The 55,652-nt window shown below is 69.8% G+C and carries 44 protein-coding genes and 3 pseudogenes; 27 read left to right on the top strand and 20 right to left on the bottom strand.

Features of this window, described 5'->3' with window-relative positions; translation table 11 throughout:
* Window positions 1-200: 200 nt before the first annotated feature.
* Both ACZ4SF_RS37235 and ACZ4SF_RS37230 read right to left on the bottom strand, forming a co-directional pair.
* A complete protein-coding gene (locus tag ACZ4SF_RS37235; protein WP_468393337.1) occupies window positions 201-2,465 on the bottom strand; it encodes an MMPL family transporter in 2,265 nt (754 codons plus the stop codon).
* A 615-nt stretch (window positions 2,466-3,080) separates the two neighbouring features.
* Window positions 3,081-3,836 (bottom strand): thioesterase II family protein, encoded by a 756-nt coding sequence (locus ACZ4SF_RS37230; RefSeq protein ID WP_468393336.1) that lies wholly within the window; start codon window positions 3,834-3,836, stop codon window positions 3,081-3,083.
* A gap of 124 nt (window positions 3,837-3,960) precedes the next feature.
* Here ACZ4SF_RS37230 and ACZ4SF_RS37225 point away from each other — a divergent pair, with 124 nt between their 5' ends.
* Entirely contained in the window at window positions 3,961-4,659 is a 699-nt protein-coding gene (locus ACZ4SF_RS37225) for a class I SAM-dependent methyltransferase (protein WP_468393334.1), read from the top strand.
* Between the two features lie 309 nt (window positions 4,660-4,968).
* Here the strand turns inward: ACZ4SF_RS37225 and ACZ4SF_RS37220 are convergent, their stop codons facing one another.
* On the bottom strand, window positions 4,969-5,631 hold the full coding sequence (locus ACZ4SF_RS37220; RefSeq protein WP_468393332.1) for a DUF4097 family beta strand repeat-containing protein: 663 nt from the start codon (window positions 5,629-5,631) through the stop codon (window positions 4,969-4,971).
* Between the two features lie 260 nt (window positions 5,632-5,891).
* Between ACZ4SF_RS37220 and ACZ4SF_RS37215 the strand changes: the two genes are divergently transcribed.
* From ACZ4SF_RS37215 to ACZ4SF_RS37205, 3 genes are all read left to right on the top strand, one after another.
* Window positions 5,892-6,674, top strand: coding sequence for a GbsR/MarR family transcriptional regulator (locus tag ACZ4SF_RS37215; protein WP_468393330.1), 783 nt, complete (start codon window positions 5,892-5,894; stop codon window positions 6,672-6,674).
* Window positions 6,675-6,847: 173 nt separating this feature from the next.
* Window positions 6,848-7,366, top strand: a complete 519-nt coding sequence (locus ACZ4SF_RS37210) for a toxin-antitoxin system HicB family antitoxin (RefSeq protein WP_468393328.1) — start codon at window positions 6,848-6,850, stop codon at window positions 7,364-7,366.
* 84 nt (window positions 7,367-7,450) lie between these two features.
* Window positions 7,451-8,293, top strand: coding sequence for a DUF4097 family beta strand repeat-containing protein (locus ACZ4SF_RS37205; protein WP_468393326.1), 843 nt, complete (start codon window positions 7,451-7,453; stop codon window positions 8,291-8,293).
* A 218-nt stretch (window positions 8,294-8,511) separates the two neighbouring features.
* Here ACZ4SF_RS37205 and ACZ4SF_RS37200 read toward each other — a convergent pair whose 3' ends face one another.
* Both ACZ4SF_RS37200 and ACZ4SF_RS37195 read right to left on the bottom strand, forming a co-directional pair.
* A complete protein-coding gene (locus ACZ4SF_RS37200) occupies window positions 8,512-9,267 on the bottom strand; it encodes a thioesterase II family protein (RefSeq protein ID WP_468393324.1) in 756 nt (251 codons plus the stop codon).
* 196 nt (window positions 9,268-9,463) lie between these two features.
* Window positions 9,464-9,991 (bottom strand): GtrA domain-containing protein, encoded by a 528-nt coding sequence (locus ACZ4SF_RS37195; RefSeq protein WP_468393322.1) that lies wholly within the window; start codon window positions 9,989-9,991, stop codon window positions 9,464-9,466.
* A gap of 437 nt (window positions 9,992-10,428) precedes the next feature.
* On the opposite strand from ACZ4SF_RS37195, the gene ACZ4SF_RS37190 reads away from it, so the two are divergent.
* Window positions 10,429-11,655 (top strand): cytochrome P450, encoded by a 1,227-nt coding sequence (locus tag ACZ4SF_RS37190; RefSeq protein WP_468393320.1) that lies wholly within the window; start codon window positions 10,429-10,431, stop codon window positions 11,653-11,655.
* A gap of 7 nt (window positions 11,656-11,662) precedes the next feature.
* On the opposite strand, the gene ACZ4SF_RS37185 is transcribed toward ACZ4SF_RS37190, so the two are convergent.
* Window positions 11,663-11,974, bottom strand: coding sequence for a type II toxin-antitoxin system PemK/MazF family toxin (locus tag ACZ4SF_RS37185; protein ID WP_468393318.1), 312 nt, complete (start codon window positions 11,972-11,974; stop codon window positions 11,663-11,665).
* Window positions 11,971-12,156, bottom strand: a complete 186-nt coding sequence (locus ACZ4SF_RS37180) for a hypothetical protein (protein WP_468393316.1) — start codon at window positions 12,154-12,156, stop codon at window positions 11,971-11,973. Before ACZ4SF_RS37180 ends, ACZ4SF_RS37185 begins: the two co-directional genes overlap by 4 nt.
* Before the next feature lie 492 nt (window positions 12,157-12,648).
* Here ACZ4SF_RS37180 and ACZ4SF_RS37175 point away from each other — a divergent pair, with 492 nt between their 5' ends.
* On the top strand, window positions 12,649-14,427 hold the full coding sequence (locus ACZ4SF_RS37175; protein ID WP_468393314.1) for an acyl-CoA dehydrogenase family protein: 1,779 nt from the start codon (window positions 12,649-12,651) through the stop codon (window positions 14,425-14,427).
* A 276-nt stretch (window positions 14,428-14,703) separates the two neighbouring features.
* On the opposite strand, the gene ACZ4SF_RS37170 is transcribed toward ACZ4SF_RS37175, so the two are convergent.
* Window positions 14,704-14,985: a hypothetical protein gene (locus ACZ4SF_RS37170; protein WP_468393312.1), complete on the bottom strand. Its 282-nt coding sequence runs from the start codon at window positions 14,983-14,985 to the stop codon at window positions 14,704-14,706.
* A gap of 811 nt (window positions 14,986-15,796) precedes the next feature.
* Between ACZ4SF_RS37170 and ACZ4SF_RS37165 the strand changes: the two genes are divergently transcribed.
* The 6 genes from ACZ4SF_RS37165 to ACZ4SF_RS37140 all read left to right on the top strand — a co-directional run bounded on the left by ACZ4SF_RS37165 (window position 15,797) and on the right by ACZ4SF_RS37140 (window position 20,698).
* The gene (locus ACZ4SF_RS37165) at window positions 15,797-16,633 is read left to right on the top strand and encodes an NmrA/HSCARG family protein (protein ID WP_468393310.1); all 837 of its coding nucleotides are present in this window, start codon (window positions 15,797-15,799) and stop codon (window positions 16,631-16,633) included.
* Window positions 16,634-16,840: 207 nt separating this feature from the next.
* Window positions 16,841-17,125 (top strand): hypothetical protein, encoded by a 285-nt coding sequence (locus ACZ4SF_RS37160; protein ID WP_468393308.1) that lies wholly within the window; start codon window positions 16,841-16,843, stop codon window positions 17,123-17,125.
* 129 nt (window positions 17,126-17,254) lie between these two features.
* Window positions 17,255-17,833 carry a Type-2Aa cytolytic delta-endotoxin gene (locus ACZ4SF_RS37155; protein ID WP_468393306.1) on the top strand — a complete coding sequence of 193 codons (579 nt, stop codon included), beginning with the start codon at window positions 17,255-17,257 and terminating at the stop codon, window positions 17,831-17,833.
* A gap of 592 nt (window positions 17,834-18,425) precedes the next feature.
* Window positions 18,426-19,547, top strand: coding sequence for a S8 family peptidase (locus tag ACZ4SF_RS37150; protein WP_468393304.1), 1,122 nt, complete (start codon window positions 18,426-18,428; stop codon window positions 19,545-19,547).
* Between the two features lie 92 nt (window positions 19,548-19,639).
* Window positions 19,640-19,834, top strand: a complete 195-nt coding sequence (locus ACZ4SF_RS37145; RefSeq protein ID WP_468393302.1) for a hypothetical protein — start codon at window positions 19,640-19,642, stop codon at window positions 19,832-19,834.
* A 126-nt stretch (window positions 19,835-19,960) separates the two neighbouring features.
* Window positions 19,961-20,698 carry a dienelactone hydrolase family protein gene (locus ACZ4SF_RS37140; RefSeq protein ID WP_468393300.1) on the top strand — a complete coding sequence of 246 codons (738 nt, stop codon included), beginning with the start codon at window positions 19,961-19,963 and terminating at the stop codon, window positions 20,696-20,698.
* A 126-nt stretch (window positions 20,699-20,824) separates the two neighbouring features.
* On the opposite strand, the gene ACZ4SF_RS37135 is transcribed toward ACZ4SF_RS37140, so the two are convergent.
* The 3 genes from ACZ4SF_RS37135 to ACZ4SF_RS37125 form a co-directional block, all read right to left on the bottom strand.
* Window positions 20,825-21,436 carry an ATP-dependent Clp protease proteolytic subunit gene (locus ACZ4SF_RS37135; RefSeq protein WP_468393345.1) on the bottom strand — a complete coding sequence of 204 codons (612 nt, stop codon included), beginning with the start codon at window positions 21,434-21,436 and terminating at the stop codon, window positions 20,825-20,827.
* A gap of 93 nt (window positions 21,437-21,529) precedes the next feature.
* A complete protein-coding gene (locus ACZ4SF_RS37130) occupies window positions 21,530-22,144 on the bottom strand; it encodes an ATP-dependent Clp protease proteolytic subunit (RefSeq protein ID WP_468393343.1) in 615 nt (204 codons plus the stop codon).
* 745 nt (window positions 22,145-22,889) lie between these two features.
* Window positions 22,890-23,018 (bottom strand): hypothetical protein, encoded by a 129-nt coding sequence (locus ACZ4SF_RS37125; protein WP_468393298.1) that lies wholly within the window; start codon window positions 23,016-23,018, stop codon window positions 22,890-22,892.
* Window positions 23,019-23,201: 183 nt separating this feature from the next.
* On the opposite strand from ACZ4SF_RS37125, the gene ACZ4SF_RS37120 reads away from it, so the two are divergent.
* The 12 genes and pseudogenes from ACZ4SF_RS37120 to ACZ4SF_RS37065 form a co-directional block, all read left to right on the top strand.
* Window positions 23,202-24,257: a methyltransferase gene (locus ACZ4SF_RS37120; protein ID WP_468393296.1), complete on the top strand. Its 1,056-nt coding sequence runs from the start codon at window positions 23,202-23,204 to the stop codon at window positions 24,255-24,257.
* Between the two features lie 469 nt (window positions 24,258-24,726).
* A complete protein-coding gene (locus ACZ4SF_RS37115) occupies window positions 24,727-25,473 on the top strand; it encodes an SDR family NAD(P)-dependent oxidoreductase (protein WP_468393294.1) in 747 nt (248 codons plus the stop codon).
* 76 nt (window positions 25,474-25,549) lie between these two features.
* A complete protein-coding gene (locus tag ACZ4SF_RS37110) occupies window positions 25,550-26,650 on the top strand; it encodes an SIS domain-containing protein (protein WP_468393292.1) in 1,101 nt (366 codons plus the stop codon).
* A gap of 54 nt (window positions 26,651-26,704) precedes the next feature.
* Complete coding sequence (locus tag ACZ4SF_RS37105) at window positions 26,705-33,928, top strand: amino acid adenylation domain-containing protein (RefSeq protein ID WP_468393290.1); 7,224 nt, start codon at window positions 26,705-26,707, stop codon at window positions 33,926-33,928.
* Window positions 33,925-35,100, top strand: coding sequence for an FAD-dependent monooxygenase (locus ACZ4SF_RS37100; RefSeq protein ID WP_468393288.1), 1,176 nt, complete (start codon window positions 33,925-33,927; stop codon window positions 35,098-35,100). The genes ACZ4SF_RS37105 and ACZ4SF_RS37100 overlap by 4 nt, the downstream gene beginning before the upstream one ends.
* Before the next feature lie 96 nt (window positions 35,101-35,196).
* Window positions 35,197-36,429, top strand: a complete 1,233-nt coding sequence (locus tag ACZ4SF_RS37095; protein ID WP_468393286.1) for a cytochrome P450 family protein — start codon at window positions 35,197-35,199, stop codon at window positions 36,427-36,429.
* Window positions 36,422-37,492 carry a pyruvate dehydrogenase (acetyl-transferring) E1 component subunit alpha gene (pdhA, locus tag ACZ4SF_RS37090; RefSeq protein ID WP_468393284.1) on the top strand — a complete coding sequence of 357 codons (1,071 nt, stop codon included), beginning with the start codon at window positions 36,422-36,424 and terminating at the stop codon, window positions 37,490-37,492. The genes ACZ4SF_RS37095 and pdhA overlap by 8 nt, the downstream gene beginning before the upstream one ends.
* A 15-nt stretch (window positions 37,493-37,507) precedes the next feature.
* Entirely contained in the window at window positions 37,508-38,479 is a 972-nt protein-coding gene (locus tag ACZ4SF_RS37085) for an alpha-ketoacid dehydrogenase subunit beta (RefSeq protein WP_468393341.1), read from the top strand.
* Window positions 38,472-39,824, top strand: coding sequence for a dihydrolipoamide acetyltransferase family protein (locus tag ACZ4SF_RS37080; protein WP_468393282.1), 1,353 nt, complete (start codon window positions 38,472-38,474; stop codon window positions 39,822-39,824). Before ACZ4SF_RS37085 ends, ACZ4SF_RS37080 begins: the two co-directional genes overlap by 8 nt.
* A gap of 92 nt (window positions 39,825-39,916) precedes the next feature.
* The gene (locus ACZ4SF_RS37075; RefSeq protein ID WP_468393280.1) at window positions 39,917-40,969 is read left to right on the top strand and encodes an aminotransferase class I/II-fold pyridoxal phosphate-dependent enzyme; all 1,053 of its coding nucleotides are present in this window, start codon (window positions 39,917-39,919) and stop codon (window positions 40,967-40,969) included.
* 70 nt (window positions 40,970-41,039) lie between these two features.
* Window positions 41,040-42,200 carry an acyl-CoA dehydrogenase family protein gene (locus tag ACZ4SF_RS37070; protein WP_468393278.1) on the top strand — a complete coding sequence of 387 codons (1,161 nt, stop codon included), beginning with the start codon at window positions 41,040-41,042 and terminating at the stop codon, window positions 42,198-42,200.
* 90 nt (window positions 42,201-42,290) lie between these two features.
* Window positions 42,291-42,707, top strand: a pseudogene (locus tag ACZ4SF_RS37065) (IS701 family transposase); the annotation flags it as partial.
* On the opposite strand, the pseudogene ACZ4SF_RS37060 reads toward ACZ4SF_RS37065, so the two are convergent.
* The 3 genes and pseudogenes from ACZ4SF_RS37060 to ACZ4SF_RS37050 all read right to left on the bottom strand — a co-directional run.
* A pseudogene (locus ACZ4SF_RS37060) lies at window positions 42,664-43,159 on the bottom strand (WD40/YVTN/BNR-like repeat-containing protein); the annotation flags it as partial. The pseudogenes ACZ4SF_RS37065 and ACZ4SF_RS37060 sit on opposite strands and share 44 nt — an antisense overlap.
* Before the next feature lie 73 nt (window positions 43,160-43,232).
* Window positions 43,233-44,423, bottom strand: a complete 1,191-nt coding sequence (locus ACZ4SF_RS37055; protein WP_468393339.1) for a cytochrome P450 family protein — start codon at window positions 44,421-44,423, stop codon at window positions 43,233-43,235.
* A gap of 276 nt (window positions 44,424-44,699) precedes the next feature.
* On the bottom strand, window positions 44,700-44,882 hold the full coding sequence (locus ACZ4SF_RS37050) for a transposase (protein WP_468393276.1): 183 nt from the start codon (window positions 44,880-44,882) through the stop codon (window positions 44,700-44,702).
* 175 nt (window positions 44,883-45,057) lie between these two features.
* On the opposite strand from ACZ4SF_RS37050, the gene ACZ4SF_RS37045 reads away from it, so the two are divergent.
* Window positions 45,058-45,813, top strand: coding sequence for a dienelactone hydrolase family protein (locus ACZ4SF_RS37045; protein ID WP_468393274.1), 756 nt, complete (start codon window positions 45,058-45,060; stop codon window positions 45,811-45,813).
* Between the two features lie 93 nt (window positions 45,814-45,906).
* On the opposite strand, the gene ACZ4SF_RS37040 is transcribed toward ACZ4SF_RS37045, so the two are convergent.
* The 3 genes from ACZ4SF_RS37040 to ACZ4SF_RS37030 all read right to left on the bottom strand — a co-directional run bounded on the left by ACZ4SF_RS37040 (window position 45,907) and on the right by ACZ4SF_RS37030 (window position 52,081).
* The gene (locus tag ACZ4SF_RS37040) at window positions 45,907-48,225 is read right to left on the bottom strand and encodes an Rv1355c family protein (protein ID WP_468393272.1); all 2,319 of its coding nucleotides are present in this window, start codon (window positions 48,223-48,225) and stop codon (window positions 45,907-45,909) included.
* Window positions 48,226-48,232: 7 nt separating this feature from the next.
* Window positions 48,233-48,964, bottom strand: coding sequence for a GNAT family N-acetyltransferase (locus ACZ4SF_RS37035; RefSeq protein ID WP_468393270.1), 732 nt, complete (start codon window positions 48,962-48,964; stop codon window positions 48,233-48,235).
* A gap of 555 nt (window positions 48,965-49,519) precedes the next feature.
* Window positions 49,520-52,081: a helicase associated domain-containing protein gene (locus ACZ4SF_RS37030; RefSeq protein WP_468393268.1), complete on the bottom strand. Its 2,562-nt coding sequence runs from the start codon at window positions 52,079-52,081 to the stop codon at window positions 49,520-49,522.
* Window positions 52,082-52,405: 324 nt separating this feature from the next.
* On the opposite strand from ACZ4SF_RS37030, the gene ACZ4SF_RS37025 reads away from it, so the two are divergent.
* Window positions 52,406-52,843: a hypothetical protein gene (locus tag ACZ4SF_RS37025; protein WP_468393266.1), complete on the top strand. Its 438-nt coding sequence runs from the start codon at window positions 52,406-52,408 to the stop codon at window positions 52,841-52,843.
* A gap of 166 nt (window positions 52,844-53,009) precedes the next feature.
* Here ACZ4SF_RS37025 and ACZ4SF_RS37020 read toward each other — a convergent pair whose 3' ends face one another.
* Entirely contained in the window at window positions 53,010-53,609 is a 600-nt protein-coding gene (locus ACZ4SF_RS37020) for a cadmium resistance transporter (RefSeq protein ID WP_468393264.1), read from the bottom strand.
* A gap of 497 nt (window positions 53,610-54,106) precedes the next feature.
* Here ACZ4SF_RS37020 and ACZ4SF_RS37015 point away from each other — a divergent pair, with 497 nt between their 5' ends.
* Window positions 54,107-54,277 (top strand): hypothetical protein, encoded by a 171-nt coding sequence (locus tag ACZ4SF_RS37015; protein WP_468393262.1) that lies wholly within the window; start codon window positions 54,107-54,109, stop codon window positions 54,275-54,277.
* A gap of 8 nt (window positions 54,278-54,285) precedes the next feature.
* Here ACZ4SF_RS37015 and ACZ4SF_RS37010 read toward each other — a convergent pair.
* Window positions 54,286-54,540 (bottom strand): annotated as a pseudogene (locus ACZ4SF_RS37010) (mycothiol transferase); the annotation flags it as partial.
* A gap of 85 nt (window positions 54,541-54,625) precedes the next feature.
* Window positions 54,626-54,997, bottom strand: coding sequence for a VOC family protein (locus ACZ4SF_RS37005; RefSeq protein ID WP_468393260.1), 372 nt, complete (start codon window positions 54,995-54,997; stop codon window positions 54,626-54,628).
* Window positions 54,998-55,652 lie beyond the last annotated feature (655 nt).

Below are 55,652 nucleotides of genomic sequence, written 5' to 3'. Positions count from 1 at the left end.
TGGAACACCTCCTCCCTGCGCTAGTCAGCGCTGTTGACTACCGGTACACCGTAACACTGACTACCGGTACATAGCAAGACGGAGTAGCGGAGGCGGAAGCCAGAGCCTCGACGCTGGTCGATGACGGGGGTGTGACTGAGGCCCGGCACGACCTGAACCAGGTCACGCCGGGCCTCGGTTGTTCATCCTGGGACACCGGGTCAGTGGACGAGATCCCGCTCGTGCCCCGGCCTGCTGTCCGCCACCCGTGGCGGGCCGGTGTGCAGTCGCTGCTGCAGCTTCTCGCCTTCGACGTCGATGTTCGGCAGGAGCCGGTCGAGCCACTTCGGAAGCCACCAGGCGGTATCGCCGAGCAGCGAGTGCACGGCGGGCACGATGGCCATCCGGACGACGAAGGCGTCGAACAGCACGGCGGAGGCAAGACCGAAGCCCATCATCGCGACCAGGTCCTCGTCCTCCACCATGAAGCCGGAGAAAACGCTGATCATGATGATCGCGGCGGCTGCGACCACCCGGCCGCTGTGCCGGAAGCCGGTGACAACAGCCTGATCCGCCCGAGTGCCGTGGACGTACGCCTCACGCATCCGTGTGACGAGGAAGACCTCGTAATCCATGGCGAGGCCGAAGACGACACCGATCATGAAGAGCGGCATGGTGGTCATGATGGGGCCGGTCTGGTCGATGCCGAAGAAGTCGGCACCCCAGCCCAGCTGGAACACGGCGACGAGTGCACCCAGTGCCGCGCTGACCGACAGCAGGAAGCCGAGCGCCGCCTTCAGCGGGACCAGGATCGAGCGGAACACCAGGAGAAGCAGCAGGAACGCCAGGCCGACCACCAGGCCCAGGTAGGGCAGCAGGGCATCGGACAGAGTCTGCGAGAAGTCGATGAACAGCGCGGTCTGCCCGGTCACCAGGACCTCGGTGGCACCCGCGGACGCCGCGAGCGAAGGAGCCTTCGCGCGGATGTCCTTGACCAACTGCTCGGTCCTGGCGTCGGACGGACCGGTCTTCGGGACGATGCTGAAGATCGCGGTGTCACCGGCCTTGTTGGCGGTGGCCTTGGAGACCGAGTCGACGCCCGCGGTCTTCTCCAGGACCGAGCCGATCTTGTCGCCGGCGGTGGCCGCGTCCTTGCCCTCGACAGTCACTGTCAGCGGGCCGTTGAAACCGGGCCCGAAGGAGTCGGACAGCAGGTCGTACGCCTTGCGCTGAGTGGTGTCGGTCGCCATCGTGCCCTCGCCGGGCAGTCCCAGCTCCAGCTTGGTGGCGGGCAGGGCGAGCGCGCCGAGGCCGACCACCGCGAGACAGAGCACACCGAGCGGACGGCGCACCACGAACGAGGCCCAGCGGGTGGACAGGTTCGGCTGGGTCCGCGCGGCCAGCTTCGCGGCCTTCTTCTCGGACTTGGCCTGCTTGCGCGCCGACAGCGGCTTCTTGGTACGCACGAGACGGCGGTCCGCGACCCGCAGCACCCGGCGCGGCGCGAAGCCGAGCAGAGCGGGCACGAAGGTGATCGCGACCAGAACGGCGACGGCGACCGTACCGGCCGCCGCGAGGGCCATCTTGGTGAGGATCGGGATGTTGACGACCGAGAGGCCGGCCAGCGCGATGATGACCGTCAGCCCGGCGAAGACGACGGCCGAACCTGCCGTGCCGGTGGTGACACCCGCTGCCTCCTCGGGGGTGCGGCCCTCGGAGATCTCGGCACGGTAGCGGGAGACTATGAACAGGGCGTAATCGATGCCGACCGCCAGGCCGATCATCATCGCCAGGGTCGAGGTGGTGGCGGACAGCCCGAGGGTGGAGCCCAGCGCAGCGATGGCGGAGACGCCGACACCCACCCCGATCAGAGCGGTGAGCAGCGGCATACCGGCGGCGATTACCGAGCCGAAGGTGAGGAACAGCACGACGGCCGAGATCAGCACACCGATCTGCTCACCGGTGCCGGACATGCTTTGCTCGACCGCGACCGCGTCACCGCCCGCCTCGACGGTCAGTCCGCCGTCGCGGGCCCGGTCGGTCGCCTTGGTGAGCGCGTCGTGGGCCTCGTCGGTGAGATCGGGTGCGGCGACCTTGTAGGTCACCACGGCATAGGCGGTACGGCCGTCCTCGCTGATCGAGTGCGCCTGGAACGGGTCGGCGACACCCGCCACTTGGGGCGCCTTGCCGAGCTCGCCGATGAGTTCGCCGATCGCCGCCTTCTCATTGGCGATCTTCTTGCCCTCGGGCGTCCGGATCACCACACGGGCGGTGGCACCCTCGGCGCCGGCATCCGGGAACTTCTCCTCGAGCAGGTCGAACGCCTTCTGCGACTCGGTGCCGGGCATCGAGAACTGTTCGGTCGGCGGTGTGGGAGCAGTCGAGGCCGCGGCACCGACGCCACAGACGATCAACACCCACAGCAGGGTTACGAGGCCGCGCCGCCGGAAGGCGAAGCGTCCGAGTTTGTACAGCAAGGTAGCCACGGCTGACCGCACTTCCATCGAGTGGGGGGAAGGAGGAACGCATGCGTCCGACCGCCCGGGCATGAGCACCGGACGGTCGGCTCTGACATGCACCCACGATGGCCCAAAGCGCAGTCGGAGGGTCGGCTTGTCCGAGGAATCGAGACGGATCCCCAAGCGATCGTCGAGCGGACGGACCAGTTCCGGCCAGCCGCAGCACGGCACCGCGCCGATACGCGCCTACGCTGCGGCACATCGGTCATCGCTACGTGGAACGTACGCCCACACCGTTCAGACGCCGACGACGCCGGGGAGGGGCTGCGACTACAGCCGTCGGCCCCGTCCACCCTCGGTCGGCGCTACGGCAACGCGCCCCTGAGGCGGTCGACTGCGGACACGGCGCGGATCTCGGCGTACAGCGCGGTGTCATCGGCATGCCCGGAGACGTGACGGGCAGCCCGCAGCAACGACTCCGCCGGCAGTGGCCCCGCGACCGCCACAGCCGGTCCCGTCACGCCGTCACGGCCGGAGGGTGTGATGCCCGTCCGGGCAGCCCGTCGCGCACGACCACCAGGCCGAGCATCCGGAACTCGGCTGGCTCGCCGCGTACCGGGCCCGTACGGAGGTCGAGGACAGCTATCGCGCTGCCTCGGACGGCGCTCCGACCAGGAGCAGGGCGCGGCGCACGTCGCCCTGGATCCGCCCGGCGACCTCTGGCAGGTGGTCCTGGAAATAGAAGTGGCCGCCGTCGAACAGGTGCTGGCCCAGGAAGTGCTCGGAGACGTCTGCCCAGCCGTCCAGGCGGTGCGGCGGGGACACGTCGTCCAAGATGCCGCCGAACACCGAAAGGGGCACCGGCAGCGGCACGGTGAGGGGCGGCGTGCGCCACGTCTCGCTGATGCGCAGGTCCGCGCGGATGGTCGGCGCGAACATGTCCCACAGGTCCTGGTGGTCCAGAGCCGAGGGCGACGTACCCCCCATCGCCACCAGCTCCCGGCGCAGTTCGGCGTCGGACAGCAGATGCCGGCGACGGGAAGCGCCGTCGGGGTGCAGTGTGCCATGCGCGGACACACCGAGCCAGACCGGCGGTGTGTGCCCCATGTCGATGAGCCGACGGGTCAGTTCGTACGCGACGAGCCCGCCCATGCTGTGCCCGAAGAACGCGAAGCGGCCCGTCATCCGGGTGCCCAGCTCCTGCAGAAAGTACTCAAGCAGAGCACCCATATCGCTCATCGCGGGGCGTCCGTCGTGGGGCCCGCGGCCCGGTGCGTCGGGGATCTGCACGTCCCAGTCGGCAGGGAAGCAGGACGGCCAGTCGCGGTACATCAGGTGCGAACCACCGGAGTGGTGGAACACGAACAGACGCAGCTGAGGCTCTTCGGCCTTTCGCATGGCGGCTCCATCGACGAGACACTCCGGCGTCCGGCCGGATGACCCGGGTCCGGACCAAGGGTAGGAAGTTCGAACGATAGCCCCGCGGCGGCAGCGGCGACCGCACGCGCGAGCGGGCGTCGAAGTGCTCTACAGACCTTCTCAAGTCCCTGGCGCCCCCGTCTCGCTGCGTCACAGCCGGCTGGCGAGCACGGCAGAGCCGCCCGGGACGATGGAGCCGTCACGTAAGCGGAGACCAAGCGCTCTTCGTCACGACCACCACGCGCCTGCTCCGAGCGCCTCGGCCATCGGCTCGTCCGAGTGTACGAAGCGCAGCTTGCCAAGGCCGGTCCACCACCAGCCGGCCCGGGTCATCGGCATCGACGCCTCGCCCGCCCAAGCCGCCATGGCAACCGACCTATACGCCCACCTCGCACCACGCCTGCATGTTGTCGCCTCCGATGCGGTGTCCCACCTGCAGGCGATGACCGGCGCGTACGACGTCCTGTACAGCGTCTTCGGCGCCGTGGACTTCACCGACCCGCACGAATTGCTGCCGGCGGCGGCCACCGCGCTCACGCCGGGCGGGCGACTGGTGTTCGCGACCCTCGCCCACTACCTGAGCGGGGCGCCTGCCCAGCCCGACGTGGTGGCTGCCGATATCCCGGCAAAGACGCCGGACGGCGAAGCCACAACGATGCGGCGCTGGGTCCTGCAGGAGTATGTGTGGACCAAGCTGCTCGACGAGGCCGGATTCACCGACATCACCGTCGACGTGCTGCCCGCCACCGGCGCCCCGCGCACCGCCGACACACTGCTGGTGAGCGCCTACCACCCTTCCTAAAGCTGGGGCCCCGCTCCGCCCCGGGAACCCCGCGCGCACGCGCCATCTGTGAGGCCGCAGCGGGTCGACGGCCCGTACAAGCCGGACCACTACCGCTACTGAGCCTGCCGTGATGGCACTCATGCCACTCGCTGTGCTGGCATGAGTGCCATCGCCTTGCGCATCCCCGACGCCACGACCACGGACGAGCGTCCGGACGACGCCACGGCCGGCGCACCTTGTCGCCGTCCCCGCCGCGGCGGAACCCGTGCAACCCGTTCGCCGCGACGGCCGGGCCGGGCGCGGCTCCAACCCCCAAGCAGCGGTGGGTCAGAGGCTGCGGGCGGTGATGTCGCCGTCGGAGGTGGTGGCGCGGATGTCGAGTTCGGCGGTGCCGTCGTTCTTGAGGGCGTTGCTGACGCGGCCGTGGCTGGTGCCCGCGTCCAGGGTGGCCGAGACGCCGGCGGCAGCGGCGACCGTGATGTCGCCGGACTGGGTGCGGAGCACGACCCTGCCCCCCGTGGCCTCGTCGATCCGGATGTCGCCCCGTGCGGTGCTGATCTCGGCGGTGCCGCCCAGCCGGCCGACCTCGACGTCGCCGTCGACCGCGGTGAGGCGGACGCTCGCGGCCTCGTCCAGCTTGATCTCACGGTACGCGCCCTCGAAAGCGACGTCGCCGAGGCGGCCGACGGTCCGGAGTTCGGCGCTGGCCGCCTTGGCCTCGACCCGGGAACCGGCGGGCAGCTTGACCGTCACCTCGACGGATCCACTGGAGCCGAGGTACTGGTTCTTCGTCGGATTCTCGATCCGCAGGACCCCGTCGGTGTATTCGACCGTGGTCTGCTCCGCTGCCTTCACGTCCCGGCTCTTCGATGCGTTCGCGGGCAGGACCTCGACCGCGGTGTCGGCCCGGTCGGAGGCGATGAACTGGACGCGTCCCGCGGCGATGTCCAGGACGGCGGAGATCGGGGCGGGGGTGTCGAACTTCTGCATCGTGCTCTCCCTTTACGCTTGCGGCTGGTCGTTCGGAACACTGGAAACGCTACGTTGCTTTCCAACTTGACGCAACAATAGCTTTGCTTAAAAACGGCATCTCTGCAGGTGAAGACGCAGTAATCGTTGCAACACCTTCCGGTTTAATGCAACGCACCGGAAGTGAACGTTGCAATGCATTGAGGGTGAACGCTATGGTGGAGGCGTCGAGGGACACCGGGCGGCACCATGCGGCACCCGTGGGCATGAAGGAGGTAGTGATGCCGGGAGGCAGGCTCACCCAGCAGGAGCGCCAGCAGATCGCGGTGGGGCTGGCCGACGGCCTGGCCTACGCCGAGATCGCCCGCCGGCTCGACCGCCCGACCTCCACGATCACGCGTGAGGTGATGCGGAACGGCGGCCCCGCCGGCTACCGCGCCGACCTCGCCCACCGCGCCACGCAGCAGCGCACCCACCGGCGCAGGCAGGCCGCGCCCCAGGGGCCGCAGGCGCACCCGCAGGCCTACGGCCGCGACGCCGAGGCCGTGCGCGACTACCAGGAGACCCTCACCACCGTCTTCATGACCTCGGGCCTGCCCAAGATGATGGCCCGGGTGCTGGGCTGCCTCTACACCACCGACGCCGGCAGCCTCTCCGCCTCCGAGCTCGCCGAGCGGCTCCAGGTCAGCCCGGCGTCCATCTCCAAAGCGATCACGTTCCTGGAGAGCCTGGACCTCGTCCGCAGGGAACGCGACGAGCGCCGCCGCGAGCGCTACGTCGTCGACGACGACCTCTGGTACCAGTCGATGATCCGCAGTGCCCGGTCCAACGACCAGTTCATCGAGACCGCACGGCAGGGCGTCGGCATCCTCGGCCGCGGCACCCCGGCCGCCACCCGCCTGGAGAACGCCGCCCGTTTCCTCGACTTCGTCAGCGAAGGGCTCATCCGCGCCGCGGAGCAGGGCCGCGAGGTTCTCTACACCAGAACCGAGGCGGCCTCGGACGGCACCGCCGAGGCGGGTCCGGACGACGCAGAGCCGGGCGTGTCGACAGCCACGGCCTGAGAAGGCAGCCGCTGACACGGGGCTGCGGCCACTCCCTGGAGGAACCACCGCGGCACGGGTGCGGCTTCTTCCGCGGTCGGCTGCCGCCAGGTCGTCCTCTGCATGATCACCGGTCTCCGGCGCGGTGCCACCGGGGCTTGCCTGTGGTGCCACTCTGCTGCAACCATGGCGCCATGGACCTCACGCCGTATGTCGACACTCTCCGCCGTGAACTCACGGTGGCCGCCGAGGCCGGCGGGGAAGACGCCCGCGAGCTGGCCGAGCGGCTCACCGCCCCTCTGGAGTCGGCGACCCGGCTGACCCTGCTCAACGTCCTCTCCGCGGCGATGGACGAGATCACCCGCGAGCTCGCGCCCGGTTCGGTCGACGTACGGCTGCGCGGGCTGGACCCCGACTTCGTGGTGACACCCCCGCCCGCCCACGGGAGCGCCGTCGCGGAACCGGCCGCGTCCGTCGAGCCGCCCAGGCCCCCGGCCCCGGCCGACGGCGACGAGGGCGGCACCGCCCGCGTCAACCTGCGTCTGCCGGCTCACCTCAAGGCACGCGCCGAGGAGGCCGCGAGCCGTGAGGGCCTGTCGGTCAATGCCTGGCTGGTGCGGGCCGTGTCGGCCGCGGTCGACGGCGGCACCCGGCCGCGTACGCCGGAGCGGACCCAGGCCGTCGGACAGAGCTTCACGGGCTGGGTGCGCTAGCCGCGCCCGCGCCCGCATCACTTCGCCCACGCCACGTCCCACCCAGCGGGGACGCCCTGAAGACCCAAGAGGACGGGGACAGCCATGCCTTCTTTCGAGACTCCCCGAGCGATCTCGGTCACGGCGCGTGTGGACGCCGGTTCCGTCCAGTTCACCGCGGGCGACCGTGCCGACACCGTCGTCGAGGTACGGCCCCGGGACCCCAAGAAGAACATGGACGTCCGGACGGCGGAGCAGACCGAGGTCACGTACGGGAGCGGGGTGCTGACCGTCAGGACGCCCAAGTCCGGTCTGCTCGGCCGCACCGGCACCGTCGACGTGACGGTCGAACTGCCCACGGGCTCGCACATCGACATGACCGGTGCCTGGACCCGGGTGCTCGGCGAGGGCCGGCTCGGCGAGGTCCGGGTGAAGACCTCGTCCGGCGATGTGCGCCTCGACACGACCGGCCCGCTGCAGCTGACCGCGTCGCACGGCTCGATCACCGTGGACCGGGTCGAGGGGAGGGCCGAGATCACCACCAGCTCCGGCAGCTTGCGCGTCGGCCTCGTGGACGGCCCCGCCGTGCTGAAGAACTCGCACGGCCACACGACCGTCGGCGCCGCGACCGGCGAACTGCGGGTGAACGGCGCCAACGGTGACATCGAGATCCGGCGCGCCGAGGCCTCGGTCACCGCCACCACCGCCCACGGCACCCTGCGCGTGGACGAAGTGGCCCGCGGCACGGTCCAGTTGGAGACCGCCCACGGTGCCATCGAGGTCGGTGTCCGCGAGGGCACGGCCGCCTGGCTCGACGTCAGCTCGGTCTCCGGCCAGGTGCGCAACACGCTCACCGCGTCCGAGAGCCCGGAGAAGAGCGAGGACACCGTCAAGGTCCGCGCCCGCACCCGCCACGGCAACATCGACGTCCGCCGCGCCCGCGCCTGAGCACCGGCCCCGGACACGCGCCCGGGCCGTCGTCACCCGCTCCCGAAGGCGGCGCACCCCGACACCACGTCGGAGTACGCCGCCTTGTCCGGGTGCGGCACACCGGCGACGCCTGCGCCGCGTACCGGACCCGGCACGGCGCAGGCCGCGGACGGTTTTCGCGCCGCCGCGGATGGTCTTCGCGCCGCCTCCGACGGTCTTCGCGCCGCCTCCGACGGTCATTGCGCTGCCTCGGACGGTTCCCTGGCCAGGAGCAGGGCGCGGCGCACGTCCTCCTGGATCCGACCGGCGACCTCCGGGAGCCGGTCCTGGAAGTAGAAGTGGCCTCCGTCGAACAGATGCAGGCCCAGGAAGTGCGCGGAGACGGCCTCCCAGCCGTCGAGACGGTGCGGCGGCGCCACGTGGTCCCCGGTGCCGCCGAACACCGAGAGAGGCACCGGCAGCGGCTCGGCGAGAGGCTTCGTACGCCAGGTCTCGCTGATGCGCAGGTCCGCGCGGATGGTCGGCGCGAACAGCTCCCACAGCTCCTGGTGGTCCAGCACCGAGGACGACGTACCGCCCATCGCCATCAGCTCCCGGCGCAGTTCCGCGTCGGACAGCAGATGCCGGCGGGTGGGATCCCCGTCGGGGTGCAGCGTGCCGCGTGCGGACACGCCGAGCCAGACCGGCGGTGTGCGCCCCAGATCGATGAGCCGGCGGGCCAGTTCGTACGCGACGAGCCCGCCCATGCTGTGTCCGAAGAACGCGAAGCGGCCGGTCAGCCGGCTGTCCAGCTCCTGCAGGAAGTGATCGAGCAGGGCACCGGTGTCGCTCATCGCGGGGCGTTCGTCGCGGGGCCCGCGGCCCGGTGCGTCGGGGATCTGCACGTCCCAGTCGGCAGGGAAGCAGGACGGCCAGTCGCGGTACGTCAGATGCGAACCACCGGAGTGGTGGAACACGAACAGACGCAGCTGAGGCTCTTCGGCCTTTCGCATGGCGGCTCCATCGGCGAGGCACTCCGGCGTCCGGCCCGGTGACCTGGATCCCGGACCGGCGGCGGGGAGTTCGGACGATAGCCGCGCGGCGGCTTCGGAGGCCGCGCGCTCAAGTGGCCTTCGAGGGTCCCTGCAGGCGTCCCCGAGTCTGTGCCGCGAGCCGGAGCCCGGCCGACGCGTCCGTGTCCCGGGACGGTCAGGCGGCGTGGCAGAGCGCCGCGGGACCGGCCGGGGCCGCGGCAAGGGCCACGGCCGCGGGCCCGCGAGGGATGGTGCGGACGGTGGCCGCCGCGATGTGCGAGCGGCCCCGCGCGAAGACGACCAGGCGCAGTACAGCGAACCGCGCGATGCCCGCGAGTGCGGAGGCAGACAGGTAGACGACCTGCTCGAGCACCGCACCGGGCGCAGCCACCAGCAGCTGGAGGACGAACATCGCCGCGCAGGTCACCGCATACGCGGCCGTCGCGGACCCGGCCGACTGCACATGCTGGCGCCAGGTCGCGCGTCCGCCCGCCCCGAAGGTGAAGCGGGCGTGCACTTCGGTGGCCAGGAGTGTGGACACCACGGTGATCACGGCGTTGGCCAGGACCCAGGGAATCCAGGAGGCGAGCGCCGCCACGGCGAAGCTGGAGGCGAGCCCCACCCCGCCCCCGCAGACGACGAAGCGGGCGAAGGCGGCGAAGGCACCAGATGCTGTCTGCTGCCGGCTGCGTGCTGTCCCCATGGTCCGCCCCCTTGATGACTCACTCCGACGAAGCGCGCACTTCACGGGCCTGCGAGGCCGAGGTGCGCGCCACCAACGGCATTATGATGGCACAGAAATGGCACCACGTGGAGCCGTTTGTGGCGCGGGGTTCCCCATCCATGGTTCCGGTGTGTGAAGGGACTCGTGAAGGTGCAGGTCGGCGACTCGGCGTACCGGATCCCCAGGACCATGCGAGGGGCTTCAGTTTCCAAGAGGCCGAGCCTTGTTGGGGCACGGCAACGACATGGCCCCCTGGTGGCTCACCCGTGGCGCACATTGGCTCATAACGGCCCCAGATGTGTGCCATGCTGGAGTCGCGGAAAAGCTCTCGATGCCACCCTGACGCCTGACGGATGACGCCTGACGGATGACGAATGAGACGGGTGGCCACTACGACCACCACGAGAGGAAAACCGATGAGTCAGACGCCCCCCATCCCCCACAGCCTCCCCATGGAGCGCGACGCGGGCCCCTTCAACCCGCCCCGCGACATCACCCGGCTGCGCGAGACCCGCCCCGTCAGCCCCCTGCACTTCCCCGACGGTCACGAGGGCTGGTTAGTCACCGGCTACAGCGCGGTCCGCAGTCTCATGGCCGACACCCGGTTCAGCTCCCGCACGGACATCGGCGTCCTCCACATCCCGTACGAGGTTCCCGGCATGCCGGCCGCCACCGAACCGTCCCCGCAGGTGCCGGGCCTGTTCATCAGCATGGATCCCCCGGACCACACCCGGCTGCGGCGCCTGCTCACCGGCGCCTTCACCGTCAAGCGCCTGAAGGAACTCGAAGAACACATCATCGACATCGCCGAGCGGCAACTGGCCGAGATGGCGCGCCTGACCCCGCCGGTCGACCTGGTCGCGGAGTTCGCCCTGCCGGTGCCCTCGCTGGTGATCTGCGAACTGCTCGGCGTCCCGTACGCGGACCGGGAGAGCTTCCAGGCCGACACGGCGAAATTCCTGGAAAAGGACGTGTCGCTCGATGAAAAGACAGCCGCCTACACCGGCCTGACCACGTACCTGCGCGAACTGGTCACGCGCAAGCGCGCCGCCCCCGGCGAAGACATCCTGTCCGACCTGGCCCGCCGCGACGACCTCACCATCGAGGAACTGACCGGCATCGCCTTCCTGATGCTGCTCGCCGGCCACGAGACGACCGCCAACATGCTGGGCCTCGGCACGTTCGCGCTCCTGGAGCACCCCGAGCAGCTGGCCGAACTGCGCGCCGACCCGGACCTGATGCCCGACGCCGTCGAGGAACTCATGCGCTACCTCTGCGTCGCCGACATCTTCTTCCGCTACGCAACGGAGGACATCGAGCTGGGCGGCGAGACCATCGGCAAGGGATCGACCGTCGTCGTCTCACTGCTGGCCGCCAACCACGACCCGCAGCGCTTCGACGACCCCGACACCCTGGACATCCACCGCACGGCCCGCGGTCACCTGTCCTTCGGCCACGGCGTCCACCAGTGCCTCGGTCAGCAACTGGCCCGCATCGAGATGCGCGCCGGTTTCGCCGGCCTGCTGCGCCGCTTCCCGACCCTCGAACTGGCCGTCCCCGCCGACAAGGTGAAACTCAGGACCAACATGAACATCTACGGGGTCCACGAACTGCCGGTCACCTGGACGACAACGGCCCCGTAGGCCGGGATCACAGGTCGAGGACCGCGCGGAGGGCGTTGTCGACCAGCTCCTGCTGCTCGGGGCCGATGGTGCCGTGGTGGGTGCCCGTCTCGAAGCGGGACGCGGACAGCTGGAGCAGGTTCACGGCGACGGCGGACGCGTCGACCGGGGTGGTCAGGTGAACGCTCATCGCCGTGTCGGGGTGCTGCGCCGGGGCGTGCAGCACCAGGGCGACGACCGCGCCGTAGGCCTCGGCGAGCCCGTCGAGGCTGACGACCAGAACGGTACGGGTCCCTTTGCCGGTGTCGACGTCCCAGACATCCCCCTTGCGGATGGTCACAGGGCGTCGCCCTCGCCCGTCAGGTCCAGGGGCCCGGTGGAGGCGAGCTTGCGGGCGGCGTCCAGCGTCATCTGACGGCGCACTGCGCGCAGGATGTAGTCGTTGAGCGACGGGGCGCCGGCCGCGGCGTCGCGCAGCTGCTTGTCCATGGCGTCGGGGATCCGCAGGGTGATGGCACTCATGCCACCAAATCTAGTGGCAAGAGTGCCATCACGACAGCCCCTGAGGGGAGACCCGCAGCACAGCCCGACATGCCGAAGGCGTCCAACCTCGCACTCGGGCCGGGCACCGCACACCGGGCGCCGCGGGCCGGACCCGATCACGACCTCGCGATCTCTCCCCACCTGCGCGTCCTGCCGGCCGAGGCGGACTCATGCTTATGCACGGAGGTTCTTCTCCCTTTTCCACGGAGATCCTTCTCCCGTCTTCAACGGAGATCCTTTTCCCGTCCGCGGTGCCGGGCGTGCAGGTCCGGGCAGGGACGCGCGACGGCCACGCGCACAGCCTGAGCAGGTTCGGGAGAGGAAGGGCGGACCTGGGGGCAGATGCGGAACGCGGTACCGCTTCCACCCACGGCCCGCAGCCAATCGTGTTGATCATCACGCTGTGTGGGAGTGATCGATTCCACTATCTTGCCGCTCGTGACTGCCTCTCAACTTCCGTACATACAAGGGATGTCAGCGGACTTCACTCGTATCCTGTTCGGTCCGCACGCAGAGCAGATCCACGAGCCCTGGAAGCGCCTGTTCGACGGCCCCCGGTTCGCCTTCCAGGAGGGCCTCAGCCCACAGGAGCGGACGGCGCTCTCGTACGAGCGACTCCACTTCGTCAACGAAGCGGTGGCGGACCCGGTCGGACTGGCGTCGGACATCGAGTCGCTCACGGCGATGCACGAGTGGGCCGGAGTGGTGGACGCCGGTATGGCGACGATCGCGAGCATCCACTGGAACCTCCACATCGGCAGTCTCCTCGACCACGACCCCGGCGGCCGGGACCTGTATCCGTACGCCCGCATGGAAAGCGTCGGGACGTTCCTGTGCACCGAGTCGGACCACGGCAACGACGCCGCATCCCTGGAGACGACCGCCACCTTCGACCCGGAGACGAGCGGCTTCGTCCTCGACACCCCGACCCCCGGCGCCTGCAAATGGATGCCGAACACCTCCGGCACCGGAGGCGCGAAGAACGCCCTCGTCGCGGCCCGCCTGCTGGTGGACGACACCGACCACGGCGTCTTCCTCTTCCTCACCCCCATCACCGACAGCACGGGCCGGCATCACCCCGGCGTGGAGGTACGGCCACTCCCGCAGACCGCCAGCGCGCCCGTCGACCACTGCGCGACGTCCTTCCACGGCGTACAGCTGCCCTTCACGGCCATGCTGCAGGGAGAACACGGACGCCTGTCTCGTGACGGCACGTTCACCAGCGTGCTGGGCAATCCACGCAAACGATTCCTCAGGTCGGTCCAGCGCGTCCACACCGGCAAACTCTGCATGAGCGCCTACAGCCTCGGCGTCACGCGCCACGCCCTGGCCGTCACCATGCGGCACTCCCACCGCCGGCTCACCTCGGGGATGACGACCGGCCGCAAGGTCTCCCTCATCGAGCACCGCAGCCACCACGCCTCACTGCTCTCCGCGGTCGCCACCACCTACGCCGCGACCTTGCTGCACCGCGACGTGGTGCAGCGATGGACGACAGGCGGCGAGGCCGAACGCGAGGAGACCGAGCGCCTGACGGCCGTGGCCAAAGCCTGGATCACCTGGCAGGCCAGGACGGTCATGACCGAATGCCGTGAGCGCTGCGGAGCACAAGGCCTGCTGCTCTCCAACGGCATCGCCTACCAGCTTGCGGCGAACGAGGGAACCGTGACCGCCGAGGGCGACAACCGCGTCATCTGGGTGAAGGCGGCCGGGGAGATGCTCATGGGCGGGTTCACCCCGACGCCCCCCTCCACGGTGCCCGCGGCCGGCCGCTGTCTGGACGACTCCGACCACCTGCAGGAACTGCTCGCGGACGTCGAGCGCATCTGGCACGGCAGGGCCCGCAGCCGACTGCGCAACGGACGCCGCGGCGACCCCCTCGCGCGGTGGAACGGAACCGTGACACCGGCCCTGCAACTCGTCGAAGCACACGTGCACCGCCTTGCCGCGCAGGCGCTGCTGGACGCCGCCGGCAAGGCCTCCGACTCCCGCGCCCGTGCCGTCCTCGGCCAACTGCACCGACTGTTCGCCCTGCGCCACGTGAAGGCACACAGCGGAGACCTGCTGGCCGCCGGCCGCATCACCCCGGACCACATCGACCAGCTGCCCGACACGGAGGAAGCACTCATCGAAGCCCTGGTGCCCCACGCCCTGCACCTCACCGAGGCCTTCGCCGTCCTGGAGGGCGTCATGGACGAACACCCGATACTGCGCCCCTCGACAACCGCAGCCGAAATGATCCCCGCATAACCGAAAACCCTCTACCCCAGCCCGCATGAGGCCCTCTACCCCAGCCCGAATGAGGCCCTCTGCCGCCACCGCACTCCGTCGTGGACCAGGAAGCACGCGCTGCCGACCGGGACCCGGCTCGCCGCGGCCGGGCCACCGGGCGAATCCGCCGAGGAACGCGAACGGCGCAGGGTGCGGCGGGTTCCGGGCGGCGGGTGACTCCGGCCGCCTGCGACCGTGGTGCCACCCGGCGCACACGAGCCGAGGCCTGCTCCGCCGACGGCTCGCCGAGCGGCGCTACTCGCCCGGCCTGAACCGACCTTCCGCCGGGTGCGCGAACGCCTCCACCGCGGTCTTCTTCCCGGCCGCCGTGCCCTCGAGCGCGAGCTGCCCGCCCATCACCCGCAGGTCCAGGCAGAAGCGCACCACGCCCCGCTGAGCCGTCAGGCCGTGGATGCGGGAGTCGATGTAGCCGAGCTCGTTCAGCTTCCGCCGGACCTGGAGAGCGGTGGGCTTGTTCAGGGCGGCCAGCGCCTGAGCGATGCGCTTGCCATGCGCACGGCCCTCACACACCTCCACCGCGTTCAGCCGGGGCGGCTCAGGCGTGGCAGCCGGGGACGGTACGTCCGTGGGCGCCTTCTCATCGACCGGCAGCGGCCCACTCGGCCTCGTGGGCGGACGCTCGGCCGGCCCCGGATCATCCGACTCCGCCGGCCCCGGACCATCCGGCTCCGCTGCCGCCGGATCCCCCGGCTTCGCCGACGCCGGAGCGTCCGGCACACACGGCGCACCCACCCGCTCCAGCATCTGCATGAACGAAACCTGCGCATCGGAACGGGGGCCGGCGAGTGCAGCCGCCGCCTGCGCATCCACGCTGTCTGCGGCGTCCCGCTGCCCCCCGCCGGCCTGCCCGCTCCCGCACGCAGTCAGCGCCACCACACCGAGCGCTGCCACCGCCGTACCCATGAGAACCCTGTTCAGCGTCATGGCCACACCCTCGGGCAACGGCCGGCCCGGACACATGAGTACAGCTACTCAGGCACCGGCGGCGGCGACAGCACCCCGCCCGCCAGACACGCAACGGCACGCGGTGTGGCCGGACCCCGGTCTCGCAGCGGCCCTTCCGACAGCCGCCCTGCTCCGCCCTGCAGCCGCCCTCCCTGCACCGCCCTGCACCGCCCTGCTCCGCCCTGCAGCCGCCCTCCCTGCTCCGCCCTGCAGCCGCCCTCCCTGCACCGCCCTGCACCGCCCTGCTCCGCCCTCCACCTCCCTGCACCGCCTTGCACCGCCCCCCTCGACGTGCCGTCCTGCCACTGCGGGCGCAGGATGGCTTCGGAAAGGGTCGCGTCCTGGAGAGGGATCCTCCAGCGGGATCCTGGAGAGGGCGGTCATGCACATAGCGGTGCTGGGAGCCACCGGTGCCCAGGGCGGCGCAGTCGTCAGTAGTCTGCTCGAAGCCGGACGGCAGGTTCGCGCCGTGGTCCGCAACCCGTCCGGCGCCCGTGCCCGTGCCCTGGAAGGCCTGGGCGTGGAGGTGGTCCATGGCGATCTGCGGGATGTGCCCTCACTGGTCGCCGCCTTTGACGGCATGGACGCCGCATTCGCGGTGACCACCCCGTTCGAGGAAGGCCCGCAGGCCGAGGTGGAGCAGGGGCTCACCGTCGTCGCGGCGGCCCGGCAGGCGGCGCTGCCGCACCTGGTGTTCTCGTCGGTCGCCTCGGCGGACCGTTCCACCGGAGTGCCCCACTTCGACAGCAAGCAACGGATCGAGCAGGCCCTGCGGCAGGAGAGCGACGACTGGACCATCGTCGCCCCGGCCTACTTCTACGACAACCTGCTCGGGGACGCGGCGAATCTGCGGGCCGGGCGGCTGCCCCTGCCGCTTCCGGTCGACCGCCCGCTCCAGCAGGTGGCCCGCCGCGATATCGGAGCCCTTGTCGCCGCTGTGGTCGACAACCGTACCGGGCACCTGGGACAGCGCATCGAGGTCGCCTCCGACGCGCCCTCACCCGCCCGCATGGCCGCAGCGCTCACTCGCTCGCTGGGGTGGCCGGTCGAGGCCGCGCAGACTCCACTGGACCTGCGGCGCCGCTCGGACGACGACATGGTCGCCATGTGGGCCTTCCTCAACGAAGAGGGCTATTCCATCGACATTGCGGAACTGCACGAGACGTATCCCGAGATTTCCTGGACATCGTTCGACGACTGGACCCGGCAACTCGCCTGAGCCGCACACCGGGCACGACTCCCGGAGACCGGGCCGGGGGCACATGCCGTCGCCGGCTGTCATCGACGCCAACGGGTTCTGACGGCATGGCCGATGTGGCCGATGCGCCTATCCGAGTGCCTTCCCGACGTCCCGCGAGCGAGAGGCGTACGGCGCGGGGTATGTCGTTTCGCGCGAGGTGCCCCGGGAGCCGTGAGGAGAACAGCGATGTACGCAGTGGTTCGGCGGTACGAAGGGGTGACCGACCCTGCCCAGGCGGGGCGCCGGGTGGACGAGGACTTCGTGCCTCTCCTGCGCCAGGTCCCCGGCTTCGTGGCCTACTACTGGATCGACGCCGGGGACGGGGTGATGGTCTCCACCAGCGTCTTCGAAGACCGAGCCGGGGCCGAAGAGTCGGTCAGGAGAGCGGCGGACTTCGTACGGGACAACCTCCCGTCACTGTTCCCGACCCCACCGCAGGTCACCGCCGGCCAGGTCGTGGCCGCCGGGTAGCGGCCCCCGGAGTGGCGCCGTGTCCCACGCCGTGACGTCTGCCGCGCCGGCGACCCGGGGGGCGGGGTGGCGCAGCGCTACGGCATACTGACGCCTCACCGCTGCAACAAAATGTTTAAGGAGGGGGATTTGGCAGCCTGCTTCAGGACGATCACCGAGGTGGGAGAGGCTCACCTTGCCCAGGCGGAGGCCCTGGGACGCGCCTTCCAGGAGGCGATCGCGCCCGCCACCGTCAACTACGACTTCGGCCACATCCGCGATGCCGCCGCCCTGCTTCCCGACAGCGACATCGTCAACATGGTCCGCGGCTGGGGTCTCCAGGAGGAGGCGCCGGTCCTGGTGATGGCGCTCTCCCTCAAGGAGGCGCTCCGCCAGGCGCTCCCGCCCGAGGCGGCTCAGGCATCGTTCTGGGACACGATCGAGCGTCACCTCCTGGATGCCTTCACCGGTCTCGCCGCGCAGGAGGGCGAACCGGGACTGGCCTACTACGAGGAGGGCCCGGAGCACACCAGCTACTACCGCGATCTCTTCTTCGCCCTCCAGGACGAGGAAGCCGGCGCGCACCTGTACGCCGTCGCCTTCTGCGCCGACGTCACCATCGGCTTCGGCAAGACCCGCGTGGGGACCCTGAGCCTCACCGACACCGCACCGTTCGCGGTCCGGCTCAACGCGATCGTCGTACGCCAGAAGCTCGCGAACGTGGCCTGACCTCCAGGCATCGCCCGCCGCGTGCTCGCAGGGCCGTCCGCCTACGTCCTGCGGCCGTTGCCCCACGGTCCCCACGACCAGTCACGGCCCGCCGTCCCGGGTCGCGAAGGTGCACATCACTGCCCGGCGCCGGCCCCCACCACGGCCGCCCCAGCCTCGCCGCCTGCGAGCCCCTCCTCTCCCTGCCCGACGCCGAAGTCTCCGGCCGTCGGCACCAAGTCCCGCCCAGCGCGAGGCCGCACAGCTCCCCCGAGCACACGAGCCGCCCCACCCACTCACCCGCGCGCCCACCCCCACGCAGCCCGCCCACCCCCACGCAGCCCACCAGCACGCCCGCCCACCCACTCGCACGCCGACACCCACTCGCACGCCGCCCACCCACACCCGCACGCCCCGACCCATCCACCCAGAGCCGCACCCCCACCCACACCCGCACCCCAGACCCACCCCCGCACCCCCGACCCACCCCCGCACACACCCCTGGAACCGTCCACCCCCCGTGCTCGTCTTGTGCGCTGATTGTGTGCGAAGCAGGAAAGCGGGGGACGTTGTGACGCGGAACGTGACGAAGGCCGGTCTCATGATGGTGGCCATGGCGACGGTGCTCGGCGCCTCGGCCTGCGGCGGGGAAGCCGGCGCGGCGGCCGGGGGAAGCGGCGGAAAGCTCCCCGCCCACGGCAAGGGAGTGTCCGCGGCGCCCTCCGGGGACAGTGCGCCCTCCGGGGACCGGGCGTCGTCCGGCCCGGCGTCGGCGTCGTCGGGCTCGGCACCGGCGTCGTCCGCCGCCGTGGAGAATCTGTCCGGGACCGCGGGAGCCGCGGCATCGGCCGTCACCCGGCACGTTCCGTGGAACCTCGACATCCTGGACCAGCGATCACGCCCGCTGAACGGGAAGTTCACCACCACCGCCACGGGCAAGGGCGTTCACGTCTACGTGATCGACACCGGGATGGACGTCACCCACAAGGAGTTCGGCGGACGCGCCCACCTCGGCGCCGACTTCGTGGGCCCGAAGGACTCCGGCGACTGCTTCAGCGAGACAGGAAGCGGCCACGGCACCTTCGTCGCGGGCATCATCGGCGGGACGAAGTACGGCGTGGCGCCCAAGGCGGAACTCGTACGGGTCCAGGGCGTCATGTGCGAGAGCGAGGGCGGCGGCTCCCCGTCGCAGGTCGAGGCGGCCCTGGTGAAGTCGGTCAAATGGGTCACCGCACACGCGCAGAAACCGGCGGTGGTGAACATGTCGCTCAACCTCGACCACCGGTCGCCGGCCCTGGAGTCCGCCGTGAAGAAGATGGTCGACGCGGGGATCCCGACGGTGGTGTCGGCCGGCAACTTCCATGACGACGCCTGCAAGCACTCCCCGGCCGGCGTCCCCGGCACGATCGTCGTGGCGGCCTCCACCTCGAACGACCGTGCCTGGAGCGACACCGGCTCCTACGGCTCCGGCCACGGACGGTGCGTGGACCTCTACGCGCCCGGCCAGAAGGTGACCGCCGCCCTCGCCGGCGGGGGTACGACCACGGAGGTCGACGGCGCGACGTCCTGGGCCGCGCCGCACGCGACCGGCGTGATCGCGCTGTACCTGTCGGCACACCCCCACGCCACGGCGAAGCAGGTCCACGTCTGGCTCGACCACACGGCCACCCGCGGTGTCGTGCGAGGCGTCCCCTCCGACACCCCCAACCGGCTGCTCAACACCGGCGGCCTCTGACCCGCCCGGCCGCCCCGAGAACGCCCCGCGAACCCGGCCGCGCCTCTCCGCGTCGAAGGAATGGAGCGGAACCACGACGACGGCCCCGTCTCATGGCGCTGGAGACGAGCGAGAGCGTAGTGCTGTACGCCTCCGTCACGGGGGCGAGAAGCGGCCCCTGCCCCACCAACATGATCGAACAGAGCGTGCAGGTCGAGCTGTCGAAGCCACTCGCCGACCGCCTCCTCCCGGACGCCTTCACCGGCCGCCCGGTGCCGTACGGAGATGTCCGCGGCTCCGCCGGGTGAACCGGTCGCTGTGTACCGGCGCGAGGTGGCGTGGGCGTCACCTTGCCTCTGTCCCGCAAAAGCGACGACGTCCACCCCGGCGCGTTCACCCGGCTCCGGGCCCGGCGATCACTACAGTTCCGTCCCATGACGACGGTCACGACGACGGTGACGACGCGCACGGTCGAGTACCCGGCCGACGGCCTGACGATGATCGGACACCTCGCGCTCCCGGCCGGTGACGACCGCCGGCCCGCGGTCCTGGTCGGGCCCGAGGGCACGGGGCTGAACGACTTCCAGCGCCGCCGGGCCGACACCCTGGCCGAGCTGGGGTACGTGGCGCTGGCCTTCGACATCAACGGCGGGCGCTGGTTCACCGACCCCGACGAGATGCTGGCCCACGCGCTCCCGCTGCTCGCCGACCCCGACCGGATAAGGGGCATCGGCCACGCGGCGCTCGACGTGTTGCGCGCCGAACCACGGACGGACCCCGACCGGATCGCCGGCGTCGGCTACGGCACCGGGGGCGCGATCCTGCTGGAACTCGGGCGCGCCGGCGTCGACCTCCGTGCGATCGGGACGGTCAACGCACTGACCACGGGCCGGCCGGGCGAGGCGGCGCGCATTCGCTGCCCGGTGTGGGCCGGGGTCGGTTCGCAGGACCCGATCATGCCGCCCGCGCAACGGGAAGCATTCACCGCCGAGATAGAGGCCGCGGGCGTCGACTGGCGCCTCGTGGTCTACGGCGGCGCCTTGCACGCCTTCCACCACCCGCCGGTCGACCACGCCGTGCGCCCCGGCGTCGGCTACCACCCACGGCACGCCCAGCGGGCCTGGCGCGACGTCGTCGCCCTGCTCGCCGAGTGCCTGCCCGTGACGGAGTGACCGGACCGGCAACCGCGATTCCGGGCCGCGGACCGGGTTGCCCGGTCACCACCGGCTATCGACAGGGTCGGGGCATGTGTGATCCCGGCCCTGTCGCAGATCACGCCCGAAGGAAGTGAACGGGCGTCAGGACACTCCGGCGACCGACCGAGGCGACACCATGTGGTCGATCAGGCCGTACTCCTTGGCCTCCGGGGCGGTGAAGATCTTGTCTCTCTCCACGTCCTTGGCGATCTGCTCCGGCGTTTGCAGCGTGTGTTTCACCAACACGTTCTCCATGAGCTGACGCAGCCGTTCGACCTCCGCCGCCTGGATCTCGAGGTCGGATATCTGGCCCTGGCTTCCCTCGTGGTACGGCTGGTGAATGAGTATCCGGGCGCTCGGCAGCGCCATCCGCTTCCCTGGCGTACCTGCGGCGAGAATCAATGCGGCGGCAGAGTTCGCCTGACCCAGACAGACGGTCTGGATCTCGGGCTTGACGAACTGCATGGTGTCATAGATAGCGGTGAAAGCCGTGAACGAGCCTCCAGGCGAATTGATATAGAGGGAGATATCCCGGTCCGGGTCCATGGCTTCCAGACAGAGCAGCTGCGCCATGATGTCGTTGGCCGACGTGTCGTCGACCTGGTTTCCGAGGAAGATCACCCGTTCGCTGAAGAGCTTGCCGTACGGATCCAGTTCTCTGGTTCCCTGCGTGGTGCGCTCCACGAAGCTCGGAACGACGTAGCGACCTGTCATGGGCAGGCCCCGGCCTTGAGACGAGTATTCAATCGGCTTCACTGAGCGCGACACCTCCATGCGGATGGGGTTTGTGGTCCCACCACGCGACCGTCAAGCAGACTTGCTCTGGAAGCCACCGGCGCCGGGCGCCCCCGTGGCATGGGTCATGATGTCGTCGATGAGGCCGTACTCCTTGGCCTCGGCGGGCGTGAACCAGTGGTCCCTGTCCGAGTCCTTGGTGATCTGCTCGAACGTCTGCCCCGAGTGCTGGGCGATCAGCTCGGCCATCTCCCGCTTCGTCTCGAGCAGTTGCTTGGCGTGGATCTTGATGTCCGTGACGGAACCCGCGAGCCCGGCCGACGGCTGGTGCATGAGGATCCTGGTGTGCGGCAGCGCGAACCGCTTCCCCGGAGTGCCGGCCGTGAGCAGGAACTGGCCCATGGACGCGCAGAACCCCATGGCGACGGTGACGACGTCGTTGCGGATGTACTGCATCGTGTCGTAGATGGCGAGACCGGCCATCACCGAGCCGCCGGGGGAGTTGATGTAGAGGTAGATCTCCTGCTCGGTGTCGGCGGCCAGCGTCAGCAATTGGGCTGTGATCTGGTTCGCGATTTCGTCGTCGACTTCCTTGCCCAGGAAAATGATGCGGTCGCTGAGCAGGCGATTGTAGATCTGGTCACCGAACGCGGCCCCGCCGTTGGGGCTGTAGGCATACGGTGCCATCGACGGTGCCGGGTGGTGGAACTTCGCGTCACTCATGTATTCCCCTTTTCTTGACCGAGCCCCAGGCGCCCCGGGGGAACTGCGTCGGGTAAGCGGTGGTCGAACTCGCCTCCCCCAGCCTCGTTTGAAGCTAACACGTTCACAGGCCACAGATCGCGGCTACGTCTACCGTTCGCTCAGAGCGGAGGCAGGCCCTCAACATCCCCTCGTATAAGGGGTGTTGAGGGTCCGGTTGCGACTTCCGTACGTAGCATGCAGTCTCGGACGAATAGCGATGCATTTCAGTCAGATGTCACCGTGCTTTGCTCGTCCTGAGTGTCCGTGGGCAGGGGCTTCGGCTCCGTCGGCCCGCGCGCCCGGCGGAGGTCGGCGGCGATGGTGCGGATGCCGGCCGAGCGGTCGTCGCGACCCGCCGCCAACCCCGTTTCCGCACCGTTCGGCGAAGTCCCTGTAGTCCGGTTTCAGGGGTTTTTTCCGAATCGGGAGGGTGGTACATCTGCCCACCGATTTGCTCAAGGGAAGGTTTTCGGCCTTGTAGACGACCGGGTTCCGGTCGTCCTGGGGGCTCCGGCAGCCTTAAGCGGAGGGATGCGGGAGGGAGCACCGCAAGATTCGCGCCACGGGCGGCGGGTCGGTGACCTGAGAGGTCTTGTGTGCCTCCCGAGTTTGTTGTTGCCTGTAGAAGCCAACGATGCAGGAGACCGTGGAGCGGCGACGCCACTCCCCCGATGCCGGCGTCGCTGGGTCAGGGGGCGTTCGCCGTGGAGGACGGTGCCCTACCGGCCCACACCTCGCCGAAGGCGACGACGTCGCCGCCGCGCTGGGCGCCTACGACGACGAAGGCCGCCCGCGCGCCCGCCGGATGCTGAAACAAGGCCTACTCCATGTCCACGATGGAGCAGCGGGAGGGCCGGCTGCGGACCACTTTTCCGCAGCGCCTACTCCCGTTGTCTGTCCCAAGCGGCCATCGACCGGCAGAACCGGACGAGGCTGGACTTCACCACGACTCGGCCGACGATGCGCACCCGAGGCCCGCGATACCGTGAAGGGGATCACCATGACCGAACCGTCGACGACCGCCATGGATGAGCTGTGGAAGCTGGTGTACACCAGCTTCCGGTTCCCGTACCTGCACGCCGCACTGCGCCTGAGACTGTTCACCGTGCTCAAGGAGCGGCCGGGCAGCACACTCGGCGAGATCGCCGGCGCGTTAGGACTGGAAGAACGCGCGGCTCACGTGCTGCTGCTGGGATGCAGCGCGTTCGAGCTGGTGCGCAAGGACGGCGACGGGTATCACAACACCGCCGCGACCGATCTCGTGGCGGGCGACCCGGACGGCTTCATGCCCGTCATCATCCGCTACACCCACGAGATGCTGTACCGGCCGATCGGCTGGCTCTACGAATCGCTCGTGAACAACGAAAACTTGGGGCTGCATCGCGAGCTGCTCGCCGGATCCACGGCGACCACTCTCTACGAGCGCCTCGCCGAGGACGAGAACCTCGAGAAGGTCTTCACCGCCATGATGGAGCACCAGAGCCGCTCGGTGGTGGAGGACCTCGTCAACGCCGTGGACTTCTCGTCGTACCAGCACGTCCTGGACGTCGGCGGGGGAACCGGGACCAACGCCATCGGCTTCGCTCAGCAATGGCCCGACCTCCAGGCGACCATCCTCGAACTGCCGAACGTGGCGAAGATGGCGAACGACCGGATCGCCGAGGCCGGCCTGTCCGAGCGGGTCCGCGCGGTCGGAACCGACGTCATGCAGGACGAGTTCCCCACCTCCCAGCACGACTGCGTCGTGTTCTCCCGGTTCCTCGAGATCTGGTCCCCGCAGCAGGTCCGCGACCTCTTCGCGAAGAGCTTCCGGGCCCTGGAACCCGGCGGTCACCTGGTGATCGTCGCCTGCGCCCAGGACGACGACGAGACCGGTCCCGCCCACGCCGCGTTCATGTCGGCGTACCTCCAGACGGTCGCGTCGCCCGAAGGCCGCATCTACACGCCGCAGGAGTTCGAGCGGTGGTACACCGAAGCGGGCTTCGAGCCGATGGACCGTCAGTATCCCGGGCGGTTCGACGTCATCCTCCGCGCCCGCAAGCCGGTGGCCGGCTGAGTCGTCGGCAGCCAGGGCACTGGGACGACGGCCGGCCGGGCGGGCACGTCTTTCTGCCGGGTGCCGGATGCTCCGTCGGTCTTCATGTTCGGCGCCGTCCACCTGACCTGCCACGACGACACCGGCGGGAACTGCGCCGCGAGGATCGCACGGCGGTCTGAAGCGTCCGCGGCGTGCCCTGTCGATGCCGGAACGGTGCCCGCTCCGCCCGATCGCCCACCCGGCACCGTTCGTGCCGGGCGCCAGGAGCGCTCTGCGCTCGTTTCCCGGAAGGCATCGTCGGACGGGCCCGCTCGATCGAAGCGGCTTGCCCAGGGCGCCCCGCTCGGAAGCGGCTTGCCCGGGCGGCTCGCTCAGAAGCGGCTTTCCTGAGCGGCTCACTCAGAGCGGCTTGCCCTGGCGGCTCGCCGCGGCAGTGGCGGACAGGGAAGCTCGAACGTAAGTTGTTGTAAATGCAACGGGGGCTAGTGTGAAATCACCGGACAAGTTAGCTGTTGTCACCGGCGGAACCAAGGGCATCGGACTCGCATTCAGTCACAGGCTCACCCGGATCGGATATCGGGTGGTCGCGACGTTTCGCAGTGACGAGGAGTCCGCGAACCAAGCCCTGCGTGAGATTCAGAAGGGCCTGTCAGTCGTCCGGTCGGACATATCCGACCCCGACGACGTGGCACAGTTGGCCGAACTCGTGCGCGCCGAGCACGGAATCCCGCAGGTGCTGGTCAACAATGCCGGGCTGAACATCGACCGGCCGGTTCTCGAGATCTCCGACTCGGACTGGCGCCGGGTACTGGACACCAATCTCTCGGGGCCCTTCTACCTGACCCGGGCGTTCGCCCCGCACATGTTGGAGGCCGGCGGCGGCTCCATCGTCAACCTCGGTGCGACCACGGCGATCCGCCCCCGCCTGAACGGTGCCAATTACTGTTCGAGCAAAGCGGGCCTGCTCCACCTGACCAAGTGTCTGGCCATGGAACTCGCGCCGAACATCCGGGTGAACTGCCTCATCCCGGGGATGATTGACACCGAGGAAATGCGGACCCGTTACCGCGTGGCCGAGCCGGAATACATGAATGCACTGCTGGACGAGATTCCGCAGCGCAGGATCGGCGCCACCGACGAGATGGCGGACGCGTTGGAATTCCTGGTGGGCGAAGGCGCCGCCTACATCACGGGCCAGAAGCTGATCGTGGACGGCGGCCAGTTCATGTGGTGATGGATTCGGCGATCACCTGAAGATCACGAATCATCACCTTCTGACATCACCAGCCATGAGGAAGAGGGACAAGGTCATGCGGTCACGCCTTGAGCGCTACCAGGAATTCTTGGAGCAGGAGTACCGCTCCGGCTTCACGAAGTCGGACGAGTACGATATATCCGGCATATCGGATGATCTCGTGAAACAAATGCGGGACGGCCGGTTCACCCGCATCGTGTTCAGCGGAATGGGCTGCTCGGCCATCGTGTCGGACGTGATCAGGGTCTTCTTCAACTCGATCAGGAGCGACCTCGAAGTTCATGTCTTCAACGACTACGACTTCGAGTACCTGATTCCGCGCTCCGTGATCGAGGACGACCGGACGCTCATCATCCTGAGTTCGTACAGCGGCCACTCCAACGAGCCGATCCGCGCCTTCCATTCGCTGCGCCGGATGCACGATCGGGTCCTGCTGCTCACCTCCGGCGGCCGGCTCGGCGAGCTGGGCGAGGAGAACGGGGTGTCCATCGCCCGCTGGACACTGAGCAAGCCGGACCGCGAATACCCGCTGTTTCACGTCGGCCAGTACTTCTCGATTCTGGTCGACATGTTCCTGAAACTCGGGCTCCTCGACGCGGACCACGGTCCCGAGGTCCGCGCCCTGGCCAAGACGCTGGAAACCGACTTCACACCGGCCCTGCGTGAGCTGGCCGCCGATGCCGCCGCCCGGAGCGAGAACGCCAACATCATCATGCTCGGGTCGCCCAAGTGGCACGAGAGCCTGCTCAAGCTCGCCAAGATGCACTTCAACGAGATCGCCATGGTGCCGGCGACGCGGAACTACTTCCACGAGTTCTGCCACAGCGAGGTGGCCACGCTCACCGACCCCGAACGCAGGCACAGCATTCTCATCTTCTCCGACCCGGAGGATGACGACTACACCCGGGCCAAGCGCAAGAACCTGGTGTCGCTGCTGACCGCGCCGATCCCGCAGAACGCGAACGTCACCGTGACCGAGATCGAGCTCGACCAGCCCACTTTCATGCGCCAGTACTTCACCGCGCTGGAATTCGTCCAGTACCTGACCCTCGATCTCGGAAAGGCGAGGGAGACGGAGTCACGCAATCTCATTTCCGAGGCGGCCGGAAACCCCTGGTACCACGGCAGCACCATCGCCGCGGAGAACGCTCGCTGAGGCATTCGTACAGCTCGGACACCGAAGGCAACCGCCGAGAAAAATGGAGCGATCGTGAAACTCCGGGGGCGCAACTCCCTCACGGCCTATCAGCAGGACATCTGGGCAGCGAACTCCCTCTTCCCGGACCTCCCGCAGTTCAACTGCTTCATCACCGACCGGTTCACCGGTGAGGTTGACGTCGACCTGCTCAAGGAGTGCCTGCGCCGTGCGGCCGACCGCAACGACGCGTTCCAGCTCCGGATCGACCCGGAGGACGGAACCCCGCGCCAGTGGGCCGAGCACGAGTCGTTCGACATCCCGACGATCGACCTCTCGGGAACGCCCGCGCCCCGCGCGGCCTGTGAGGCGTGGATCAAGGATGCGTTCGACGTCCCGTTCGAGGTGGAGCGCCGTCGGTTGTTCACGATCGCGGTCCTCAAGGAGCGCGAGGACGTCGTCCACGCCTACGTCAAGGTGCATCACATCGTCGCCGACGCCTGGGGCCTGAACCTGTTCATGTCCCAGGTCCGCGCCGAGTACGACCAGGTACGGCGGACCGGGCGCTTCGATGACCGGCCCACACCGTCGTACCTGGACTTCGTCGACGAAGAACGCCGCTACCGGGGTTCGGACGACCACGAGCAGGACCGGGCGTTCTTCCAGGAGCAGTTGACGGGCGTCGCCCCGGCCTTCTTCCACCGCGCCGCGCCGGCCGGCTCACGGCAGAGCGCCCGCCACAGCTTCCTGCTCGAACGCTCCCTCATCGAACGCATACGCGAGCGCGGGCATTCGGTCTTCGCGTACGTCGCCGGCGCCTTCGCCGTCTACCTCTCCCGGATCCACGGCAGCGACGAGGTCGTTCTGGGCGTGCCGCTGCTGAACCGGCCCACCGCCGGGCAGAAACAGACCGTCGGCCACTTCGCCAACACCCTGCCGCTGCGGGTGACTCCCGACGCGAACCGCACGATGAGCGAACTGGTCGCCGGGGTGCAGACCGCCACCCGGGCACTCAAATCCCACGAGCGATTCTCACTGGGAGACCTGCTGCGCTCGGTACCGCTCCAGGACAGCGGCCCCAAGCGGCTGTTCGACACCACCATCGCCTACCTGCGCTGGCCCAGCCCGCTCGACGTACAGGGCGTGGCGTACGAGACCGTCGTACAGGCCCGCGCCCACGACGACGACGTACTGGCCGTCGTCGTCAACGAACTGGACGACGTCAGCGACGTCCTGGTCGACATGGACTACGCCCTCGACGTCTTCGACGCGGATTTCCCCATCGCATCGGTGGCCACCCACATCGAGGCGATCCTCAAGGGCACCCTCGCCCAGGCGGACCGCCCGCTGTCGGAGATCCCCATGATCGGCGACGCCGAGCGCGCCGCCCTGATCGCCACGGGCAGCGGCCCGGTGACCGGCTACTCCGAGGACACCACGGTCCACGCGCTCTTCGAGCAGCAGGCGGCCAGGACACCCGACCGGCCGGCCGTCGTCACGGACGACCCCGACCGGTCGTTGACCTTCGCGCAGCTGGACGCCTGGGCGAACCACGTCGCGCACCAGCTGCGCGGCGACGGCGTGACCGCCGGCGACCGGGTGGCCGTGGTGGCCGAGCGCGGCCCGCAGCTGATCGCGGCCGTCCTCGGGGTGCTCAAGGCAGGCGGCGCGTACGTACCGGTCGACCCGAGCCACCCCACGGAACGGGTCAGGTTCCTGCTGGCCGACAGCGGGGCGAAGTCCGTGCTGCTGGGCAGCACCGTGTCCGCTTCCCTGGTCGGCGATGCGGTACCCGTACGGCGCCTGGACACCACCGCGCAGGCCGCGCCCGCGCCGCCCGGACCCGCCGGCGGCCCCCGTGACCTCGCGTACGTCATCTACACCTCGGGCTCCACCGGACGGCCCAAGGGCGTGCAGGTCGAGCACCGCTCCGTGGTGAACCGGCTGGAATGGATGCAGCGCGGCTACCCGGTCGGCGGCGGCGACGTCCTCCTCCAGAAGACACCGGTGACCTTCGACGTCTCCGTGTGGGAGCTGTTCTGGTGGGCGATCACCGGCGCCGGACTCGCGCTGCTCCCGCCCCGGGGCGAGCGGGACCCCGGGGTCATCCTCGAGACGGTCAAGGCACACCGGGTGAGCGTGGCCCACTTCGTGCCCTCGATGCTCGGACCCTTCCTCGACCTGCTCGAAGAGACTCCGGCGCTCCTGGACGACATCGCGTCCCTGCGCCTGGTGTTCTGCAGCGGCGAGGCACTGACACCCGCTCAGGTGAACCGCTTCAACCGGGTCTTCGCCGCGGCCGGCGCCCCGGCACCCCGGCTGGTCAACCTCTACGGACCGACCGAGGCCACGGTCGACGTCACGTACCACGACTGCCCGGACGACGCGGCCGGGACGGTACGGCGGATACCGATCGGGCGGCCGATCGACAACATCCGCCTCTACGTGGTCGGGGCACACGGCGACCTGCAGCCCACCGGGGTGCCCGGTGAACTGTGCATCGCGGGCGTGGGCGTGGCCCGCGGCTACCTGGACCGGCCCGAACTGGACTCGGCGGTGTTCGTGCCCGACCCGTTCACACCCGGCGGCCGGATGTACCGGACCGGGGACCGGGCGCGATGGCTCGCCGACGGCACCCTCGAATACCTGGGCCGTCTGGACGACCAGGTCAAGATCCGGGGAAACCGGGTGGAGCTGGGCGAGGTACGCGACCGCCTGGCGGCCTTCCCGGGCGTCCGGGACGCCATCGTCGTGGACCGGAACACACCGGCCCGCGGCGTCCACCTGGTGGGCTACTACGTCGCGGACGAAGAAGTGCCGCTCGCGGACCTCCGGGCCCGGCTCCTCGAGTCGCTGCCGGAGTTCATGATCCCGGCGTTCTTCGTACGGATCGACCGGATCCCGCTCACCGCCAACGGCAAGGCCGACCGGCGGCGGCTGCCCGCTCCCGCCGTGGAGACGGACACCAAGACCGCGGCGCCGGCCAACGAGACCGAGGCGAAGATCGCCGCGGCCTGGTCGGCCGTCCTCGAAACCGACGTGATCGGCGTCGACCAGGACTACTACTCCCTGGGCGGCGACTCGATCATGATGCTCCGCATCCAGGCCGAGGCACGGCGCGCGGGCGTCCACTTCACCCTGGCCGACATGGTCCGCAACCCCACCGTGGCGGGACTCGCCGCGGCCGCGACCACCGCGCCGACGGACGGGCAGGACGCCCCGCTGGAGCCGTTCGCACTGGTGTCCGGAGTCGACCGCGCGCGGCTGACCGGCCTGGCGGACGCCTATCCGGCGACACGGCTGCACCTCGGTCTGCTCTACCACAGCCGGGAACGCGAGAGGACGGCCGTCTACCACGACGTCTTCCGCTACTCCCTCAAGACGGTCTGGAACGAGGAAGCGCTGCGCCGCGCCTTCGACAGCCTGGTCCGGCGCCACCCGGTCCTGCGCTCCGCATTCGACCTGGGCGGATACTCCGAACCCCTGCAACTCGTCCACCGGGAGGCCGACGGCGGACTGCAGATCGTGGACCTGCGCCACCTCGGCGACCAGGAGGCACAGGCCGAGGTCGACCGGCACGTCCAAGAAAGGCGGTACCACGAGTACCGGCTGGACCGCCCGCCGCTGTACCTGTTCCGCGCGCACGTCCTGAACGGCTCCGTGGAACTGGTGTTCAGCTTCCACCACGCGATCCTGGACGGCTGGAGCGTGGCCACCCTCGTCCGCGAACTGCTCCAGGACTTCCTCCACAACGCCGGACAGCCCGTCGCCGCCGTCCCGTCCGGACAGCTGCCGTCCCCCGCCCTCTACGTGCGCGAGGAACGGCGAGCCCTCGCCTCCGAGCCCACCAGGCGCTACTGGCAACGGCTGCTCGCCGGCGCCGAACTGGTCCAGCTCGACGGATTCCGGCCGTACGAGCCCGCAGGCGACGAGGAACTCATCGTCCACCACGTGGAACTGCCGGACGGCCTCGGCACCAAGGTGCGCCTCCTCGCACGCGCCCACGGCCTGCCGGTCAAATCCCTGCTGCTCGCGGCGCACTGCCTGACCCTGCGCCTGTTCTCCGACACACGGGACATCACCACCGGCCTGGTCACCGGCGGCCGGCCGGAGCAGGCCGGCGCCGAACGGATCACCGGACTCTTCCTCGAGACGCTGCCGCTGCGCCTCGACACCCAGCCGCGTACCTGGCTGGACTCGGCGCGCGAGGTCTACCAGCAGGAGCGCGACAGCCATCCGCACCGGCACTACCCGCTCAGCGCGATCCAGGAGGACCGGGGCGGGGACGTCATCTTCGAGACGGCCTTCAACTACGTCCACCTGCACGTCCTCACCTCGCTCTTCGAGGACACCGGCATGGCGCTGACCGACTTCAGGACCTGGGAGGAGACGAACTTCAAGCTCCTGGTCAACGCGGTGGTCGACCCGGTGGACGAACGGCTCTGGCTGCGCATGGACTGCGACGGACGCACCTTCTCCCGGTCACAGGCGCAGAGCATCGGCCGGACGTATCTCGCCGTCCTGGAGCGGATGACCGAACACCCCGACGCGGACGTGGACTTCGCCTTCCTGTGCGATCCGCGGGCCGAAGCGGCACTGCGGGCCGGCTCCGCCCCCGGCACCGGCAAGGACACGCCCGAGAACGTCATCCGGCGCATCGACGAACACGTCGCGCGGACTCCGGACGCGGTGGCCGTCTCCTGCGGATCACGGCAGTGGACGTACGCCCAGCTCGACGAGGCCGCCGACCGGATAGCCCGCGGCCTGATCGGCGCCGGAGCCCGGCCCGGATCGACCGTCGGCATCGCCATGGACCGTTCACCCGAAACGCTGGCCACCGTGCTCGGCGTCGGGAAGGCCGGCGCCACCTGCGTCCCGCTCGACGTCAGCTATCCGCCGGGCAGGCTCGCGGCGATGGTCACCCAGGCCGACCCGTTGCGGATCATCACGCACAAGACGCACGCGCACCTCTTCGAGGACTCCTCCCGGCTGCTGTCCGTGGACGACCTGCTCGCCGCCGAGCCGGAACCCGGCGGCCCGGAACTGCCGGACATCACCGGCGAGACCGTCGCCTACCTGCTGTTCACCTCCGGATCCAGCGGCGAGCCCAAGGGCGTCGAACTCCCGCACCGGGTCCTCGCCAACTACATGCAGTGGCAGATCCCCTCCGCCAGCGGCGCGGCGGGCGGCAAGACCCTTCAGTTCGCTCCGCTGAGCTTCGACGTCGCGTTCCAGGAGATCTACTCCACCCTGTGCGGCGGCGGCACCCTGCAGCTGCTCTCCGAGGAGGAGCGGCGCGACATGCCGGCGCTGCTGCGTCTGCTGGACCGCGAGGAGGTGGAGCGGGCCTTCATGCCGTGCGTCGCGCTCCAGCAGCTCGCGGAGACCTCCCAGGCACTCGGCATCCGGCCCCGCGCGCTGCGGGTCGTGATCTCCTCCGGCGAGCAGCTGCGCCTCACCGACGAGATCCGGCGGTTCTGCGCCGCACTGCCGGGCACCGTGCTGGAGAACCAGTACGGGCCGACCGAGACGCATCTGCTCACCCATCACACGATGACCGGCGACCCCGCCGGCTTCCCCGACCTGCCACCCATCGGCACACCGATCGACGGGATCGAGATCCACCTGCTCGACGGGCTGATGCGGCCGGTGCCGCCGGGCGCGAAGGGGGAGATCTACGTCGGCGGGGTCTGCCTGGCCCACGGTTACCGCAACCGGCCCGACCTCACCGAGCAGCGCTTCGTACCGCATCCCTCCGGCGAACCGGGCGCCCGCCTCTACCGCACCGGAGACCTGGCCAGGGTCATGCCCGACGGAAACCTCGTGTGGCTCGGCCGCGCCGACTCCCAGGTGAAGGTGCGCGGCTTCCGGGTCGAACTCGCCGAGGTGGAGATCGCGATCGCCAAACTCGCCGAGGAGCAGCCCGGCATCCGCGAGGCCGCGGTGGTGGCCCGGCGCCGGGAAGGCGGCGACGCGTTCCTCGCGGCGTTCCTCGTCGGGGACGCGGCGGCCGTGGACCTGGACGAGGTACGGACCCGCCTGCGCACGGTGCTGCCCGACTACATGGTGCCCTCGCACCTGCAGTGGCTGCCGCGCTTGCCCCTGACGCCCAGCGGCAAGCGGGACGACGCGCTGCTGCGCCGTATGCCGCTCGCCGTGCCGGCCGCCGACGCCGCCCCGCCGCGCGACGAGCACGAGAAGGCGCTGGTGGGCATCCTGTCGGAACTGCTGGAACTGCCCACCGTCGGGGTGCGGGACAACTTCTTCGACATCGGCGGTACCTCGCTGACCGCGATGCGGCTGGTGATGACGATCGAGAAGCGGTACGGCGTGAGCGTCCCGCTCTCCGCGTTCGTCGCGGCGCCGACCGTGGCCGGGCTCGCGGAACGCATGCGGGCCGGGGACGCGGCGGCCGAGTTCGACCCCGTCGTGCCGATCCGCACCCAAGGCAGCAAGCCACCACTGTTCCTGGTCCACCCGCTCGGCGGCCACGTGCTGTGCTACGTACGCCTCGCCCGCCACCTGCCCGAAGACCAGCCCGTCTACGCGCTGCAGGCTGCCGGAACCGTCCCCGGCACGCAACCGCTCAGCTCCGTCCCCGAGCTGGCCGACAGCTATCTGAAGGCGATCCGCCGGGCGTGCCCCGACGGCCCGTACGTCATCGGCGGCTGGTCGTTCGGCGGCTTCATCGCCTTCGAGATGGCGCGTCAGCTGCGGCGCACCGATCCGGAAGCCCTCCAGGGCACCGTGCTGATCGACCCGATCTTCGTCGAGCAGGCAGAGCGGCCCGATGTCGCCGACCACTCGCTGCTGGAGTGGTTCTTCTGGGAGCTGCTGTGGGCGGGACGCGACGCGACCGCGCCGGTGATCTCACTGCCGGACGGACTGGACGAGGAGGCCCAGTTCGGCTTCATCGTCGAACACGCCACACAGGCAGGCGTACTGCCCGCGGGCAGTTCACGCACCACCGTGCGCCGCCTGTTCGCGATGTTCAAGGCGCACTGGCAGGCGATCCTCTCCTACCAGCCCGCACCGGGCGACGAGGACCTGGTGCTGCTGCGCGCCACCGCGGAACTGCCGGACATCCTCCGGCCGATGCACCGAGCCGCACGAACCCTGCACGAGGACCCCACCAACGGCTGGGGAGCCCTGACCACCGGCCGGCTCCAGGTGGTGGACGTTCCCGGCGACCACCTCGTCCTCCTCGAAGAACCGCACGTGAACGTCATCGCCCGGAAAGTCGCAGAAGCGGTGGCGGGCCACCCCGGCCCGCGCCCGGCCGATAGGAGTGGGAAATGACGCGGCACACCACACACAAGGCCCTCGTCATCGGGGCCGGGATCGGCGGACTGGCCGCCGCCGCCACGCTGCGCCGGGTCGGTGTCGAGGTACAGATCTTCGAACGGGCTCCCGAACTGCGTCCAGGCACCACGGCGGTCTCCCTGATGTCCAACGCCATCCTGGCGTTGCGCTCCCTGGACATCGACATCGCCCCCGGTCTGGACAAGCGCGGTGAGGTCTTCGACGAGCTGAAGTTCCTCACCAAGCGCGGCCGGCCGATCAGGGCGCTTCCGTTCCGTGCACTCGCGGACCGGCTGGGCGCGTCGAACTACGCCGTTCACAGGGCCGATCTCCAGCAGACCCTGCTGGACGCCATCGGAGGCGAACAGGCCATCGAACTGAACGCCACCGCCACGGGGTTCGTCACCGGAGACGACGGCGTCGAGGTGACCTTCGAGGACGGCCGGAAGGCCGCCGGCGACATCCTGATCGGCGCGGACGGCTTCAACTCCGCGATCCGCCGGCAGGTGGCGGGCGCCGACCGGCCACGACCCGGCAACTACGTGTGCTGGCTGGCGACGGTGCCCTTCAGCCACCCACGGATGACCAAGGGCTACGCCGCCCACTACTGGGGGCGGGGCCAGCGCTTCGGCCTCGCCGACATCGGCCACGGCCGTGCGTACTGGTGGGGAACGAAGAACGTCCCCGCCGGGACCTCCCCGAGCCGGAGGACCGGCAAGGAGGAGATCGCCGGCCTCTTCGCCGGCTGGGCCGACGAGGTACGGGAGGCGATCCGGGTCACCCCCGAGGAGACGATCGTCAGGATCACCGCCCAGGACCGCCCGTTCCTGCAGCGATGGGGCACCGGACGCATGACCCTGCTCGGGGACGCGGCGCACCCGATGCTCGTGAGCCTCGGCCAGGGCGCGGCGCTCGCCATCGAGGACGCCGTCGTCCTCGCCGAGCACCTCAGAGAGGCAACGGACCTGCCCTCGGCCCTGCGCGGCTACGAGGGCCAGCGCCGGCCCCGGACCGAGGCACTGGTCGCCGCGGCCCGTGCGCTCAGCGAGACCGAGCAACTGGAGGGCCCGATCTCCTCCCGGATGCGCGACCTCTACTTCCGGTTCGCACCCATGTCCAAGTTCACCAGCCAGAACGAAGCGGTCCTCACCTGGCCCCCGCTGGGATGACCACGCCCCATGTCCGCTGATGGCCGACCCGCGGGTGGGCATTCACGCGCCCACCCGCGGCCGCACCGGTATCCGCACTCTTCATAGGAGCAAATCGTGGATCTGTCCCATCCGCTGTTCACCCTCGACCCGTTCGCCGCCGACGCCCGAGCGGAAGCTGAGCGGCTGTTCGAGGCCGGACCCGTCGTACCGGTCGACGTGGTCGGTGTGCCCGTCTGGGCGGTCACCCGCCACGCCATCGCCCAACAGATCTTTGAGGACCCGAGCTTCTCGATGAACGCCGGCAACTGGGGAGCCCTGCAGCGCGGTGAAGTCCCCGCAGGCTGGCCCCTGATGAAGATCATCACCGCCCAGTACATGGGCACCGCTGACGGGACCGAGCACCGGCGGCTGCGCAACCTGGTGTCCCGGGCGTTCACTGCGCGCCGGGTCGAGGCACTGAGGCCGCAGATCCAGCGGATCGTCGACGACCTACTGGACCAGCTCGCCGCCCCGCTCGCGCACGAGGTGACCGACCTCAAGACGGCGTTCGCCGTCCCGTTGCCGATGGGGGTGATATGCGAGCTGTTCGGCGTTCCCGACGAGCAGCAAGCACCGCTGCACTCCCTGTGCCACGCGCTGTTCGACACCACCGAACAGCCGACGGAGGTGACCGCCACCGAGGAGGCGCTCTACCGCTTCATGGCCGAACTGGCCGCGAGCAAGGCCGCCGATCCTGGCGACGACCTTACCTCCATGCTGGTCGAACACCACACCAGCGGTTCCATCACCCACGACGAACTCATCGACACCCTCATTCTGGTGCTGACCGCCGGACACCAGACGACCATCAACTTCTTCACCAACTCCCTCCTCGCTCTCATGACCCACCCCGAGCAGCTGGCGCGGGTGCGTGCCGGCGAGGTGTCGTGGCAGTCGGTGACTGAATCGGTGCTGGCCTGGGACTCGCCGGTCAACCAGGGTGCGTTCCGGTACCCGGCGCAGGACATCGAGATCGGGGGAGTGCTGATCCGCGCCGGCGAGCCGGTAATGATGTCGTACGTGTCTCTGGGGCGCGACCCCGCCCAACACGGTCCGCTTGCCGCGTCGTTCGACGTCGCGCGTGACACCCGTCACCTGTCCTTCGGGCACGGCCCGCACTTCTGCGTGGGCGCGCCGCTGGCCCGCCTCGAGGCGCACATAGCGCTCCCGGCGTTCTTCGACCGCTTCGACGCCGAACTGGCCGTCCCCAGGGACGAGGTCGAACCGGTCCACTCGCTGGCACTCAACGGCGTCCGTGCCGTTCCCGCCATCATCCGGCCACGCCAGGAGGCTGTGGCTGGTGGCTGACTTCGATCCGCAGCCGGTCGCCCTCATCACCCCCGAGGGCCTGCCGGTGGACCACCCGCAGTTCGACGTCACGCTGTCATCGGAGGAACTGACCGAACTGTACGAGTGGATGGTCGTCACCCGCGCCGTGGACGCGGAGTTCGTCAACCTCCAGCGGCAAGGGCAGCTGGCCTTGTACCCCTCGTGCAGGGGACAGGAAGCGGCCCAGGTCGGCTGCGCCGCCGCCCTGCGCCGCGACGACTGGCTCTTCCCGCAGTACCGCGAGCTCGGGCTGTTCCTGATGCGCGGGATTCCCGCCTCCGCGGTCGGTGCGGTGTGGCGCGGTACCTGGCACGGCGGCTGGGGCTTTCCTGAGCACGCCTGCGCGGCGATGTCCATCCCCATCGGCACGCACGCCCTGCACGCCGTCGGCGCAGCCATGGCGGCGCCCAGGCTCGGCGAGGACTCCCTGACCGTCGCCTTCATCGGGGACGGCGCGACGAGTGAGGGAGACGTGCACGAGGCGCTGAACTTCGCCGCCGTGAACGCGGCACCGTGCGTGTTCTACATCCAGAACAACCAGTGGGCGATCTCCGTGCCCCTCTCCGAGCAGACACGGGCCCCCTCCCTCGCACACAAGGCCGTCGGCTACGGCATGCCGGGGGTACGGGTCGACGGCAACGACGTACTCGCCTGCCGGGCGGTGACCGCACAGGCCGCCGCACGAGCCAGGGCGGGCGGCGGCCCGACCCTTGTCGAGGCGGTCACCTACCGGCTCGCCCCGCACACCACCTCCGACGACCCGACCCGGTACCGCACACAGGACGAGGTCGACCACTGGGAGCGGCTCGACCCCCTGCCCCGCTACCGGCGCTACCTCACCCACCGGGGCCTGTGGCACGAGGAGACCGAGGACCGCGCGAGGGACCGGGCCACCCGCATGTGCTCCGAGCTGAGAGAGGGCGTGTTCGACGCCCCTGACGTGCCGCCCGCGGAGCTGTTCGCACACGTACTGCACGAGCCGTCGAAGGACCTGCTGGAGCAGTCGGGACAGCTGCTCGCCGAACTGTCCCAGAAGGAGTGAGCCGTGGCGGCAACCATGGTGGAAGCGATCAACACGGCGCTGCGCGAGGCCATGGCCGAGGACGAGCGAGTCGTCGTCTTCGGCCAGGACGTGGCTCGCCAGGGCGGAGTCTTCCGGGTGACCGAGGGCCTCGCCGAGCAGTTCGGCCCGCAGCGCTGCTTCGACACGCCGCTCGCCGAGTCGGCGATCGTCGGAGTGGCCCTGGGCATGGCGATGCGGGGACTGCGGCCGGTGCCCGAGATCCAGTTCGACGGATTCACCTACCCCGCACTGGACCAGATCGTCAGCCACCTGGCCAAGTACCGCAACCGCACCCGCGGCCAGCTCTCGGTGCCCGTGACGCTGCGCGTCCCGTCCTTCGGCGGCATCGGCGCGGTGGAGCACCACTCGGAGTCCACCGAGACGTTCTGGGCGCACACCGCGGGGCTGCGGGTGGTGACGCCCGCCACGGCGGCGGACGCCCATGCCCTGCTCCGGCAGTCCATCGACTGTGACGACCCGGTGCTTTTCCTGGAGCCCAAGCGGCGCTACTGGCAGAGCGGTGACGCGACGGCCGAAGCGCCTGCGGCGGGCTTGGGGCAAGCGCTGGTCCGCCGCAGCGGTACGGACGCCACGGTGGTCACCTACGGCGGCACCGTCGGCACCGCGCTCGACGCCGCGGAGACCGCCCGGCGCGAGCACGGCTGGGAGCTGGAAGTAGTCGACCTGCGCTCCCTGGCCCCCATGGACTTCGCGACCATCGCCGCGTCGGTGGCCCGCACCGGACGCTGCGTCGTGCTGCACGAGGGCTCGCGCACGCTGGGGCTGGGAGCGGAAATCGCGGCCAGGGTGCAGGAGGAACTGTTCTGGGACCTGGAGGCTCCCGTGCTGAGAGTCACGGGATTCGACACACCATATCCACCCGCGCGATGGGAGAAGGCATGGCTTCCGGGCGTCGACAGGCTGCTCGACACCATCGACCGGTCCTTCGGGTACAGCCATGACTGACGCCGCGGAGCGCACGGTCAGGGAGTTCCTCGTGCCCGACCTCGGGGAGGGACTGCTCGACGCGACGATCGTTGAATGGCTGGTGGCGCCGGGCGACACCGTCACCGTCAACCAGCCGCTGTGCACACTGGAGACGGCCAAGGCCGAGGTGGAAATCCCGTCCCCGTACGCCGGGACCGTCGTGGAGCGGCGCGGCGAGCCGGGAGAGACCCTGCCGGTGGGCACACCGCTGACCTTCATCGACAGCGGGGCGCCCGCGGGCACCGGCAGGGGGCTGGGCTTCGCTGAGGACCCAGGTGCGGCCACGAGTGCCGGGCCGGACACGCCCGTCGGCGCGGTCAGCGCCGACCGTACCGGCGCTGATTCGGGACCGGTGCTCGTCGGATACGGCACGCGGGCAGGGACGGACACCGGGCGGCGCGCGGTCCGCAGACGCCCCGCTCCCCGCCGTTCGCCGTCCACTGTGCCGACCGACACCGGGCGCCCCCGCGCCAAGCCGCCCGTACGGCATCTCGCCCGCAGGCTCGGGGTGGACCTGGCCGCGCTGGGCGCCGGCTCGGGTCCGGAGGGCACCATCACCCGCACGGACGTCCACGCGGCGGCGGCTTCCCTCGCCACGGCGACTGACGGGGACGGCGGGAGCGACTCCGGGACACGTTCGATCCCCGTGCGCGGCATCCGCGCACGCACGGCAGCACACATGGAGCGTGCACGCCGGGAGATCCCGGACGCCCACTGCTCCCTCGTCGTCGACTTCTCCCGCCTGCTCGTCCTGCGCGACAGGCTGCGCGCGCAGGACGCCGAGAACGCCGCCACGCCCTTCGCCCTCCTGCTGCGGCTCCTGACGCTCACTCTGCGCGAACACCCCAGGCTCAACGCCACGTACGTTCAGGACGGCCCCGTGGTCCGTACGTACGACGCAGTGCACCTGGGCATTGGCACGGCCACACCGCGCGGCCTGGTCGTGCCCGTGGTGCGCGACGCCCAGGACCTGTCGACTGTGCGGCTCGCCCAGGAGGTGGCGCGGCTGGCGGACGGGGCGCGCGTGGGCACACTCACCCCCCGCGAGCTGACCGGCTCCACCTTCACGGTCTCCAACTTCGGCGCGCTCGGCCTGGACGAGGGCGTGCCGGTCGTCAACCACCCTGAAGCGGCGATCCTCGGCGTGGGGTCCATCTGTCCCCGCCCCCACGTCGTGGACGGCGACCGGCTCGTTGTACGGCCCACTGCGAAGCTCACCTGCGCGTTCGACCATCGGGTGTGTGATGGCGCCGAGGCCGCGGCCTTCCTCACCGCACTGGGCGCACTCGTGGAGGACCCCGACACCATCCTGCTGCGGCTGTGAGCGGGCACCCCGTGCCCACTCCCTGTTCATGACTCCCGATCGTACGAGTGACCAGAACCAACTCACCTATACAACGTAAGGACACCACCACAGTGCCGTCGGCACAGCCCCTGCCGCCCACGCGCCCGCGCCTGCGCAGGGCCGATCGCATTCAGAGCTTCCGCCTGTCCGTCCTTACCGAGACCCGCGAGCTCGCCGAGCGGTACGGTGCGATCGACCTGGGCCAGGGGGCACCCGGGCTGAGCGCCCCCCGCGCCCTCCTGGACGACGCCATGGCGGCCATCACCGAAGGGCACAACCAGTACCCGCCCGCAGCGGGCCTGACCGAGCTGCGGCGGGCGATAGCGGACAGCCGGTTGCGTCGCTCCGGAATCCGTTACGACGCCGACCGCGAGGTCGTCGTCACCGCCGGAGCGACCGAGGCCGTCACAGCGGCCCTGCTGGCACTGTGCAACCCCGGGGACGAGGTCCTCACACTCGACCCCTGCTACGACGCCTACGAAGCCGCCGCCTCGCTGGCGGGCGCCCGGCTCGTCGCCGTCCCGCTGGCGACGGAGGGCGACCGGTTCTGCCTGGACGAGGCCGCGCTGCGAGCGGCGGTCACCCCGCGCACCCGGTTGCTGCTGCTCAACTCACCGCACAACCCCACGGGCAAAGTCTTCACCGATGCGGAACTCGCCGCCGTGGCCCGGGTGTGCCTGGACCACCGACTGACCGCCGTCACGGACGAGGTCTACGAACACCTCGTGTACGACGGGGCCAGGCACCACTCGCTCGCCTCGGTCCCCGGCATGCGGGAGCGCACCCTGGTGGTCTCGTCCGCGGGCAGGACGTTCAAAGTGCAGCACACTGCAACGCCACAGGGACCTGCTGCGCACCGGTCTCGAACAGGCCGGACTGCGCACCTATCGCGGCGAAGGCGGGTACTTCCTCCAGGTGGACGTACGAGGAGTCGGCTGTCTGGACGGGACGCGGTTCTGCCGGGACCTTCCCGCGCACGCGGGTGTAGCGGCCATCCCTGTTCCGCATTCCGCCACAGCCCACATAACCCGCACATCGACCCTCTCGTGCGCTTCTCCTTCTGCAAGCCGGCGGACGTGGTGCGCGAAGCCACCTCGCGACTGACCGGGAAGTGGCAGGCCTGACCCGCATGGCGGACTGACCCCCCTGCTCTTCTTGTATACGAGCCCTCTCACTTAAGGACCGCCGAAGACCATGGACCATCGCCTCACCCTCGAACACGAGGAACTGCGCCGCACCGTCGCCGAGTTCGCCCATGACGTGGTGGCCCCGAAGATCGGGGATCTGTACGAGCGCCATGAGTTCCCGTACGAGATCGTGCGGGAGATGGGACGAATGGGGCTGTTCGGGCTGCCGTTCCCGCAGGAGTACGGAGGGATGGGCGGGGACTACCTGGCCCTGGGGATCGCGTTGGAGGAGCTGGCGCGGGTGGACTCCTCGGTGGCGATCACGCTGGAGGCGGGCGTCTCGCTGGGTGCGATGCCGGTGTTCCGTTTCGGGACGGAGGAGCAGAAGCGGCAGTGGCTGCCGAAGTTGTGTGCGGGGGAGATGCTGGGGGCGTTCGGGCTGACAGAGCCGGAGTGCGGTTCGGATGCGGGCGGGACGCGGACGACGGCGGTGCGGGACGAGGCGACGGGTGAGTGGGTGATCAACGGGTCGAAGTGCTTCATCACCAACTCGGGTACGGACATCACGGGTCTGGTGACGGTGACGGCGGTGACGGGTCGCAAGCCGGACGGGCGGCCGCTGATCTCGTCGATCATCGTGCCGTCGGGAACGCCGGGCTTCACGGTGGCGGCGCCGTACTCAAAGGTGGGCTGGAACTCGTCGGACACGCATGGACTGTCGTTCTCGGACGTGCGGGTCCCGGGTGGGAATCTGCTGGGTGAGGAGGGGCGTGGGTATGCGCAGTTCCTGCGGATCCTGGACGAGGGGCGGGTGGCGATCGCGGCGCTGGCGACGGGGTTGGCGCAGGGGTGTGTGGACGAGTCGGTGAAGTACGCGGGTGAGCGTCGAGCGTTCGGGCGCCCGATCGGCGACTACCAGGCGATCCAGTTCAAGATCGCGGACATGGAGATGCGGGCGCACATGGCGCGGGTGGGCTGGCGGGATGCGGCGTCGCGGTTGGTGCGGGGGGAGTCGTTCAAGAAGGAGGCGGCGGTGGCGAAGCTGTACTCCTCGACGGTGGCGGTGGACAACGCGCGTGAGGCGACGCAGATCCATGGTGGGTACGGGTTCATGAACGAGTACCCGGTGGCGCGGATGTGGCGGGACTCCAAGATCCTGGAGATCGGCGAGGGCACGAGCGAGGTCCAGCGCATGCTGATCGCGCGGGAACTGGGCCTCCCTGCCTGAGTTCTACGGCTCCTGCGCCCCCGGCCCGTCCCGCCGCGGTGCCCTCGGGTAGCAGCGGGCGTAGCGCCCTGAGTGCTGCCCCGACACGGACTCCATCTGCGGGGCCTGCTGCTGGACGGGCGGCGCAAGTCGGTGGAGCCGATGGCCGCCCGGCTGGGCGAGGACGGCAACCGGCAGGCCCTGGCCCATTTCATCACCACCAGCCCGTGGGACGCGGCGCATGTACGTGCCCGCCTCGCCTGGAGGATGCAGCAGGTGATCAAACCGACGGCGCTGACCGTCGATGACACCGGCTTCCTCAAGGACGGGGATGCCTCGACGTGTGTGGCCCGGCAGTACACCGGCACCGCGGGCAAGGTCACCAACTGCCAGGCCGGCATCTCGCTGCACGTGGCCTCCGACAACGCCTCGGCGGCCGTCGACTGGCGGCTGTTTGTGCCCGAGAGCTGGGATCCCGCCTCGGCGCGTCGCCGTCGTCCGCGCTGGCGTAGATCTCGCCGTTGCGGGTGCCGAAGTAGATTCCCGCCGGGTCGCCGTCGTCCGTGCACAGCGCGTCCCGCAGCACCGGGCCGAAGTGCGCATCGTCGGGCAGGCCGCGGGTGAGCGGCTGCCAGCTGGCGCCCGCGTCCCGCGTGCGGTAGACGCAGCGCGGCGGGCTCCGCCCCCGCATACACCACCTCGGGCCCCGCGGCGGGCGCCGGGATCAGCTGCCGCACCCGCTCGAGCGAGGCCCCGGTGGCCTCCGGGAAGCGCACGGCGGGCCGCTCGGGCTCCTGCCAGCCGGCGCCGAGGTCGTCGGAGTGGAAGACGCTGGGCCCGGTGCGCGCTGTCCCGGAGGCGAGCAGCCGGGGCCCGCCCGGGTGCCGCGCGTGGATGGCCTCGGCGTACACGGCCTGGTCGGGGAAGTGCGGCTCCTCGAACTCCCATGCCCCGTCGCGCCGGTGGGCGAGGAAGAGCCCCGTCCCCGCTGACCTGCGCGAACGGCGTGCCGCGACCGCTCACCCGCCGGTCAGCCCGCCCGTGGCGGGCGTATCACCACCGCACCGGCAGCTTACGCACCCCTCGGAGCAGCATCCCAGGGATCCACTCCCCCTGCTCCCCGTCCGCCGTCAGGTCCGGGCAGCGCTCCAGCAACGCGCGCAGCGCCACCTCGGCCTCGAGGCGGGCGAGCGGGGCGCCCAGGCAGTGGTGGATCCCGTATCCGAAGGCGACATGGCCCCGGGCCTCGCGCCGTACGTCGAAGCGTTCCGGATCGGGGAAGCGCGCCGGGTCATGGTCCGCGCCGGCCATGGCGATCAGCACGATGGCACCGCGCGGCACCCGTACACCGCCGATCTCGGTCTCCTCCAGGGCGATGCGCGGCGTGGTGGTCTCCACCGGCCCGTCGTAGCGCAGCGTCTCCTCCACCAGCTGCGCCGCCAGCCCCGCCGGATCGGCCCGTACGGCCGCCAGCTGCTCGGGGTGCGCGAGGAGCGCGCGCACCGCGTTGCTGATCGTGTTGACCGTCGTCTCGTGCCCGGCGACGAGCAGCAGGAAGGCCAACGAGAGCAGCTCGTCCTCGGTGAGCCGGTCGCCGCCTTCGTCGACCGTGTGGACGAGGGCGCTGAGCAGGTCCTCCCCGGGGCTCTCGCGCTTGGCGGCGATGAGCCCCGTGAGATACGGGATGACCTGCTCGTACGCCTCCTTCTCCGCCTCGGGGCTGGTGGGGGCGAGGGTCTCGTTGGACCAGGCTCGGAAGGCGGCGCGGTCCAGGCCGGGGACGCCGAGCAGTTCGCAGATGACGGTCATGGGGAGCGGGAAGGCGAACGCGTCGATGAGGTCGGCGCGGCGCGCTCCGTCCGCCGTCATGCGGTCCAGCAGCTCGTCGGTGATCTCCTGGACGCGCTCCCGCATCCCCTCGACCCGCCGGGCCGTGAACTCCCGCGCCACCAGGCTCCGCAGCCGGGTGTGGTGGGGCGGGTCGCTCATCAGCATGTTGGCGTTGCCGAGCATGTTCAGGGCGTACGGCGGGCGCCAGCCGGTCTGCCGCCACTCGCGCTGCCAGTCCCGGCTGAGCTGCGGGGAGGTGAAGGCCTCGCGCGCGGCCTCGTACCCGACCACGAGCCACACCACCCCCCTGTCGGGCGCCACTACCTGGTGCACCGGACCGCGCTCGCGCAGCCGCGCGTAGGCGGTGTACGGGTCGGCGTCGAAGTCGGGGCTGAGCGAGGCGAGTAACTCGATTTCGCCGGGGCTGTCGGGCCGGTCGGTTCGGTCGGTTCGGTCGGGTATCGCGGAATCGACGGCGGATTTCTCGGTCTCGGTCACGACGGAATTCCTTTCCCTCAGGCCCGGGTTAACCGGCCCCCGCCGACCACTCCGAGCACGGCCGTTCACTCTAATCACGCACCCCCACCCGCACAACTACCCGCTTCCCTGGCCACTGACCTTGAATGCGTGATGTCGTCACGGTGAATCGAGGAGTCTGGTGCCGGTGAGGCAGCCGTCGAGAACGTTGTGTCAGTACTGGAGTTGGCGGAGGCCGTGCCGGATCGCGGTGATCAGGTCGGCTGGGGTCTTGAAGGCCCGGTTGGCGGTGGTGGTGCGGCGCAGGACGGACCAGATGCCTTCGACCAGGTTGAGGTCGGTTGCGTAGGGCAGTACGGGAGCTGGGACTGGTGAGCTGAATCCAGCCGCTCGCACGATCCCGGCTCCGCGCCCGCACGGCGCGGGGACGAGTCGTGCGCAGCGTCCACCTTCCGGTCGAGCAGATCCGCGACCGGATCGACTCCCGGAACACGAAGCCCCGACCCCGACCACCCGGCGATATCTTCGAGATCTCGACCGACTCACCCCAGGAAAGCAGAGGGTTTTGCACATGACCGCCGTGCGTGGCACATCGGTGGGAATTCCCACACCTGACGGCACTGCCGACGCCTACCTGGTTCACCCCGATGACACCGGCACTCATCCGGCAGTGCTGTTCTACATGGACGCTCTGGGCCTGCGTCCGCACCTCAGGAAGATGGCCGACCGGCTCGCCTCGGCCGGCTACACCGTCCTGGTTCCCAACGTGTTCTACCGCCACGGGCCGGCACCGGTGTTCGACCTGCCCGAATTCATCGACCCGACGCAGCGCCCGGAGATCTTCCAGCAGATCATGCCCGTCGTGCAGTCGCTCACGACCGAGCTGGCGATGCGCGACGCCGATGCCTACCTGCGATGGCTGGCCGGCTCACCCACGACCACGGACGCGCCGGTCGGCATCACGGGCTACTGCATGGGCGCCGGCCTGACCCTGCGCACCGCCGCCTGCTACCCGGACCGGGTCGCCGCAGCGGCCGGCTTCCACGGTGCATACCTGGCCACGACCGCACCTGACAGCCCGCACCTTCTCGCCCACCGCATCAAAGCCGAGCTGTACTTCGCTCACGCCGACCAGGACCAGACGCTGCCGCCCGAACAGATCGACCGCCTCGAAAAGGCCCTCACCGAGGCCGGCGTACGGCACGTCTGCGAGGTCTACACCGGCGCCCACCACGGCTACACACAAGCCGACACCGCCGCCTACGACCCGGACGCCGCCGAACGGCACTGGACTGCGCTGCTGGACCTCTTCGGCCGCACACTCTGATGGCCGCGCGAGGAGGCGTGGGTGAATCCAGCGCCACCTCGCGCGCGGAAGCGCCGCCGTCGGCCGTACGGCCGTTCCGCCCCGGTCAAGCGCTCAGGAACACGCCCCGCCGCGCTCAGGCGGCCCGGCGAAGCGGAGCACCGAGTCGACGGTGCGGCGCAGGGAGCGGACGGCCGGCGGCGGCGCGTAGGAAAGCCGGAACAGCATGAGTTCGGACTCGCCCGGCTCGGCGGGGACCACGGCGGTGAACCTGGTGCGCAGGCTGCGCAGGGTGTCGGTCTCGGCGGCGTCGAACACGGCGTCGAGTCCGGCGTCCTTGCCGCGTTCTGCGCGGGCGAACAGGTAGAGCAGGGAGGTGTGCGGCTGCAGCCCCAGGCCGAGGGAAGCGGCGGTGAGCCAGAGCCGTTGCAACGCACGGCCGCCGTCGACGAAGGCGCGGGGGCCCGTGCCCGGGATGGTCAGGCAGCCGACGGCCGAGGAGGCGGCAATGGCCTTGCCGGCACCCTCCTCGAAGGCTTCGCCACCGCCGATCCGGCGGATGAAGGCCAGGTTGGACCAGTGCCGGGCCAGCCGGACACCCGCGAGGTCCACGTCATCGAGGCCGAGCGTGGCGATGTCGATGCCGTCTCGCGTGCGCCGCGTCTCCTCGGGGTCCCAGCGCAGCTCGTTCATCATCTCCCGGTGCAGTTGCGGGGAGAGCATCCGCAGCCGGTCGCCCGCGCCCAGGATGCGGCCCATCGCGTCCAGCTGTGCGCGGTCGGTGACGAGGTGGAGCCGGGCGCCGCTCTCGGCGGCGCAGTCCGCCAGTGCGGCGGCGTGCGCCCTGTCGAGCGGGCGGGCGGGGCCGGGGTTGCGGTTGGTGGTGCGGTGCTCGACCCAGTCGAACAGGGCGGGGCGCGGGGTGTGCGCCGCCCTGGCGAAGGTGAGCCGGCAGACCAGGCCGGGGTCGGCCGGGACGGGGAAGGTATGCGCATGGCAGGCCCAGCCCGAAGCCTGGGCCGCGAGGTGAATGTTCTCCACCGCCGCGCCGATGGCCAGATGGGTGGCGCACCTTTCGAAGTCGAGCAGGGTCTCCGGCTGGGCGGGGTCGATGCGGCAGTCCACCGCCTCGCCACGGGCGACGAACTGCCAGGGCTGGCTGTTGCCGCCGGACGGCGCCTGGATCCCGTGTGCGACCAGGCGGCGGATCCCTTCCTCGCCCAGGGTGGCGCTGCCGGCATCGGGCAGGAGCAGGGGAGCCGGGGTGGCCTCCGGGGTGGGGTCGGGCGTGGGAGCCGGTGAGGTCACCGGGGTCTGGGCGCCGTCGCGGATCAGCTCGTCCAGGTCGACGAAGTACCGTCCCGACGCCGTGAACCGGCCGAGGAGGAGGCGGCGCGCGGTATCCGTGACCAGCGCGGCGCCCAGGGCGACTCCCGAGGCGAGCTGGGGCCATGAGGAAATGGTCTTGCCCACCTCGACGAGCGAGGGGACGAGGCGCTCGGACAGCTCGTCCTCTCCCAGGATGCGCAGGAGGTACGGGAGCTTCTCGCGGGTCGACATCGCCTTGAAGCCGGAGGCTGCCGCGCCGTTCAGCAGGCCGTGCAGAAGAGGACGGCCCGGTTCGCGGTCGAACCGCTCCACGTCCAGCATGCCGCGCTCGTTGGCCTCCATCAGGACGGGAATGCCGAGCGCACGGGCGCGTTCGCGGGCGTGGACCTTGAGGTACATGTCGTCGCACTCCTCGACGAGGAGGTCGGCGCGGCCGCCGCCGGCGAGGAAGGTGTCGGTGTTCTCCTCGGTCAGTCCCTCCGGCCAGACGGAGATGTCGAGGTAGGGGTCGATCTCGTACATCTGCCGTGCGGCGATGACCACCTTGGGCAGGCCGATCTCGGCGACCGAGGCGCGGAGCCGGTTGATGTTCGAGAGGGAGAGGCGGTCGAAGTCGGCGAGCCGGAAGCGGTTGCCCACGCCTTCCTGGGCGAGGGTGACCGCACTTGCGGCACCCACGGAGAGGCCGATCACGGCCACGGTCTTGTGCGCCAGGAGGCTCTGCTCCTCCGCCGTGATCTTGTAGCGGTTACGGGACTGGCGAAGCTCGCGGTACTCGGCCGGCGGCAGGACGTGGACGAGCTGCCGCGACCACGGGTACCACGCCCATGTGCCGTACTCCGCCGGGCGCCCGCCGCCGAGGTGGTCGGCGACTGCCGAGGCCAACTCGTCGGGGTCCGGCCGCCAACCGGGCCGCCGGGTGGTGAGGAGCTCCGCCAGCTGCTCGGCGAGCGTGTCGTGCGCGGAGGCGACGGCGCCGCGTTCGAGGAGCTCCGTCAGGGCAAGACGCTGCTCGGGGTCGGCCGGTGCGTACAGCTCCGGACGCCATGGGGCCGTACCGCTCGCAGGCAGGGCGAGGGCGTCGAGATGTGCTTCGAGGGTCATCGCGTACCTAACGTGAGGTGCTCAGCGTGCGGTTGCCTCCAGCGGCCGGGGCGGTGAAGAGCCCGAGGCCGAGCCGCTCGGCGGCGGCGCGGGCGACATCGGTGGGTATGCAGGGAGCCCGGTCCAGGGCGCGGTCCAGCAGCGCCGTCGCTTCCGTCAGCCGCTCCTCGCGGTGGCGGATGGCCTCGGCCCGATTGATGGAGTAGTACCCCGTGACGCCCGGAAACGGCCGGTCGGGCAGGGGGTGGTCGCGCCTGAAACGAAGACCGCACCGTTCATACGCCCTGATGCGTTCGGGGGGACAGCTGCCACAGATCACGGTTGCCCCCAGTCGCTGTGCCGCCACGACGGAGGTGACGCACAGCAGGGCGCCCAGGTGGCGGCCCTTCCAATCGCTCTCCACCCAGAGGCCGCAGATCTCCGCCGCCGACTCCCCGGCAGCCAGCTCGTCCGCCAGGGCCTGGTTGAACTCCTGGCTCTCGAGGTGAATCTCGGACGGCAGCTGGCCCTCTATCTTTCGATGGATGCGGATTCCACCGACCAGCCTTTCACCCTCGCCGCCTTCCGATTCGTCGAATGCCGCGAGATAACTTAACGGGTCGCGCGTGGTGCGCGCGTCCGTGCTTCCGTATTTCGTCAGCGTCTCGTAGCCGGGCCGGGAGTAGGCGCGCTGCTGCGCTTCGAGGTACCCGCGATAGGCGGGGTCGCCGAACCGGGCGTCGAGCAGGCGGATGTGCATGGGGGATCCTCGCAGGGTCGGTCAGGTCCGAAGCGCGGTGCGACCCGCGCACGAGGAATAAATCTAGGGGGCTCCGCGGACCAGCCATACGAATTTCGGCCATTATGCCCGCTCGCACCGCTTGGCAGGCACGCTCCGGAAGGGGTGGCCCCCGCGCTATTCCGTCGGCTTGTGAATCCAGATATGTCGCATCGGCTATCGAGGAGCAGGCCCTCAGGATGTGGCGCATATCGATGCACTACACAACTTTTTCACCACGGACGTGGTTTACGAAATCACATCCGCCTCTCCGAGAGATAACCTCCATGCCTGCCGCACACGAGCGCGTCCTGCGTCACGGAGCAGCTGAACACGGCCATTGCGCCGCACTCCGGCTCGTGTCAAATGATTTTACGTCCACACTATTCGACCCGCTTCCGTCAGAACGCCCGCGTGCAGGACCCGCACAGCGGCGTTTCAAGCTCGGGGGAGTCCGGCTGCCGAAGGCGCCATGGAGGGGGGAGCCTCCCCAGCAGATGGCCCATGGCGCGGCGACGGCAGCCACGACGATGCCCATCAGGTCCAGCGCATGCCGATGGCGGTGAGTTGTTCGATTCGTTCGCGGGAGAGCGTCGCGGCTCTGCTGCGTTGGTTGTCGATCCAGGTACCGAGTTTGATCGCTCGTTCCTCACGGCCCCCGCCGCTCCCGCCATCGCGACTGCCGTCACCGCCGGCGTCGGCGATTCGCTCTACGTGCCTCCTGGGTACGCGAAGGTGGCCCTCGCGCTCGTAGTACTGCCTGGCGGCCGCGTAGTTCGTAGCCCACTTGTCGGCCTGGCTGCGCCGTGGCCGGGGCTTCTCGTCGTCGGCCGCGGGCTCGATCCCGAGGACCTGCTCGCACATCCACTGCTGTACGCCCGTGAGCCTGTCCCAGCCCAGCCTGACCGACCGCACCCACCGCCCGAGGTCTTCGCCTTGGTGTACGACGGTGCCCGGCCCCATCGGCAGCTCGCCGCCGGCCTTCAGGTGCTGCCGGGTGAGGTGGAAGGCGCGTTGCCATGCGACGGACCAGGTGGGGCACCAGGCGGGGTCGATGTCCTCCAGTTGCTCGCGCCGCTTCTGCGACATCGCCCCGGCCGCCGACCGAACCGGCAGTCCCTTGGCACGCCGCTGCTCGATCTCCGCGGCCTTCCGGGTGGCGGCCCGCGCGTTCTTCAGCCAGATGCCGACCTTGTAGCCGCGGAAGGTGGCGTCCAGCGGTGCGAGCAGGTGCCCGTTCTCCGCGGCCCACCCGCGCGCGGCGGCGAGCCCTTCTTCCCAGGCGACGTCGTAGTGCGACCAGACCATGCCGAGCTTGTCCAGCTGCTCGATGCGGTCGGGGTCCATGTCCGCGCGGGCGCGGAAGCGGCGGGCGTCGGCGATCCACTGCCCCAGCGGGAACCCGGCCAACGGGGCCGGCCATCCCCCGGCATCCACTGCCTGGTCGTCGCGGCCGGGCACGCGGTACGTGAACGGCACCTGGAGGTTGCCATGCTCGCGGGTGTAGATGGCAGCGGCCTCGATCCCGCGGCGCCAGTGCGCGTGCTCGGGGTCGAGGACGCGCAGATTGATGAACGCGGCCAGCTGCGCCGGGTCACGAGGCGTGCTGAACTTGAGCAGTTGCCGGGCCGGCACCGACAGCCGACCGCTTCGATCGCTTCGGTCGCTCTCGGCTCCTTCGCGCTCCGGCTCTCCGCGGGTCTGCACGCCTGTGACACGGCTTGGCGCCTGTGGCTGGGCGAGTGCCTCCACGACGCGGGTGTCGTGGGCCCTGAGCGCCTCCAGCAGCTTCGCCAGGCCGGCGAACGCACGGCTGGTGAGCATGTTGTCGACTGTTTCTCCGGGTCCCAGCAGGACCGGGACCACGAGAGATGCGATCTTGCCCTCGCCGGGTCGGATGCGCAGGGCGCGGCCGACGGCCTGGACGAGGTCGGGCATGGAGCCGCGCACGTCGGCCCAGAAGACGGAGTCACAGTTGCGGATGTCGACGCCCTCGCCCAGCACCTTCACCGACCCCAGGTAGCCCTTCTCCACGACCGTGCCGTCCGCGGCGATCCCGTCGGCGAACTCACCCAGCACACGGCGCCGGTGGCCCGGCTTGTGCTCGCCGCACAGCCAGTCGGCCCAGATCGTCCTGGGGTACAGCCCAGGGTCGGTAGCGTGCAGCCGCTCGGCGACGTCGGGCAGGCCGGCCGCGAAGGCTTCGGCTTCTTTGACGACGTGGTGGAAGACGAGTGTGCGCCGGAAACCCTCCTCGGCCGACGCCTTCACCAGGGCGGTCTGCAGGGCCGCGAGCCGCGCCCCACGCACCTCGTCCGAGCGGCCCTCAGCGCCCAGGAGCAGGGCGGCCTGGAGCTGAGTGTCGGTGACATCGACGCACACCACCTGGTACGGCGCACAGATCCCCCGGTCGATGGCATCCGAGAGCGTCAAAGTGAACGCCCTGCCGCCGAACGGCCCGAGAGGGTCGTCTTCCATGCTCGCCACCAGCTCACCCGGCGCGCCCGGTGCAGCCTCCGCGTCCTCGTCCAGCTGCCACAATCGCGGCGTGGCGGTCATGTACAGCCGGCGCAACGCGGGGATACGCGTGTTGTCGTGGACGACCGCCCACGGCTTCCCGATCCGGCCCGAGCACCTGTGAGCCTCGTCCACCACGATCAGATCCCAGCCCGGAAGGCCCGCGGCATGGGCGCGCTCGAGCGTGCCGAGCCCGAGAGAGGCGTACGTGGCGAACACGGTGACCTTGTCGAACGGCCGCACCCAGGCCACCAACTCCTCCACGTTGGTGGTGTTGGGGAAGCTCGCCTCGTCCCCGCGCAGGGAGGAGACCCCGATCACCGGCCCGCTGCGCCCTCCCTCACGCCAGGCGGCCTCGGTCTGTGTGAGCAGGTCCAACGAGGGCACGAGCACCAGCACACGGCCGGCTCGGAGTTCTTCCGCGCTGCGCACGGCGACGAGCGTCTTACCGGTCCCGGTCGCCATGACCACCTGCGCCCGCAGTCCCCGCTCGGTCGCCGTCGATCTTGCAGGAAATTCGAGAGCGCGGAGTACCGCGTCAACGGCTTCACGTTGATGCGGGCGGAGCTGCTTCACTGCCATTCCGGTCAGCCTTCTGCTGTCTGTCGGATGCGACGCCACGGGACAAACTGCCGTCATACAGCGAGAGTTGACCACGCATTGGCCAGAACGAAACCCCAGTCGCCGTATGGGCCCGAGCCAGCGGCTGCGGCGATAACGGCTCCAGTTGTCCCGGACGATGGCCTCTCTCCTTTCCATAGTCTATCGCCATCCCCCAAATGAAGCAGCACCGAGCAGAAGCTGCACGGCATGATAATTTTTCAGTCTCGGGGGCCGTTGCTGCTACCCGCATGCTGCATCACAAGAGGGGGCCGCCAGGCTCCGGAAGACAGGTAGACGCCGGCCATGACTGCCCAGTGGTACGTCCTCATCGAAGAGGACACCCGGACAACTGAGCGCCCCGACGGCGTGGAACTGAGGCTGCACCGGTGGATGCTGGTGGCCACACATCACATCGGCCAGGACGAGGCGGAGGCGGCCGCAGCGGCCGAGGATGCGGCCCTGCACTACGTGCCAGGCGTACTGGCCCGGCACATGCAGCCAGGAGACGAGCCCGCCCGGCATGCCTTCCTCACCCGAGACGGTGCCTGGATAGTCCTCGTGAGGCAGCGTCACCGCAACTGCCACGTACGGGTGACCACAGCCCAGCTCATGCATGCACAAGAAGAGCGGGAAGCCCCGCCGAAAAGCCTCAAGGAGAAGTTCCGCAGCGCTCTGGAAGGCCCGCCGCCTCCAGTGAAGCCCTGGACATGGACCCCCTCAGGCACGCCGGAACAAGACTGACCCCGAACCCACGCCCCCCTGCTGCCGGTACGCCGGCTCGCGCCTGACAACGGCGACCACGACGAGCCGAGTTGCCGATGGGTGATCAGGCATCAGACGAGCTTCAGTTCGGGAGGCACTCGACGTCGTGAGAAAGTCGAACTGACCCGGTGACGTGCCGGCCGAGTCACAGCCCGAAGGCGCCGCCCTCGATGAGGATGAGCAGACCGATGGAGATCAGGACCAGCGGTAGCAGGATGTGGCCCCAGCGGGCGAGGACCCTGGCGATGACGGGTCGGGTGGCGAAGAACCGGCCCGCGAAACACCACACCGCCACCAGAACGAGGAACACCGCGGCGTACACGCTCATCCCGCCGATCCCGGCGGTGGCGAAGACGGGCACGTAGACGCCGATGTTGTCGCCGCCGTTGGCGAAGGTGACCACTGCGACCTCCAGCGGGCTCGGCCCGCCCTCCTTGCACAGTTCGTCCACCTCGTCCCCGTCACCGTGGTCCTTCAAGGCCTGCCAGCCGGCCTTGAGGCCTAGGGCGAGCGGCAGCAGGCCGAGGTAGGGGATGGCGGACTCGGGCAGGAAGGTGGCGCCGAAGGCTGCGGCCACCGCCACGGCGAGGATCGCGGCGAAGCCCAGGTACTGGCCCAGCACGATCCGGCGGGTGGAGCCGCGGTGGCCGGCGCCCTGGGCGAAGAACAGCGCCAGGATCAGGATGTCGTCGATGTTGGTGACGGCGAACAGTCCGGCAGCCTGCCCGATGATGCCCAGGTCCACGAGTAAATGCTCTCCTTCGATGCGGGTGCCCCGGTGACGCTACCGGGAGCCCGTACCGCAACGATCACGGGCCGAGGCTCGGGCTGTCCCTTCCTCGGGCTCTGGCTCACCGCCTGCGGTGCCCCGGCCGTGGCACCTTCGGCGAAGAACGGTGCCCGACCGCAGCAGACCACCTCCACCCGGGCCGTTTCGCGAGCCGAGCAGCCAGGCTGGATGCCTTCCGATCGGGCAGCAGGTCCGGTGGACACCGGCTTTCGACGTCGACCAGAACAGTCCTGTAGTGACGCCCTTGCGGATCGCATACTCATCGATGCCGACCACCCACGGGCCGGAACTTCGGGGTCGCGCAACGCTTCGACCAGCGGCAGCACCGTGCTGCGACTCACGGGCACGCCGAAGACGCGCGCCAGGCGGGCGCGGCCCGACCGGCGAGCGCGAGGCCGACCGCGGCCGGCGTCGACCGCAGGCGCTCGGTCCGGCGACCGTACCGACCAGCAGTGCCGACCGAGGCGTTCGCCGGACTCGATGCCGGGCCGCGCGATGCGCGCGACGAGCCCGAGCTGGCGCAGCCAGGCCAGGGGTTCGGCGGAGAAGTACGCACGACCGGCTTCGGCCCGGTCAGCGATCCCACGACCGGCATCGTGCCGCACGAACATCAAGGCACGTGAGACAACCTCTAAGCCTTGATTGGTGCGGCCGACCTGGCGGCCTGCTCGATCTTCGCGCAGTAGGCTGCACAGGCTTGCTCGTCGATCTGCTTCTCGTGTTCGGGGCGCATCCCGGTCCGGCCGTCGAGGCCCTCGCGCAGGATATCGGCGTGCCCGGCATGCCGGTTGGACTCGCCGAGGACATGGACCATGACGGCGAACAGGTTCGTGTTGGGACAAGGCTCCGGCCACCACGGCACGTGACCGGGGGCGTCGAGGGGAAGCAATGGTGCGGCCGTCCCAGTCGTTCACAGCCGCTGCCGGCACTTCCTCGACGCCCAGGCCCTCCCAGTGGTCCTCTTCGGGCAATCAGTGCGTAGTGATGCAGAAGGGATGTCCAGCTGGATCGGTGAGAACACGCGCTTTGTCCCCGTGAGGCTGGTGATCAGGCTTGCCTGCACCGAGCTCCAGCAGCCGGGCCTCGGTTTCACTCAAGTCCTCGTCGATCTTGAAGCAGATGTGCAGCTGCTGCGGAACGATTTGGTCAGGCCAGCTCGGAGCCCGATAGTCGGCGACCCGTTGAAAACCGATCAAGAATCCATGCTCACCATTGAGGCCCGCGAAGTTGGCGTCCGACTCCGGGTGCAGTTCAAGGCCGGTGGCCTGCCGATAGAACGCCGCCAAAGCTAGCGGATCGGGGCAATCAAGCGTTATCGCAACTAACTGCAAATGCAGTGGCATTGCATCTCCGAGCTGTCGATGGACTTCCGCGATGAACAGCCTAGAGGCTGGTCATGATCTCGCCCTACCCCAGCCATCCGGGGCAGGCACGAGACACCCATGTCCGGATCAGGAACAGGCACTAATACGGGCTTCACCCTGTGAAGAATCCCGTCACACTCAGTGTGGTAGCAGCAGTAATGTTTCATCGCGTTCCTCATTAACGCGGCAGAGACACCAAGCACACGTTCTCGCCAGTCAACGTCATACTCCTGGGACCGACTGCACCAGCCCTCCACGCGGGAATCGGCAGTACCCGGTCCCGCAGACGTTGACCAAGCACTTCAGCCGCAGAAGCCGGCCGAAGTCACCACCCCCAACCCTCGCTGCCGCTCGGGCCGCAGGCCCGTTGGCCTGACCCGCGCAGCGGGGCCCGGCCTTTATGGCGCTGCGCCATAACCGGTGACCGGAGCGCAGCGGAGGCACCGTGTGGGGGCGCGGCCCCCGCCGCTCCGGGAGCGCAGCGGACGGAGCGTCACCCGGGTTGCGCAGCAACCCGGGTGTGCTGACCGCGCAGCGGTCAGCAGGCGCTCCCGCGGAGCGGGAGCGCAACAACCGCGCGCAGCGCGGGTGTTCGCTTGCATGGCGCGCAGCGCCATGGGACCCGCTCCGCGGG

Source organism: Streptomyces sp. NPDC027663 (assembly GCF_055566415.1).
Note: the sequence above shows the minus strand (reverse complement) of the source record. Positions and strands in the feature narration are given on the sequence as shown.

What these genes read in the sequence shown, in the direction of transcription:
- ACZ4SF_RS37100 (WP_468393288.1), top strand. Translation starts at nt 33,925, where the DNA reads ATGACGCGGCACACCACACACAAGGCCCTCGTCATCGGGGCCGGGATC.
- ACZ4SF_RS37130 (WP_468393343.1), bottom strand. Translation starts at nt 22,144, where the DNA reads ATGGCACCGTATGCCTACAGCCCCAACGGCGGGGCCGCGTTCGGTGAC.
- ACZ4SF_RS37135 (WP_468393345.1), bottom strand. Translation starts at nt 21,436, where the DNA reads ATGACAGGTCGCTACGTCGTTCCGAGCTTCGTGGAGCGCACCACGCAG.
- ACZ4SF_RS37220 (WP_468393332.1), bottom strand. Translation starts at nt 5,631, where the DNA reads ATGCAGAAGTTCGACACCCCCGCCCCGATCTCCGCCGTCCTGGACATC.
- ACZ4SF_RS37150 (WP_468393304.1), top strand. Translation starts at nt 18,426, where the DNA reads ATGGCGACGGTGCTCGGCGCCTCGGCCTGCGGCGGGGAAGCCGGCGCG.
- ACZ4SF_RS37030 (WP_468393268.1), bottom strand. Translation starts at nt 52,081, where the DNA reads ATGGCAGTGAAGCAGCTCCGCCCGCATCAACGTGAAGCCGTTGACGCG.
- ACZ4SF_RS37070 (WP_468393278.1), top strand. Translation starts at nt 41,040, where the DNA reads ATGGACCATCGCCTCACCCTCGAACACGAGGAACTGCGCCGCACCGTC.
- ACZ4SF_RS37025 (WP_468393266.1), top strand. Translation starts at nt 52,406, where the DNA reads ATGACTGCCCAGTGGTACGTCCTCATCGAAGAGGACACCCGGACAACT.
- ACZ4SF_RS37190 (WP_468393320.1), top strand. Translation starts at nt 10,429, where the DNA reads ATGAGTCAGACGCCCCCCATCCCCCACAGCCTCCCCATGGAGCGCGAC.
- ACZ4SF_RS37200 (WP_468393324.1), bottom strand. Translation starts at nt 9,267, where the DNA reads ATGCGAAAGGCCGAAGAGCCTCAGCTGCGTCTGTTCGTGTTCCACCAC.
- ACZ4SF_RS37045 (WP_468393274.1), top strand. Translation starts at nt 45,058, where the DNA reads ATGACCGCCGTGCGTGGCACATCGGTGGGAATTCCCACACCTGACGGC.
- ACZ4SF_RS37145 (WP_468393302.1), top strand. Translation starts at nt 19,640, where the DNA reads ATGGCGCTGGAGACGAGCGAGAGCGTAGTGCTGTACGCCTCCGTCACG.
- ACZ4SF_RS37160 (WP_468393308.1), top strand. Translation starts at nt 16,841, where the DNA reads ATGTACGCAGTGGTTCGGCGGTACGAAGGGGTGACCGACCCTGCCCAG.
- ACZ4SF_RS37035 (WP_468393270.1), bottom strand. Translation starts at nt 48,964, where the DNA reads ATGCACATCCGCCTGCTCGACGCCCGGTTCGGCGACCCCGCCTATCGC.
- ACZ4SF_RS37205 (WP_468393326.1), top strand. Translation starts at nt 7,451, where the DNA reads ATGCCTTCTTTCGAGACTCCCCGAGCGATCTCGGTCACGGCGCGTGTG.
- ACZ4SF_RS37140 (WP_468393300.1), top strand. Translation starts at nt 19,961, where the DNA reads ATGACGACGGTCACGACGACGGTGACGACGCGCACGGTCGAGTACCCG.
- ACZ4SF_RS37210 (WP_468393328.1), top strand. Translation starts at nt 6,848, where the DNA reads ATGGACCTCACGCCGTATGTCGACACTCTCCGCCGTGAACTCACGGTG.
- ACZ4SF_RS37175 (WP_468393314.1), top strand. Translation starts at nt 12,649, where the DNA reads ATGTCAGCGGACTTCACTCGTATCCTGTTCGGTCCGCACGCAGAGCAG.
- ACZ4SF_RS37120 (WP_468393296.1), top strand. Translation starts at nt 23,202, where the DNA reads ATGACCGAACCGTCGACGACCGCCATGGATGAGCTGTGGAAGCTGGTG.
- ACZ4SF_RS37085 (WP_468393341.1), top strand. Translation starts at nt 37,508, where the DNA reads ATGGTGGAAGCGATCAACACGGCGCTGCGCGAGGCCATGGCCGAGGAC.
- ACZ4SF_RS37110 (WP_468393292.1), top strand. Translation starts at nt 25,550, where the DNA reads ATGCGGTCACGCCTTGAGCGCTACCAGGAATTCTTGGAGCAGGAGTAC.
- ACZ4SF_RS37165 (WP_468393310.1), top strand. Translation starts at nt 15,797, where the DNA reads ATGCACATAGCGGTGCTGGGAGCCACCGGTGCCCAGGGCGGCGCAGTC.
- ACZ4SF_RS37005 (WP_468393260.1), bottom strand. Translation starts at nt 54,997, where the DNA reads ATGCCACTGCATTTGCAGTTAGTTGCGATAACGCTTGATTGCCCCGAT.
- ACZ4SF_RS37230 (WP_468393336.1), bottom strand. Translation starts at nt 3,836, where the DNA reads ATGCGAAAGGCCGAAGAGCCTCAGCTGCGTCTGTTCGTGTTCCACCAC.
- ACZ4SF_RS37195 (WP_468393322.1), bottom strand. Translation starts at nt 9,991, where the DNA reads ATGGGGACAGCACGCAGCCGGCAGCAGACAGCATCTGGTGCCTTCGCC.
- ACZ4SF_RS37080 (WP_468393282.1), top strand. Translation starts at nt 38,472, where the DNA reads ATGACTGACGCCGCGGAGCGCACGGTCAGGGAGTTCCTCGTGCCCGAC.
- ACZ4SF_RS37040 (WP_468393272.1), bottom strand. Translation starts at nt 48,225, where the DNA reads ATGACCCTCGAAGCACATCTCGACGCCCTCGCCCTGCCTGCGAGCGGT.
- ACZ4SF_RS37180 (WP_468393316.1), bottom strand. Translation starts at nt 12,156, where the DNA reads ATGAGTGCCATCACCCTGCGGATCCCCGACGCCATGGACAAGCAGCTG.
- ACZ4SF_RS37215 (WP_468393330.1), top strand. Translation starts at nt 5,892, where the DNA reads ATGCCGGGAGGCAGGCTCACCCAGCAGGAGCGCCAGCAGATCGCGGTG.